The sequence below is a fragment of the Leucothrix pacifica genome (genome assembly GCF_003172875.1).
Classification (GTDB): domain Bacteria; phylum Pseudomonadota; class Gammaproteobacteria; order Thiotrichales; family Thiotrichaceae; genus Leucothrix; species Leucothrix pacifica.
On sequence record NZ_QGKM01000003.1, the window covers coordinates 57672 to 115342 of the forward strand.

A 57671-nucleotide genomic window follows, 5' to 3' on the forward strand; every position below is an offset into this window, starting at 1 on the left:
TACGAATCGTCATATAGATGTTGAAGGCCATCAGCAACATTCCACTTACGAAGAACATGCCACCAATTGCACGTGCGACCAATGGTGCGTGCATGAAAGTTACTGTCGAAATAAAGGTATTCGCCAGGTTTCCATACTCATCAAACTCACGCAACATCATGCCTTGACCGATACCTGACGACCACATCGCAGTGATGTACAAGATGATACCCAGTGTCGCTACGAAGAAATGCAGTTTAACCAGACGCATACTGTACAGCTCGGTATTCCATAGTTTTGGAATCATGTGATAGAACGAGCCAATAGTAATCAACGCGACCCAGCCCAATGCACCGGAGTGTACGTGTCCAACCGTCCAGTCAGTGTAATGTGATAAGGCGTTTACTTCCTTCAATGCCATCATCGGACCTTCGAAGGTTGACATACCATAGAACGATAATGCGGTAATCATGAACATCATAATCGGATCAGTACGTAACTTATCCCACGCACCGGACAGCGTCATAATACCGTTGATCATTCCACCCCATGATGGCATCAACAACAGAATCGAGAACACGGCTGCCAGTGATGATGTCCAGTCAGGAATGGCTGTCCAGTGAAGGTGATGCGTTCCCACCCACATGTACATAAAGCCTAGCGCCCAAAAGTGAACAATCGACAAGCGATAAGAATAAACCGGACGCCCTGCTTGCTTAGGAACAAAGTAGTACATCATTCCAAGGAAAGCCGCTGTCAGGAAAAAACCCACCGCGTTGTGGCCATACCACCACTGCGTCATTGCATCTTGCGCACCAGCAAACAAGCTGTATGACTTAGCACCGGTAAAGCTGACTGGCACGGCAAGGTTATTAAAGATATGCAGGATGGCTGTCGCGAGGATAAACGCCATGTAGAACCAGTTTGCTACATAGATATGTGGCTGATTACGACGTGTGATAGTTGTCACGAATACCCAGAAGTAAACGAGCCACACCAAGGTAATCATGATGTCAACGTACCACTCAGGTTCTGCGTATTCACGTGCCTGGGTAATACCCATCATGTAACCGATACCGGCAATGATCAAGGCACCGTTCCACCCGTAGAACATAAAGTAGTGTGCGTTTCTACTACCCGCCAGACGCGCCTGACAGGTGCGTTGTACAACATAGAAAGACGTTGCAAAAAGTGCGTTACCACCAAAGCCAAAGATGACGCCACTGGTATGAACCGGACGTAAGCGACCAAAAGTGATTTGTGCGATATCAAAATTCAAAAACGGCCACGCGAGCTCAGATGCAAGCCAGACCCCAGTGAACATTCCTGCAATACCCCAGATCAGGGATGCAATCGCGAACTTTTTTACAATGTCATAGTTATATTGCTCAACAGAGCCAGCACTACTATGAGCCATGCCATTACCTCAATTTAAATTTAATCCAATCCACATACATCACCCTATCTTTTCACTCAACGGGTGAGTATTTTAGGGTCGCTAGAATACAACAGAACGTTTAGGGGCGTCTCTACTATCTCGCGACATGCGCCACATATATAACGTTTTTGGGCAGGAATTATATTGAGCATTTAATTCCTAAATGAAGAAGCCTTAAGACCGGTAAATGCTCAGCTGAACAATATCAGTAACCAGACCATCGCTGCATTGATCGAAATCAATAATACTGCAGCAGACCCCATATCTTTTGCACGCCCTGATAACTCATGAATCTCACCACCAAAGCGATCGACGACAGCCTCCACCGCTGAGTTTAGCAATTCAACGACCAGTACCAATAGTACACTGCCAATCAATAAGCTTATTTCGACCGCAGTCTCACCTAACCAAAGCGCTAACGGAACAGCCAACAACAAAACAGCGACTTCCTGACGAAATGCTTCTTCGCCACGGTAAGTCGCCTTAAGGCCTTGCATTGAAAACTTAAATGCATTGACCAGTCGTTTCCATCCCAGGTTTTCAGTACCTGCCATCAGTAACCTATTTCATATGGTTTGTATCTTATCAGCGATAGGAATCAATGCTTGGACACGCACACACCAAATTTCTGTCACCGAATACATTATCTACCCGGCTAACAGTAGGCCAGTATTTGCTGCCATGCAATATACCTTTTGGAAATACCGCCTGAACTTGTGTGTAAGGATGGTCCCATTGACTCGTTAAATCCTTTAAGGTATGCGGTGCATTAACCAGAGGATTATCATCAGCCGGCCACTCTCCGGACTCGACTTTTAAGATCTCTTGTTTAATCTCAATCATCGCATCACAGAAGCGATCCAGCTCCGCAAGAGACTCTGACTCTGTGGGCTCAATCATTAGTGTTCCTGCAACCGGGAACGACATCGTTGGTGCGTGGAAACCATAATCCATCAGGCGCTTAGCAATGTCTTCCTCGCTAATGCCCGATGATGCTTTCAAAGGACGAATATCAATAATACATTCATGAGCAACACAGCCGTTTGCACCTTGGAAAAGCACTGGGTAATGGTCAGATAATCGCTGCTTCATATAATTAGCATTCAAAATCGCTAATTCAGTCGCCCGCTTCATACCCTCAGCACCCATTTGTTTAATATAAACCCAGGAGATTGGCAGTATGGCAGCACTGCCATAAGGAGCAGCAGACACCGCACTATTTCCTTCAACCTTGTCATCAACCGGACTCACAACATGGCTTGATAAGAAAGGTGCGAGGTGCGATTTGACCCCAATCGGCCCCATACCAGGACCACCGCCACCATGCGGAATACAGAAAGTTTTGTGCAGATTCAAGTGTGACACATCAGAACCAAACTTACCTGGCTTGCACAGCCCAACCTGCGCGTTCATATTGGCGCCATCCATGTAAACCTGGCCACCATATTGATGCGTGATTTCACATAGCTCAACCACCGCTTCCTCAAAAACGCCGTGGGTCGATGGATAAGTAATCATAACGCTTGATAAATTATCTGCGTGTAGTTCAGCCTTTGCGCGGAAGTCTTCAATATCAACATTACCGTTCTCATCGCACTCGACGATAACCACTTTCAGACTAACCATCGCTGCTGACGCAGGATTCGTACCATGTGCAGAACTGGGAATCAGGCATACATTACGATGCCCTTCGCCCCGGCTTTCATGATAGCGGCTAATAGCGACCAAACCAGCATACTCACCCTGAGCACCAGAATTTGGCTGCATAGAGATTTCATCGTAACCGGTAACCTCCACCAAATACGCTTCCAACTCAGCAATCATCCGGCGATAACCAACGGTTTGATCTTTCGGTGCAAAAGGATGGATGTCAGCGAACTCCGGCCATGTAACCGGCAACATTTCACTGGTTGCATTCAGCTTCATAGTGCAAGAGCCCAATGGAATCATGCCATGCGTCAATGAAAAGTCTTTATTCTCCAGACGTTTGAGATAGCGTAGCATTTCGGTTTCAGAGTGATAACTATTGAACACCTCATGCGTCAGGTAGTCAGTATCACGCACATAAGCTGCAGGAATACCAGTGATACCCTCAGCGACACACTCAGAATCCAGCGCTTCAATATCGACGCTATGATCTTCACCCAACAACACCTCCAAGAGTAGTATCAGATCCGCACGGGTCTTGCGCTCATCGAAACTCAAGCCTACTTTATCATCATCCAGCAAACGAAGATTGATGCCAGAAGCCAGGGCAGATTGGTAAATCTCATTGCGCTGCTCACCCAGCTTTAACGTCAAGGTATCAAACCAAGTATCATTGAGCAGCTCAACACCTTTCTGCTTAAGCGCGGTTGCGACCACACTCGTCATTCGGTTAATACGCTGTGCGATCTGCTTGAGTCGGACCGGCCCGTGATACACCGCATAAAAACTTGCCATATTCGCCAGTAATGCCTGAGCAGTACAGATATTTGATGTCGCTTTGTCACGGCGAATATGTTGTTCACGCGTCTGCAATGCCATGCGCAACGCGGTATCGCCTTTATTATCAACCGATACACCGATTAACCGACCCGGCATGGTGCGTTTAAACTTATCACGTACCGCGAAGAATGCGGCATGGGGTCCACCAAACCCCATGGGCACACCGAAGCGCTGAGCTGAACCTAGTACCACATCAGCTCCCATTTCTCCGGGCGCTTTCAGCAGCAATAAGCTCATCAAATCGGTCGCTACACAGACCAACGCTTTTTGCTCATGTGCCTGCTCAATCAGTGGTTCGATATCGCATACATCACCCGTTGTTCCCGGATACTGTACCAACACCCCGAACACTTCGTGGTTTTTCATCTCACTGGCAGCATCACCAATTATCAACTCGTAACCAAAGTAATGTGCGCGTGTTTTGAGTACATCCAGCGTTTGTGGATGCACCGCATTGTCCACAAAGAAGGCATTAGTCTTGAGACGATTTGAACGCTTACACAGTGCCATCGCTTCAGCAGCTGCGGTTGCCTCATCCAACAATGATGCATTAGCAATATCCATCCCCGTCAAATCTGTCACCATTTGCTGATAGTTCAGCAGTGCTTCCAGACGCCCCTGCGATATCTCAGGCTGATATGGGGTGTATGCGGTGTACCAACCCGGATTTTCCAGCACGTTTCGAAGAATAACAGGCGGCACAACGGTGTCGTAATAACCCATACCGATGTAAGAAGTCGCGACTGTATTATCAGCCGCCATCTCTTTCAGGCGTGACAAAGCATCTTGTTCACTACAGGCACTTTCCAGCGCCAACGGCTCATCCAGCAAAATATTTTCAGGAACAGTTTTTTGAACTAATTCATCCAATGATTCCAGACCAATCGCAGATAACATAGTCTGCACATCTGCTTCTCCGGGGCCATTGTGACGAACAATAAAGTCATCATGCTGTTCAAGTGTATGCAACGAGTGTGGCGCTGAGTTCTTCATAGTTTACCTTTTATAACAGGGGGTATTAGTCATCCAGAGAGGCAAGGTATGCATCTGCATCGAACAATTTTTCAAGCTGACTTGCGTCAGAAGGTTGCATACGGAATAACCAACCTGCGTCAAATGGATCGCTATTCACCAACTCAGGCTCACCTTCAAGATCTGCGTTAATCGCAATAATTTCGCCATCAACCGGAACGTAAACATCTGATGCCGCTTTTACCGATTCAACAACAGTACATTGCTCGCCTGCTGATAAGACTGCGCCTTCTTCTGGTAGCTCAACAAATACCAAATCGCCCAATAGCTCCTGAGCATGGTCAGTAATACCGACGGTTAGTGTGCCATCGCTGTTTGTGCGAACCCATTCGTGAGATGAGGTGTACTTCAGGTCTGCTGGTAAATTACTCATTGTGTGTCTCCATAAGGTAAAGTTAGGTAGCTGTGCACAGCCACCATAAGAGTTACTTTTGTATTAATCTAACTGGGATTGCCCGTTTCGAACGAATACAGGTTTGACGACTTTTGCTGTCAAGCGCTTGCCACGAATTTCAACTTCACATTGCTCACCGATTGAAGCTGGCACTCGTGCTAAAGCGATTGATTTGGATAGCGTCGGTGAGAAGGTTCCACTGGTGATTTCGCCCTCACCCGCTTCACAATAGACTTTTTGATGTCCGCGCAGTACGCCTTTGTCCAGTAGTACTAAGCCCACTAATTTTTGAGAGACACCTCGGGACTTTTCTGTTTGAATTGCTTTACGACCAATAAAGTCGCGATCCTCAGGCTCCCAGGCAATCGTCCAACCCATCCCTGAAACCAATGGTGAGGTGGACTCATCCATATCAGAACCATAAAGGTTCATCCCCGCCTCTAAACGCAATGTATCGCGGGCACCCAGACCAATCGGCGCAACATCAACCGCGAGCAGCTGATTCCAAAAATCACCGATACGCTCGTTTGGTAGCATTATTTCATAGCCAGCTTCACCGGTATAACCGGTACGCGCAACAAACAGCTCACTGACTTGTACTCCATAAAACACTCCCAAGTCAGCAACTTTAGTCCGGTCTTCATCTGATAGCACACTTTGTACAGCCTGCATGGCAGTCGGTCCCTGAACTGCAATCATTGATAAATCATCACGCACTGTCATTACGATGTCGAAGTCCGTCATCTGTTTTTCCAGCCACGCCAGATCTTTATCCCGCGTACCGGCATTCACAACCAGACGGTAGAAGTCATCATTGAGATAGTAAGCAATCAGGTCATCAATCACGCCGCCATCTTCTGCCAACATGGCACTGTAGAGTGCCTTACCGGTCTTTTGAAGTTTTGCGACATCATTCGCCAGCAGTTTTTGCAAGAAGGCTTTGGTTTGAGTGCCATGCAGGTCAACCACCACCATGTGTGACACATCAAACATGCCTGCTGCGGTTCTGACTTGGTGATGCTCCTGGACTTGAGAACCATAGTGAATTGGCATTTCCCAGCCTGCAAAATCAACGATTTTTGCACCTGCAGCGAGGTGATGATCATATAACGCGGTACGGTTTGGCATATATCAGTCTCCATAAAAAAAGGCGGCAGATGGTTTTATCCATCTGCCGCCCCTCTGTCCTGATACCTGAGATATTCCCCGTGATTTGTCACGAGTTAAGCCCTTCGGTAGGCGCCTTTTAGCGCCATTCTCCAGAGTTAGTACCTTGTACAGTCTTTTTGCCTGAGCGTTTCCGGGCGGATTTGCGTCTTCGGCGGCCAGCTAAGCAATGCGCTGACTCTCTCCTGTATCAGGTATCACCAATTAGAAGAAGTATATCTAAGCCTTAGAAAAATTAAAAGCCGATTTATACTTACTGGTTAAATACTGTTTTTGGTTTGTCTGCATCTAGCATCGCCGCTAAACGATCCGCTGGCATATACCCCGGAATCAATTGACCTGATTCAGTTAACAATGCTGGTGTTCCGTTTACGCCCATTGCCTGCCCAAGCTCGTATTGTTGCCTCACCGGATTCTCACACTTCTTAGCTTCGATAGGCTTGCGTTCTTTTGACATTGTCATCGCATTTTGCTGATCATCCGCACACCAAACACTGACGATCTTGTCATAAGAAGGCGAACCTACACCTGCGCGAGGAAATGCCAGATATTCAACGGTAATTCCTTTAGCGTTAATATCATCCATTTCACGATGCAATTTAGCACAGTAACCACAGTCAATATCAGTGAAGACACGAAGCACATGCTTCTCGTCCTTGGCTTTAAATGAAACCACCGTCGTGTCAGTGTCATCCATCATTTTCTTACGAACCGAACGCTGAGCAACTTCAGAATAGTTTTCACGGGTCTGTACATCCAGCAAGTCACCACTAATAAAGTACTTACCATCAGAACTCAGGTACACCACTTGCGTCCCATACATAACCTGATATAAACCTGCAATCTGACTTTCAGAAATAGAATCCGGTGGTGTACGAAAGGTCTTTACCAGTATGTCATTAAGCGTCTTGGTGGTTGCTTCAACATCTGCAGAAGTACCGGACTCTGCAGCACTTACAGCGCCAGCTGCTAATACGCACAACCCTAAGGCAGCCGCTCTTAATGTTTTTCTAATCATTGTCTGTTTTATTACCATAGTTTTTGTATTACGTTAAATACAGTACGCTGTCAGCAAGCTGAATGGACGCATCAGAAACTCAACCTCGTGGGTGGTGCTGCTGATGGACTTCCTGCAAACGTGCCTGTGCGATATGAGTATAGATCTGGGTTGTTGATAGATCACTGTGACCTAATAGCATTTGTAAGACCCGTAAATCTGCCCCATGGTTCAATAAATGTGTTGCAAAAGCGTGCCTTAGTGTATGTGGGGACAACTTCTGGGTAATTCCAGCGTCTGCGGCATACCGTTTTATCAAATACCAGAAGGCCTGACGTGTCATACCTGCCCCACGGCGAGTGACAAAAGCGGCATTACAAACGCCCTGCCCCCTCATTAATTCAGGTCTTGCTGTATTAAGATAGTCAGTCACCCACTCCACCGCAACATCTCCGATGGGAACCAAGCGTTCTTTACTGCCTTTACCAAACACTCGCACCACACCCATCTGTAGATTGATTTGCGACAGTTCCAGAGAAATCAACTCAGTCACACGTAACCCCGTGGCATACAGCAGCTCTAGCATTGCACGATCACGCAAGCCCAGCATATGCTCCGTATCCGGTGCTTCCAACAAGTCATCCACCTGCGCTTCTGATAAAGAACCTGGTAAGGAGCGGCCAATACGCGGCGCATCGATCAACGCGGACGGGTCTTCTGAAATACGCCCCTGCCGATGCTGATAACGGTAAAACCGGCGCAAACTTGATAACACCCGTGCCATGCTACTGTTCTTAGCGCCTTGCTTACCCCGATAAGCCAGATACTGCTGTAAGTCTGTAGCATCAGCCGTTAATAAATCAGATGAGCCTTCACTGCTTAACCAATCAGACCAAGCTTTGAGGTCGCGACCATAAGCTGCAAGCGTATTTTGACTCAAGCCACGCTCCGACCAGAGTGCATCCAAAAAGCTATCGATTAATTCCTGACTGTTCAAAGCGGCCAAGTTATCAATTACTTAAGGTCTTCGCCAGACACAATAGCTTTGCTTGCATCTATTGACAACAGAACCTCACCCTTTAATTCACCTTTACCATAGAAATCGACCTTCCTAATACTAGGGAAGACTTTATGAAACGTGATTTGTACACGCTCTACCGGATCACATTCAAACACATAGGTCAGCTCAAAATCACTGTGGCCCTTTTCATCGCCAACCTTATGCGTATCGTCGACGCCTTCACTTTTTACCGTTGCATCATCATGCTCATGATAAGTCAGCATGTCTGACTCCATGTTTGAACTGTATGGGAAACAAGCATTTGCCGGTTCAAACTGAAACAACTTTGGAATACCGTTTTCCTGATATAACTTTGCGTATTGATCATTCAGCGTCTTTTTTTGTGACGGCAGTTTGGGCGATCCTTCAAAGCCTAAAATATCCTGAGACGGAATGACCATTTTGAATGTCAGAAAAGAATTTTCCTTGGTGACCGCAACGGCTAATGTGCCGTGCTGGTGGGGTCCATGAATTGGAACCGCGGTTGCCACAGAAACAGGTAGCAATAGTATTGCTAATTTAGACAGAAATTTCATGAATTTATCTCGTTGATTAAAATTACCCGATTGATGATGTTTACATCGCAAAGACAACAGATAGGTCGGGCATCCACTATGATTTTGAGTATAATACTGCAGCCTAATTTATCCGAGGAATATTAGCATGTCACCCTTTCTGAAAACAGCCATCGAAGCAGCCAAAGCGGCTCAACTCGTAATCAACAAATACTACGATGGTGAGTTTGATGTAGAAATAAAACCTGATCTTAGCCCGGTGACCATTGCCGACGTTGAAACTGAAGAAACCATTAAAAAGATTATTCTGGATGCCTTTCCTGACCATGGCTTTTTTGGTGAAGAAACCGGCAAAGTCAATGAAGATGCCGACTACAATTGGCTAATCGACCCGATTGATGGCACAAAAAGCTTTGTACGTGGCTATCCGTTTTTCTCAACCCAAATTGCGTTGATGCATAAAGGTGAGTTGATCGTGGGTGTGTCTAATTCGCCCGGTTTTAACGAAATGGCCTATGCCGAAAAAGGCCAAGGTGCATGGTTAAATGGTGAGAAGATTCAGGTAAGTGATATTGCTGATATCAGCAAATCCACACTGTCATTAGGTAATATCGCCACAATAGCCGGTAAGCCACAATGGCAAACGGTCGGTGAGCTGGTACAGGAAGTTCACCGTATTCGAGGCTATGGAGACTTCTATCATTATCACCTGCTGGCAAGCGGTAAGATCGATACCATCATCGAGTCAGACGTTAATATACTGGATATCGCCGCCCTTTCTGTGATTGTAAATGAAGCCGGTGGTTGCTTTACGGATCTATCTGGTGAGGTGCTGACGTTAGATACAACAAGCGTGTTAGCCTGTAATCTGCAAACCACACATCAGCACCTACTGGATCGCTTAGACTATCAATAAGCTATTTAGAATCAGAGGAGCTCGAAGCACTTCCCGAGCTCCCTCCTCCATCTGTTAAGTTCTTTTTGTTACCGCTTTTAAAGTCGGTTTCATACCAGCCACCACCGCTCAGGCGGAATCCCGCTGCTGTCACTTTCTTTTGTAAAGCCGGTTTCCCGCAGGACGGGCACACGGTTAACGGCTCATCGCTGATCTTTTGGATTACTTCTTCGACGTGCTCACACTCCGCACATTGATACTCATATATTGGCATGCTTCACCCTTTAAAATTTACGCAAATGCTATCTCAGCAAATATTGGCCCAAAGCATAGACTTTCAAGGCCCTGCAATCAATCACTAAGCACTAATTACACACCCCAATACGTTTACCGACAAACCGAAAAACGCTTTATTTTTCAGCAACAAAAATAAGCAACTTACCACCGAAGTGGTTTTCAGTACCGTCTGATAGTAAACCCGTTCCAAATTTATAGTCTGTGAATTATCAATAGCGAAACAACGTTATTCGACTTCACAAATTATAACTATCTACGAGGATAGACAATGGAAAAGGTGTCGGCTCAATGGAAGAGCTCCAATTTAGACCTTGGTAGTAATGCCCTCAAGCGTGCAATGGACATCATTGGTTCGGTTTTACTAATAATTTTATTCTCACCGCTGCTAATCGTCATTGCATTTCTGATTCACCGCGACGGTGGTTCTAGTTTATATGCACAAGAACGCATTGGTTACGGCGGCAAGTCATTCAAGTGCCTCAAGTTCAGAAGTATGATTATGGACTCACAAAGGCACCTGGAAGAGTTTCTCGCTAGCAACCCTGCAGCACGTGCTGAATGGGATAAAGACTTCAAATTACGGGATGACCCCCGCATTACCCGTATTGGTAGCTTCATACGTAAAACGAGTCTGGATGAATTACCGCAGCTATTTAATGTACTACGTGGTGATATGAGTCTGGTTGGCCCTCGCCCGGTTGTGGCTGATGAGCTTGACCGCTACGGCGCGCTCACTAATAAGTATATTTCAGCACGACCTGGTATGACTGGTCTTTGGCAAGTGAGTGGTCGTAATGATACGACTTATCGCGAGCGCGTTAGTCTGGATTGCTACTATATCGAAAATTGGAAAATGCATACTGATATTTTATTAATGCTCAAAACACTGACCGTGATCTTTCATGGCAGAGGTGCATACTAACGTCAGTTTTTCTAACACTTGCAGTTGTCCCAAACGACTGCAAGTGTTTTCTTTTAACCTAATCCCCGCCCTACCTGCCTTTCATTACCGCAATAGAATTTACTGATTTTGCAAATCGCTTTCTGTTACGATAATCCGCATGAAAAACATACTAATTACAGGCTGTTCCAGCGGAATTGGCCACTGCGTAGCACATGGTCTTAAAGATCGTGGATATAGAGTCTTGGCAACCGCCAGAAAACCAGAGGATCTGGAAAAATTAGCGTCAGAAGGACTCGAGGCATTATATCTGGAAGTCAGTGACTCCAAGAGCATACAGACATTGGTCGAACAAGTGCATGAGCGCTGTGAAGGCGAATTGTACGCGGTATTTCACAATGGTGCTTATGGGCAACCCGGCGCGGTTGAAGACCTCAGCCGTGAGACTCTTGAGAAACAATTTGCGACCAATTTCTTTGGCTGGATGGAGCTCAACAATTTATTGATTCCATTACTTCGCAGACAAGATGCTGCCCGCATAATCTTTAACAGCTCCGTACTTGGACTTATCTCGCTGCCTTATCGTGGTGCGTATAATGCTAGTAAATACGCTATTGAGGGCATGGCAGATACGCTGCGACTAGAGCTAAATGCCAGTAATGTTGATGTGTGTCTGATTGAGCCTGGCCCGGTAACCAGTGATTTTCGTAAAAATGCTTTAGCTGCCCTCAAAGCCAATGTTGATCTTGACAATAGTGTGCATGCTAAAAAGTATCGTGGGCAAATAAAACGCATGGAGAAAGTTGGACCAAGCGCGCCTTTCACACTTCCGGCTGATGCGGTCTTGCAAAAAGTAATTCACGCGCTCGAAAGTAAAAAGCCAAAAGCCCACTACTACGTCACATTCCCGACGTATTTATTTGGTTTCCTCAAACGCATACTACCAACACGCTGGCTGGATAAAGTATTGCTCTACGTGTCAAAGTCGGAGATGCAGTAATGTCTTACATGAGTCACATCAAACGCTGTAATCAGTTTCCCAGAGATGAGTTTCTACCTTTCTATATTGGGGATATCTGTTTTGGCCTGACGCATAAAGATCACGTCTCGCATCTCATCAAATGGCCAGAGGTATTTACTGCAGACAGTGCCGGGCTTTATTTAAGCCCGGACCTCAACACACCCTTACTTCGTACCAAAGCAGTGAACACTGTGGTGAGTGCCCTTTATGAACAAGGTGTTATTGACTCATGGGTTGGCGAGCAATACAGCATAAGTACAGAATTTCAGGGTGAGAGCCAAATGCTCATAGAACGTGCAGCAGTGGCTTTTTTAGGTGTGCGTGGATATGGCATTCACATGAACGGACTGGTGCGTAAACAAGATGGTGTTCATGTCTGGGTGGCGGTTCGCTCCAAGTCCAAACCATTCTGGCCAGGCATGTTGGACCAGATGGTTGCTGGTGGACAACCAGAAGGCATCAGCCTAATCGACAACTTAGTCAAGGAGGCGGAAGAAGAAGCGGACATCCCTAAACACGTCGCTCAATCAGCAAGCTATGAAGGTGAAATTCATTACTGCACAGCGACACATCGCGGCCTTAATAATGATGGCATCTTTGTCTACGACCTGTGGCTGGATGAGACTTTTACCCCACGCAATACCGATGGAGAAGTGGAATCTTTCGAGCTAATCCCGCTCAGCAAGATGGCAGACATTGTTGAGCATACAGAGCGGTTCAAAGACAACTGCAATCTGGTCAATATTGATTTATTGTTAAGGCTCGGCGTGATCGATAAGAGCCACCCTGAATATCAGGAAATACAACAAGCACTGTACGCAAAACCGCAAGCCATTAACCTCTAATAACGAGTACACACCATGCCTTATTCCAGTGACCTCAAACATTCGTATATTCCACTAACACCGGTTGCTAAAAGCCAACTGGACTCTCTAATAGAGCACTCCCGGCCGGCTGTGGCCAATTGGATACAGCAAAGTGATTTCACGGCTAAGGAAAATGAGACTTGCCTGATCAGTAATGAAAATGGTGAACTGAGTGAAGTGCTAGTAGGTGTTGCAGAAAAAGGCGAGAGACGTTGGGCTATCGCCAGCCTGCCTTCTAAACTACCTGAAAACAAATACCAGCTACAAAGCAACTGGACAGAAGCAGAACAAACTCAGGCATTAATCGGTTGGGGCCTGGGTAGCTATAAGTTCGATCAATTTATTAGCAATGACAAAACTAGTCCTTTGCTGTTCCTTCCCGCGGAATTAAAAACCACGGTCATGGCTTTCTATGACTCACTCAGCACGGTGAGGGATCTGATCAATTTACCGGCAAATCACATGATGCCGGAGCACTTGTCTCAGGAACTAGAGACATTAGCCAGCGAGTATCATGCAGAATTTAGTGAAATCATCGGCGATGATTTGTTAAATGAGAACTTTCCAACCATTCATGCTGTAGGTCGTGCCAGTGACCATGCCCCACGATTACTATCCCTAAAATGGGGTGACAGTGAAGACCCTAAACTCACCTTGGTTGGGAAAGGGGTTTGTTTTGATACGGGCGGTCTGGATATCAAAGGCTCCAACTTCATGCGCCAAATGAAGAAAGATATGGGTGGCGCCGCGCATGTGTTGGGTTTAGCAAAACTCATTATGTCGTTCCAGCTACCCGTAAGTTTAGAAGTACTTATTCCAGCCGTTGATAATGCCATATCCGGCGATGCATTCAGACCAGGGGATGTTATTACGACTCGTGGTGGTAAAACAGTAGAGATCGACAACACCGATGCGGAAGGACGATTGGTATTGTGTGACGCGCTGACACTAGCCTGTGAGTCTGCGCCAGATCTAATCATCGACTTTGCCACCCTAACCGGTGCCGCCCGGGTCGCACTCGGTACGGAAGTTCCGGCATTGTTTAGTAATGATGATGTGCTGGCACGAGAAATACATGATCAATCCATTCAAAGTGAGGAACTGATTTGGCCAATGCCATTACACCATCCATATTTTAGTGATCTGAAAAGCAATGTTGCTGACATGGTCAATTCAGCCGGTGGCTACGGTGGCGCTATCACCGCTGCTCTCTATCTCAATGAATTTGTTGATGATGATATCGATTGGGCACACATCGATTTAATGGCATTCAATATACGGGACCGTCCCGGGCGTCCACTCGGTGGAGAAGCAATGGGCTTATTCGCTATGTTTGATTACCTGCAGAGCCGCTATCAGGCATAGCGGGTTGCAATGACCTGCTTAACACCACCAATGTTAAGCAGGTAACTTGCTAAGCCATAACTCGCCAAACCAACACCTAACTGCACTACCAACCAATGCCATCCCCTTAAGTCTTTAAGAAACCAGAGGCATCCCCCCATAAACAGTGTGGCGATGATTATTTTGCTAATCTCACGCGTTGGAAATGGAATTGGAAACACTTTACGTCCCCAGAAATACCCCAGAATACTACTGAGCATAAAAGACAAAAGCGTCGAGATTGCAGCACCGTGCATTCCCATACGAGGAATCAACAAAAAGTTTAAACCCAGATTAATAACCGCCGTGATTGCCGCTATGCGAAATATGCCAAAGTTTTTGTTACCTAACTGAAATGGCAGATGAAAATAAAAGGCACCGAGCCCCATAAAGAACAAAGCACTCGCTACCCACGGTAAGACTAAAATAACGGACTCGCGGTATTCTTCACCAATCATAAGATCAACCAACCCCGGCCCCACTAAAGATAGCCCCATGACTGCCGGAATAGAGATTCCAAGCAACAAGATGACATAGGTATTAAAATATTCTAAAGCTGCTTCCTTACCCTTCTGATCGAGTAATTTCACAATCATGGGATAAGCAGCAAGGTTGATAGCATTCATCACCATCATGATGGAATTACCAGCAAGATCATAGCCAACAGCGTATTTACCTGCTTCAGCCTCATCAACTAACCAAGCCAACATATAACGGTCGGATAGATTCGCAATTTCATCAAGGAAGAATGATGCCGCTAACGGCATTCCATACATCAAAAGCTTTTGGGTAAGTTCTGGCGTATATAGAGATCGATCAAACAAGGTCCAGCTTTTGGCACTAATAATAATGGCAGGAATTAACATACCACTAGCAACACCCACCACAACACCAATCGGGCCGAACCCAAAGTAAGCCAATAATGCACCAAGACTCAATGCCAATACAGAGTAACTAATCGTCATCACAGCGTAGCGATTAGGTAACATCTGTGCTGATTGCAGTTGCTGTCCAATCATCAATATGGCGAAACCGGCCAGCAACAATACACCTGTCATAATCGGCCAAACATAATCCTCGCCCAGTATCAGTATCGCCAATACAGCAATAATCACTACAGGAATAGACAGTCGAATGTACAGCATGCCCAATGTTGAAATGAAGGCTTCATCAGAATACGTACCACCAGGCCAAAAGCGCATCATACCCACTGGCAACCAATTAAAGATTGCACTATGAAGGAATAACGCTGCTGAAAATATCAGCGTGTAAATACCGTACTCTTGAGGGGTCAGCAGATGTGTGTATACCGCCAGCGCAGTAAAGGCCATCAGTCCTGGTATGGCTTTAGCCAGCACATAAATACTACTATTTTTAAATAACATGAGTGATTTCTAATAACCTTGGGAGTATGCCTGTTTCACACGGGCGTCTTTGTGGGAGTAGTAATATCCGTGTACAGCGATAATTGACCAGACAAACCAGATTTCTTTTAAATTCTGCGAGTGGAGCGTGAGCTGAGACACTGCGATTGTGACCCAAAGAGTCAGTAAGAAAAACTTCGTTTCAATACGACACTTCATGGCGTAGTACACCAAGCTAGCCAACATCAAAAGATAGATCACTAAACCAATCAAACCATTTTCTGTGAGCATTTGAATGTAAGCGTTGTGTGCCCACTTAAATTCAACATGATAGGAGTTCAGAACATTACCCAGAGAGCCAGTCCCGTTGCCTAATATGGGATTGTCCGCCCATGCACTAAAACTATGTTGCCAGATAACCTCGCGGTAATTCAGATCTCCCGAAGACACGGCCTTGCCTATGGAGAATATCCGCTCAACAGAGGCTTTAGGTGCCAGACTTACAACGGCGACCGCTAGACAGATTACTCCACCAAAATAAGCCATTTTCAGATTGAATGATGCTTTACGCTGGGTAAACGCCAGATACATGATACCAATCAGGCCAGTTACCAGACCTGTTCTGGTACCTGTCAAAAAAATCCCGTAAAAAATGATTGGGATAAAAGCCACATTGATTAATTTGGCAAACTTATTTTCCCATTGCGTGTACAGCCAAACCGCCATCGGGATACCCAGTGCGAGAATAATAGCCATGTTATCGGTTTCGATATGTTCAACCGTATAACGATTATAATAAGGTCCTGTTACGCCATTCAGGAAGTTGTTAAATATGATGCCTGTAGCAGTAACGGTTCCCAGCACATAGGACTGGTAGATACGTCGGAATTTGTACTCATGATTGATTAAATAAGTAAACATAAACGACATCATGATCAACATGATATACGTCTTGAGTATCTCCAATCCCCAGTCCAGGTCGGGTGTCCACCAAATACCTATCAGGTACCAGACTGCTAATAGTAAAGCGAAGAGGTTAAACGCTGAGAAGTTTCGGTGAGAGCCTTCAAGAACAACCATCAGGAGTGTGAGCCCTAGCGTAGGCATGGCCACAAATCGCGCAAGACCATCGTATAAGCCTTCCCCCCATGGGATCAGGAATACCATCAGCAGCAGAAAATACCAAGTCAATCGATGAATGAAACTCATCGGTGGCTTAGCAATTAGTGACGCATCAGATGGCAATGAAGTGGCATGGCTTATCATTTTAATTATAGGTGCTATTTCGCTGTGTAATTTGTCTACTCTACCTCAGCTGAAAGCAAAGCATTATCTTGACATGATGGAGTCTGCAAAATTTCCGAAGGGTGGTTTTATCACCGACCCACTATCGCGAAAATCCAACCATTAATAGTGCCTTACCAATCAATTACTAAGCCGCGTGGCTATTATAAAGACTCAGGCAATTACAAAATAACAGCTGCAGACCATGAAGAAATTAAAAAACTTACTGTTTATCCTTATTCTGGGTGTCTTTATTGTTTCACTCAGTATTGCCTTGCTTCTGCCTGATACATTTTATGGTGACCTGTCAGACCGACTGTTTAATTCTGATAACAATAGCCGAGCTAGTAACTCAGCAACCAACGGGCCTGAGCTTACGACTCCTAAACAGACGATACCGCCACGGGTAACGGAACCAAAAAAACAACCCACCTCCCCTACTCCGCCCCCTAAAAAGCCAGCCACTAATCAATCCATCGGCACTAATATTGAAGTTGTGAAAGGTATGGACTGGCGTCTGCCGAGCTATGCCAGACGTAGCACGATTGGTGGCTTAGTGTCTGAAACCCGAGGCCCCAAAGACTATATTCGCGGTGACTTCCATATTGTGCGTTGGGACCGTACCAATCCGGTATCAGGTAAATTTGATTTCTCCGAACTACAACATCAGTTAAATTCCAGACCGGGTCAACAAATTGTTCTCAGGCCTGAAATCTACTCACGCTGTGAGACACCCGCATGGGCACTTAAACAATTACGCTACACACGCAACGGCAGTTTGATATTCTGGGATCAGCAGTATTTGGAACTGGTAAAGCCTTATATTCAGCAACTCGCTAATTTTGTCAGAAGAAACCCACAAATCGTTGGTGTGCAACTTGGTATCGCGGATGGCGAATACCGCGGTGACTGCAAACGATTCGAGCTAAAAGACGGCTGGGGCGAATTCACAATGAATCCCCAAGAACTGCTTGAAGCTGAAACTGACTTTGGTTTGACGCCAGCATTACTTGAGTCATCGACTAAGCATATTGTAAATGCTTTTGTCACAGCATTCGGCTCGAATACTCACAAACTAGCCTTTAATAATCTTGAGCAATTCTCTTGGAATAGTATCGCCGAACCTTACAACCAGCGCATGCCTTCAATTGCAAAGTTTGTATTAGACAAAGGACTTGGCAATCGTGACGGACAAGTTGAGCATTGGATGCGCTATATACATAAAGTGTATGGTATGCAATTAGAACCCATGGGTGACGGCACCTGCTCATTACTCATGGATGAAACAGTTGCCGATAGATATGCAAAACGCTACTGGGCAACCGAAAACGAAATATATGGCAATCTGGACTATGTGCTTAATGAGCATGGTAGTTACCAGAACCAGCCCTACCGCTTCTTGATTAGCTCACTGCGCGGCCTTCAAATGCGTCGCAACTACTCTTTGATCTTTGCCCGGGCGATGCAAAAAATTGATCACCCCGTGTACAAAACTCAGGAATTCCTCCGGTATCTTGACAAAACCATGGGCAAACTCAGAAAAGATACACCGGATCTATTCATTTTATTCGGCGAACGCTACGTTGCCGACTATAGGCTAGCTGCGGAATATCCTGAACGTAAGGCATGCCAATCGAACGACCGCACGGCAATACGCTCATTTGGCCGCTGGATTACCGAAACCAGCAATAGCCAACCCGCCATGAAGATTGACATGCCCGAAAGTGATAAAAAGTGGGGGCAAGGCTTCTATCTACCCAACGGCACTGATTACGAATATGCAGCACGTTCATCTAATGAGTTCTCATTCAATATTAATGAACAGCTAGGAAAGATACGCTGCCCAACCCGCTGCAATGTTGTGATCAAGCTGACTTACAAGGATGACACCAAAACAACTGTGTGGATTGAAACAAGCGCAGGAGAAACATCCAAGCTCACTACGAAGGGCGATGGAAAGCTCAAAACAGCTAGCTTTACAGTCGAACTTAACCCGGACAATACGCTTGATCGCGACGACTTCCGGGTGAAGTCGGGACAAGGTAATTTAAGCCTGATGTTGCTCCGATTGAATCTACTCAACCCTTAATCGGCTGTTTGGGTACAGTTTATCCATTCATCTTGAAATCATTTACGCGTACAACAGTAGCTCTTAACATAAGCCCTAAATAATCCAATAATTTGCGTATATCCCTCAGCCTACCTCGAACAGAGCCAATCTGAGGTGTCAGCGGATAAGATAATAAAGAATCAGGGTCACATCATGTCTAGAGTACCTGTGGTACAACAAACAGGAGGGATGCCTCAGGTTGCGCAGCCTATGCCTGCACAAACCATTCAGGCGGTTCCGGTATCTTCACCAGAGAAAGAACTATCTTTGCGTGATATTTTCTCCATCCTAATACGCAGGAAATGGACGATACTGTTTACAACTTTGCTTACACTATTGTTTGCGCTGTTATTCACCTTTTCTACAAAACCATCCTACGTAGCCAACGCGACGATTCAAATTGAGCGCGAAGGCCCCCAGGTGGTAAGTTTTGGCCAAACTGAAGCTCAGACTACAGCCATCGATTCATTGCAAGATCCCTTTTTCCGCACTCGCTATGAGATGTTGAAAAGTCGTGTGCTAGCCGACAAGGTTATAGAACAGGAAATGCTTGAAAGTAGCCTCCGTTCAGCAGGTGACCCACCCGAAAGCATGAAAGGCTTTTATGAATTCTTCACACTTCCTGATTTCACAAAGTGGATAGCAACAGATTCAGGTAGTGGCGCCGGTGAGCCTGAAAAGCTGGAAGACATTACTGATCTATTCGCCAAAAAATTGCAAATTCAACCCATCGATGCAACGCACTTGGTAAAGATATTCTACGAGGGCACCTCTCCAAATGAGGCTCAAAGAACGGTCAATAGTGTTATTAATAACTTTATCCAGCTACAGATCGATACCAAAAGCGAAACCGGTGAATATGCAAAAGAATTCCTGAGAACCGAACTTGAGAAGGCTCGTGAAAACCTTCAGGATGCTGAAGAACGACTTGTCCAGTACTCCAATAAAAATGGCATCCTCAGTATTGACGCCGGCCAAACACGACATGTTCGAAAACTAAATGACCTCAGTGCTGCCTTGGTGCAAGCCGAAATACGCAGAACCTCTGCAGAAAGCTTATACCGTGAGATGCAAAACACAGGGTCCGTGTCCACAGTATTAACCAACCCTGTTGTAACTAGCATCAAAGGACGACTTGTTGCGCTTGAAGGTGAATATCAAGAAAAGTTGAAATTATTCAAGCCTGGCTACCCTGATATGCAACGCTTACAACAGCAGATCAGCGACACTCGCAGAAAACTACAGGCTGAACTCAACACCATTCGTGGCTCACTCGAGTCTGATTTTGAATCTGCGAGAAAACAAGAACAAAAACTGCGTTCTGAGCTAGCCAAGTTTAATAAAGAACTCTACTCATTGCAGGGTAACAGCATCAACTACAACACATTGAAACGTGAAGTTGATTCTAGTGGCAAGCTTTACAATGGCTTATTACAACGTCTTGAAGAAGTTGAAGTTGCTTCCTCAGCCAATGCAAATACCAGTAATATCAGTATTATTGATCCTGCACGGGAACCTGTTAAAAAGTATCGCCCTAATCCAAAACTTAATATTTTAGTGGGTACTGTCGCTGGTTTATTACTGGGAGTTGGATTAGCGTTCCTACGTGATTCACTCGATCAGTCAATCAAGACGCCTGACGATCTTCAGAACTTCACTGGCTTATCGGTACTGGGTGCTATCCCTCGTCCGGGTCGTGCCTCAAAAAGGAATCTTGCACTAGCATGCAAGACCTCGCCCAATACTCAATTTGCGGAAGCTTATCGAATATTTGCAGCGAATATGAAATTCCAGAGTAATCAGGAAGAAGAACAAGTACTACTTGTGACCAGTACTATTGAAGAAGAAGGTAAAAGTACCACTGCATGTAACCTGGCATGTGCTTATGCACAGATGGGCATGCGTGTGCTACTAATTGATGCCGATCTTCGCTTACCATCAATCCACACTAAAATTGGCATACCTAACACCACTGGACTTTCCGAATACCTAGGTAATGAAAGCGACTTAGTTGGCATTACTCAAACTATCAAAGCGATAAATAATTTGTTTGTGATAACAGCCGGTAATTTTGAAGATGACCCGATGCGATTGCTAAGTAGTGAAAAGATGGCCTATCTGGTTTCACAGGCTTCACAGCGATTTGATTTTGTCATCATCGACTCAGCACCAGCATCAGGACTTGCAGAAACACTGGTATTGTCTTCTCTGGCAACCAAGACGTTGATTGTGACGGATGAAAACAACATGAAGACACAATCTGAGCGCATTAAACGTACGGTAGAGTCTTTAGCTCGTATCAAACAGAACGTCAGCGGTTTCTTAATCGTGAATGCAAAATCTGCGACGCAACAAGATCGTAAGTATTATCAACGCTCACGCCGTCGTAGTAACACTAAACTACTAGGCAATAGAGCCAAAGCTTAGATAGCTGACTTTATTGGCGTAACATCTGCGTGATATTTTTTACTGGCTTGCTCCCCTGCAAGCCAGTTTTTTGTAAGACAATAACGCAAAGCTCTTCTTATTAGTCATTTGTTTGCTGGCCAAGGTTGTAACTTTCTGCTCTAATTTCTGATGATATTTTTAACCCCCTGATTGGTTATTTAAATGAAGTTAAAGTCATTACTATTAACTGGAATAATTGCTGCACTCGTATTCATTTGTGTTGTTTATTTTGGAATAAAGTACAACTGGGTCAATGAAGCAGAACCTAAGTTCGTTAGTAGTCAAACAATTGATAGCGCTCCTTCCTCTGATACATCCACACAAAGCTTAGACTCCCGACAGAACGCATCACAGACTGGTAATGGTGTTAAACCAGAACTAATTGATGAAACACCTATTACTATTGAAGGGCAATCACTTGGCTCATCACAACTGTCAATAGAGGAGGTTGTATCGCAATGTCATGATATCGCTACGTCAGTCGGCATACCTGAGCAGCAGTTTGAACAGGCTGTTATAGAGTGTATTGATAGGAATAGTACTCACCTTCAGACGGAAACAGTCGAGATAGATGAAAGGGCTATGAGAATTCGTGAACAGTGTGATTTAGCTATTACACAAAGGGATCTGCTGTCCCCTGAGGAAGTGAAGATACTGGTTGATGAGTGTGTGGCATCAATGGAGTGAGTCGACGAGCCAGACGCTCTGACAAGCATACTCAAACTGATTTTGTAGAGGTACTGCTGATTCAGCAATATAAAGAAGCGGATATGCACAAGGCGGTCAATAGCCCTGTGCACCGTAGATGAGGTAATTGTGAATGAAGGAGACAGTTACTGCTTTAGCAACTTAAGTATATCTTCAAGCTCAGTAATATATTGACGAATAAGCTGCTTAGACTGACTTGTATCGTCTTCTGCTTCTTCACCATTTAGTTTTTGGCGAGCACCACTAATAGTATAACCGTGCTCATACAACAAACTACGAATCTGACGAATTAATAACACATCCTGACGCTGATAATAGCGACGATTACCACGACGCTTCATCGGTTTCAGATTCGGAAACTCTTGTTCCCAATAACGCAATACATGTGACTTAACACCACACAGGTCACTCACTTCACCAATTGTGAAGTAGCGCTTCCCCGGTATTGGGGGAAGCTCCTGATTATTCGATGGTTCCAGCATAGTTTTCTACCCGCTGTTTGAGTTTTTGTCCGGGTCGGAAAGTTACTACCCGTCTGGCACTCACAGGGATTGCTTCACCAGACTTTGGATTTCTCCCTGGACGCTGTTTTTTATCGCGCAGAGTGAAATTACCAAAGCCTGATAACTTAACGCCTTCACCACGTTCAAGCGCCCCACGAACTTCCTCAAAAAACATCTCTACAAGCTCTTTAGCTTCACGTTTATTTAGACCAAGTTCATCAAATAAATGTTCGACCATTTCCGCTTTGGTCAATGTCATCACTGTAGCTCCTAAACCTTCGAGTATTGTGTGAGGCTAAAACGCAGCGTTATTGACGCAGCACTCCACCTGTTTGTTTTTCTAACAATTGCACGATGCTATCTACATGTGCATTGATATCAGCATCTTCTAGAGTGCGTGAAAAGTCTTGGAAAATCAAGCCTAAAGCAAGGCTTTTTTGTCCAGCTTCGACCCCAGGCCCTTCGTAAACATCAAACACAGAATGCGAAGTCAATGCCTCTACACCTGCATTTTCCAACACTCTTGAAATAGCAGAAGCGGTTACGGATTGATCAACAATCAATGCAAGATCCCGACGAATGGATGGGAAGCGAGACAACTTTTTATAAGCTGAAAGCGACTTTTTCGATACTCGATCCATATCCAATTCAAACAAGAACACGGTTTGAGACAATCCAAGCGACTTCTCAAGACGCGGATGCAATGCACCAACCCAGCCAACAACATTATCACCATCAATAATCTGTGCAGACTGTCCCGGATGTAATGCCGGATGTGCAACAGCTGCAAAATGGAAAGTGGTTTCTGTGGCTTCTGCTAATAGCTTCTCAACATCGCCTTTAATATCGAAGAAATCAACATTCTCTGCTTTGGTATCCCAATGTTCCGTATTACGCGTACCAGTGATCACACCGGCCAGCTGCTTACGCTGCTTAATACCCGAGTCAGTCTTTACAAAGTTAAGACCCATTTCGAACAAGCGAACACGCGACTGCTGTCGATTCAGGTTTTTAACTAAAGCGGGTATTAAACCTGACCACAAAGTGCTGCGCATAATCGCCAACTCTTCAGAGATTGGGTTTGCCAAACGAATCTGCTCTTGAGCAGGATTCAGCATCAACTCGATCTCAGAAGGCACAAAACTGTAGGTAACTGCTTCACGATAGCCCTTTGCAACTAATAACTGACGTAAAATATCTTCATTCACTTCAGTTTCTAGTTTACGAGCGATTCTTGGCTCCATTGGGCGAAGACGTGACGGAATCTTATCGTAGCCATACACACGGGCTACTTCTTCAATCAGATCAACCTCGCGGGAAATATCAAAACGGAATACAGGTGGAGTGACTGACCAGCTTTCACTGGCAACTTCAACCTCACATCCAAGACGCTGCAGAATGTCAGTCACACGCTCGGCATCAACAGTAATGCCCAAGTGACGGACAATATCACTGGATTGTAAAATAATCGCTGAGCGGTCCAACAAGGCCGGATTACTGACGACATCATTCACCGCAGCCACTTCACCACCACAAATCTCAAGGATCAGCTGGGTCGCACGTTCTAGTGCCTTAGCTTGTAAATCAGGAGAAACACCACGCTCAAATCGGTGTGATGAGTCAGTGTGTAAACCATAGTTACGTGATTTACCCATGATTTTCTCAGGAACAAAGTACGCACTTTCCAGAAAAATATTTTGAGTATCATCAGTTACCGAAGTATCTAAACCACCCATGATTCCTGCCAGAGCAACCGCTTTTTCCTGATCCGCGATAACCAGCGTATTTTCATTCAGTGCAACTTCCCGACCATCAAGCAAAGTCAGAGGCTCACCTTCCGCGGCTTTACGAACCACGATACCGCCGGACAACTTATCAAAGTCAAAACCATGCATAGGCTGACCTTGCTCAATCATCACATAATTGGTGACATCAACAACTGGTCCCAGACTCCGAATATCCGCACGACGTAAACGCTCTACCATCCACAACGGCGTCTCAGCTTTTACATTCACATTGCGGATAATACGACCTGCATAACGCTGGCAATCATCGGTAGCCTGAATCTCAATGCCAAACTGCTCATCAGATACCACTTCAACGGTGGCAATCTCCGGTGCAGTTACCTGAGTTTGTGTCAATACACCGACTTCACGCGCAATCCCTGCAATACTCAAACAGTCCGCACGATTAGGGGTGGCATCCAGTTCAAGAATTACATCATTGAGCATCATGTACTCACGAATATCCTGCCCAACTGGTGCATCTGCCGCTATCTCAAGCAAGCCATCCGCACTCTCGGCCAAGCCAAGCTCACTTGCAGAACACAGCATGCCAAACGATAGCTCGCCACGTAATTTTGATTTTTTAATCTTGAAGCTAGAACCATCACTAGCACCTAATACCGCACCAATCATTGCCAACGGCGCTTTCAGACCCGCACGAGCATTCGGTGCGCCACAAACAATCTGAACAGGCTCATCCTGACCACAGTTGACCTGACAGATACGTAGCTTATCAGCACCGGGGTGCTTTTCTGCGCTCAGAATCTCCGCCACAACTACATTACTAAAATCCGCGGCTACCGGCTCAATTCCATCTAACTCGACACCCGCCATCGTAAGCTGGCTGCCAATTTCTGCTGCATCAATTTCAGGGTTAACCCATTCACGCAGCCATGTTTCACTGACTTTCATTTGTTTATCCCCTTAGCTGAACTGTTGCAGGAAGCGAGTATCGTTATCAAATAAGATACGCAAATCATCGATGCCGTAACGCAACATCGCTAAGCGCTCCACCCCAAAACCAAAGGCAAAACCAGTGTATTTTTCCGGATCAACACCTGTGTGCTTCAGCACTTCAGGATGCACCATTCCACAGCCCATTACTTCCAGCCAGCCGGTATGACTACAAACCTTACAGCCTTCACCTTCACACAAAACACATTGAATGTCGGTTTCAGCAGATGGCTCTGTGAATGGGAAATAAGACGCACGGAAACGAACCGGAAGCTCGTCAACCTCAAAGAAAGCTTTAAAGAAAGCGTCCAATACACCTTTTAAATCTGAAAACGTAACGTCCTTATCAACCATCAAGCCTTCAACCTGATGGAACATTGGACTATGGGTCACATCAGAATCACAACGGTAAACACGGCCCGGAGCAATCACCCGATATGGCGGCTCATTGTCTTCCATTGTGTGAATTTGTACTGACGAGGTATGTGTTCTTAACAACAAACCATCATCAAAGTAGAACGTATCATGCATGGCACGTGCCGGATGATGCTCCGGAACATTCAACGCTGTGAAGTTATGGAAGTCGTCTTCAATTTCCGGACCTTCAACCACATCAAAACCAAGTTGCGCAAAGATCGCTTCGATTCGTTTGATGGTTAAGGTGATAGGATGCAAACTACCTGTTTCGGCAGCGCGTCCCGGTAAAGTGACATCAACACGCTCAGCCTGCAAACGCTCATTTAGCGCCTCTTCCTGCATGCTCTCTTTACGAGCTTCCAAAGCAGCGGCTAATGCTTGCTTTGCCTTGTTGATTTCCTGACCTGCTTCGCGGCGTTGCTCCGCTGGCAGTTGACCTAGTTGCTTCAACTGGTCTGTCAGAATCCCCTTTTTCCCCATGTAACGCACACGTACTTCATCCAGCGCTGCAAGACTTGCAGCTGCTGACAGCTCCTGATGTGCCTGATCCATGAGTTCCAGTAATTGTTTCACAGAAAAACTCCCGGTAAATCCGTTTTATGATACTTCTAAACAAAAAAAGCGGAGAAAGGCATCAACCTTTCCCCGCTTTCAGTCTGATTCGATAGGTTTGAATCAAGCAGCTAGGGCGGCTTTTGCCTGCTCAGCTATCTTCTCAAACGCATCAATATCATGTACTGCTAAGTCAGCCAGCATCTTACGGTCAACTTCGATACCAGCCTTATGAATACCGTTCATTAAACGGCTATAAGAAATATCGAACATACGAGCTGCCGCATTGATACGAACAATCCACAAGCTGCGGAATTGACGCTTCTTTTGACGACGGTCACGGTATGCATACTGACCAGCTTTTGTAACTGCCTGGGTAGCAACACGATATACACGGCTACGAGCACCGTAATAACCTTTTGCTTTTTTGAGGACTTTTTTGTGCTTAGCACGGGCTGTTACACCACGTTTTACTCTTGCCATTTTCTAAATCTCCTGTTTAAGCGTAAGGCATCATTTTGCGAACTGAAGGCGTATCACACGCTTCAACGACATCGCCTGCACGCAGGTGACGCTTTCGCTTAGAGCTTTTCTTAGTCAGGATATGACGCAAGTGAGATTGCTTGCACTTGAACGTGCCATTAGCACGCTTGCGGAATCGCTTTGCAGCGCCGCTGTTAGTTTTGATCTTAGGCATCTTCGTCTCCGTTGATAACGGTTAATAGAACATCCCTCAAGAGTGCCCGCCTTGAAGGGATGCATACAAATTCTGTGCTTTTTACTGCTTGTCTTTATTGATCGGCGCCATCACCATGATCATTTGACGACCTTCCATCTTAGGGAACTGCTCAACTGTTGCATATTCCGCAAGATCCGCTTCAACACGCTTAAGCATATCCATACCCAAGTCACGGTGAGCCATTTCACGACCGCGGAAACGAACCGTTACTTTAGTCTTGTCGCCAGCCTCAAGAAACTTAACCATGTTACGTAGTTTGATATTGTAATCACCAATATCAGTAACAGGGCGGAATTTAATCTCTTTAACCTGAGTCTTCTTCTGCTTCTTCTTAGCAGCACCTTTCTTCTTACTGTTTTCGAACTTGAACTTACCAAAGTCCATGATGCGACAAACAGGAGGTTCCGCATTCGGCACAATTTCAACCAAATCTAGTGTCACAGCTGCAGCTTTGGCCATTGCATCCTCTATAGATACAACACCGACATTTTCACCTTCTGCATCAATTAACCTTACCTTGGGTAAAGTAATTTCTTCATTGACACGATTTTTTTTCTGGTTGCGAGCGATACGCTTACCCTCCTAAACAATAAAAATACGACTTAACGCAAAACAACAAGCATTTTAAGTCTTCTGCACTTGTGGAAGATCTACACGCTGACTAATTTCGCCTTGCAGACGAGCAATCAGCGCATCAACAGTCATTGTACCCAAGTCTTCACCTGTTCTGGTACGCACTGCGACCGAATCCGCTTCGACTTCACGATCACCGACCACTAATAAATATGGCGTGCGTTGTAAAGTGTGCTCGCGGATTTTAAATCCAATCTTCTCATTTCTCAAGTCTGACGTAGCCCGAATGCCAACTTTTTTCATCCGGTCTGTCACAGATTTTACAAAATCAGCCTGAGAATCAGTGATATTCATGATAACAGCTTGTTCTGGCGACAACCACAACGGGAATCGACCTTCATGGTGTTCGATCAAAATTCCGATGAAACGTTCAAAAGAACCTAAAATTGCACGGTGCAACATAACAGGAACCTGACGCGATCCATCTTCTGCAACATATTGCGCATCTAAGCGACCCGGCATGGAGAAATCAACCTGAATAGTACCAAGCTGCCAAACACGTCCAATGACATCTCTGAATGAGAACTCGATCTTTGGACCATAGAAAGCACCCTCACCCGGATTTTCCTGCCATTCCAGATCTTTTGCATCCAGCGCATCGGATAATGCCTTCTCCGCTTTATCCCAGTCCTCATCACTACCCACTCGATTTTCAGGGCGAGTAGATAGACGATAGATAACATCATCAAAACCGAAATCACGGTACACGTCATGCAGGAAGTCCATGAACTCTGACACTTCAGACTGGATCTGGTCCTCAGTACAGAAGATATGGCCATCATCCTGAACAAAACCACGCACACGCATCAAACCATGCAGTGCACCTGACATTTCATTTCGGTGACATGAACCAAACTCTGACAAACGCATCGGTAAATCGCGGTAGCTTTTCAGACCCTGATTAAATACCTGAACATGGCACGGGCAGTTCATTGGCTTTAAGGCAAACTCACGCTCATCCGAAATCAAGGAGAACATATCATCTTTGTATTTCGCTGCGTGCCCAGAACGCTCCCACAAAGAGAAATCAACCAACTGTGGTGTTTTGATTTCCTTGTAATCTCTCAGGCGCTGCTGCTCACGCATGTACTGTTCAATTGTTTGATAAACTGTCCAGCCTTTCGGATGCCAGAACACCTGCCCCGGTGCTTCTTCCTGAATATGGAACAAATCAAGCTGACGACTCAAACGACGGTGATCTCGTTTCTCTGCTTCTTCAACATTGTGCAGATATGTCTTAAGGTCTTTTTTACTGCCCCAAGCTGTACCATAAACACGTTGCAGCATTTCGTTATTTGAATCACCACGCCAGTATGCACCGGCAAGCTTAGTTAACTTAACTGCCGGAATCTTTCCTGTACTTGGCACGTGTGGACCACGGCACAAATCAATAAAGTCATCCTGACGATACAGAGACAACTCCTGATCAGCCGGAATCGACTCAATAATTTCAGCTTTGTATTCTTCACCCATGTCACGGAAGAAGCTAACCGCCTCATCACGTCCCATGACTTCACGACTCACAGGGATATCCTGCTTAATCAGCTCCTGCATGCGCTTTTCAATCGCCTCTAAATCTTCAGGCGTGAATGCACGCTCGTAAGCGAAGTCATAATAAAAACCGTTTTCAACGACCGGACCAATGGTTACCTGAGCGGTTGGAAATAGTTGTTTAACTGCCTGTCCCATTAAGTGCGCTGAAGAGTGGCGGATTACTTCCAGACCTTCTTCATTTTTTGAGGTGATAATGCTGAGTGTTGAATCCTCAGTCATTGAGTAGCTGGCATCAACCAACTCATCATTCACGAGGCCCGCGAGGGTTGCTTTGGCCAAACCAGGGCCGATATCAAAAGCAACATCCATAACAGACACAGGTTTATCAAAACTACGTTGACTACCATCGGGAAGTGTAATAACAGGCATAACAATAATCTCCAGTGGTGACCAATACCAATGGCCACATGATGTTTTTCGCCACAAACAGGCGTGGATTAATTAAGCGGGCAAGTTTAGCAAGTTAAATCGTCAGGGTTAACCGCTAAGCCCAGTTATTTTGTATTTTAATGCGCCTATTTCAGCTTCAGCGGCATTAATAACAATTTTAGTAGCGACGTTTCGCCACCCTCATACTGATTCAGACCTATTTTCATATTCTCGTGACCTTGCTCTGGTTGTGCCACATAACTGCCAAAAATGCGATCCCACCACGGCACATTAAAACCGTAGTTACTATTGGTCTCACCCTTAATCACGCTGTGATGCACACGATGCATATCCGGCGTCACAATAAACAGACGCAAAATATGATCAAACGGCAGTCGAATATTACTGTGATTAAACAATGCTGCACCGTTGAGGATAATTTCAAATATCACCACTGCCATTACCGGAATCCCAAATAGCAGGATCGCAGCGAACTTTACCAACATGGATAAGACAATTTCGATGGGATGAAAGCGTAGCGCAGTGCTGGTATCGATCGCGTTATCACTGTGATGCACTTGATGTAGCCGCCAAAGCATTGGCACGACATGAAAAATCCGGTGCTGCCAGTAGATAATCACATCTAACAAGATAATCGCGAGAATCACGGGTGTATGAAATCCTAATAGCGCTCTATCCTGCTCTGCCACCCACACCGCAAACAATCCAGCCGTCATTGGCAGAATTATTTTCACCGCAATACTATCAATAACAACTAATGAAAGATTTGCTGCCATGCGCTTGGGCTTGCTACCGGGCATAACGCGTCGGGGAATTAGATATTCCAACAAACTAAACAAACAAAGAAGGCCTAAAAAGACGCTTAAGCGAATGATATTTTCATTTTCCATAGTCAGCTGCTTTTAATAATTTTTGGGTAGGCTATGTACGCGCGAATAAACACATCAGATCATAGCACGAAGTCTATAAGCAAAAACTAATAAAAAGATCAGGAAAGTGCAAAAAAGAATGGTGGGGCGTGAGCGATTCGAACGCTCGACCAATTGATTAAAAGTCAACTGCTCTACCGACTGAGCTAACGCCCCTAAAGGGAGGTCTTGAAATGGTGGGGCGTGAGCGATTCGAACGCTCGACCAATTGATTAAAAGTCAACTGCTCTACCGACTGAGCTAACGCCCCTACGTCAAGAACGGCGTATTATAGACACCGTATTTTCATTTACAAGTCCTTTTTTAAACTAATTACACCTTTTCTAATTGTCGCATGCTATTTGGCAATAAATGCATATCCGCCAGCGAGGCTGACAGCGCTTTAAAGAAGTTCGACTCATCCTCATAAACCATTCCATAGTATTGGATTTTCATGGTTAGCGCACTGCCAAACACAATCGCTGCGAATGTCAGGAATGACCCTAAGGCCAATGTCGATACACCCGTCACCGCCTGACCAATGGTGCACCCCATTGCCAATACACCACCGATTCCCATTAGAAAACCACCAATGATGTGCGCGAAGAAGTCCTTCCAGCTACTGAACCACTCAATACGAAACTTGCCCGCAACTAATGAGTACAAGAAGCCACCGGCAACCACACCAAATGCCGCACAGAGTGCAAAGGTTACCATCTGGTTTGAGAATCCGGTTTCAATCCAACGTAACAAGTGCCCAGAGGGTTGAACAAAAGTGAAGGACTGCGCGCCAACTGCGTAAGGACGCTCATCCATCATATCAACCTCATCCAACAGTTCGACACCCACCTCACCCGTGGTCACCCACCAAGCGGCAACAATAACAGCAGCGACAACCACTCCTGCCAATACATTATCAAAGCTTCGGGTGAAGTCCTTGGAGGACAAAGCCCATTGAATCAACATTACACCCAATACCGCACCAATTAATAGCCCTGTAGTATCTGCATCGAAGCCACCAATTCCACTGACAATACTGCCCAGACTCTGGTCTTCGATATCGTAATTAGTCAAATCAATAAAGGCTGGCTCCATCCAACGTATGAAGTAGTCGTAGCTGACATTAGTGAATATCATCATATAAGCGGCAAGGCCCATCACCAGCAACACAAATACTGATTTTATATTCCCGCCACCGACTCTGAGTAATGTCTTATTTCCACAGCCTGAACCGAGCGTCATTCCTATACCGAAAATCAATCCCCCCACTACATTACGAGGCCAGGCAAACATAGCGGTTCGGTAAGGCGGATTTGATACATCATTATCAGCGGTCATGGAAATATCGACGTAACCGAGCGCACCAGTAACCAGCACACCTAGTATGGCTGCTCCCATGGCAAATACCCAAGCCCGCATACGTCCCGTATCGCCAATATTGACTACGTCTGACACGGCTCCCATAGTACAAAAATTGGTTTTCGTGGCGACTACGCCCAGAATGAAAGCAAGCCCAAATGCCCACAGTAGCACCTGTGTTGTGATTTCCATAATTCCTCAGCCTCGGTTGTAAATGTTTAGAGGTTCATCATCCATAGAACAGAATGCAAGGCAATATTACTAAGTGGTTAGAGTGACAGTTAGCTTTGTGTGACTTCACGCACGATATGGCTGGGGAAACCGCGTGATAAAAGAAAGCGGGATTGTCTTGCCTGCTCGTCACGCGCTTTGGGATACGCTTCGCCAAATCGCTTTGCACGCTGCGTCTCGGCAAGATCCCACCAATTGACCTCTGCTTCACGAATGGCAGTTTCGGCCAGACGCTGACTAATGCCTCGCTGTAGCAATTGACTGCGGATTTTTAACTCGCCTTGTCCCTTGAGAATACGGGAGCGAACAAAGCTCTCCGCATATCGCTCTTCGCTCTGGTAATTTGCCTCAGCTAGTTGATCTAGTAAGGGTTCCAGATCAACACCTTCCGCATATGGCTTAAGCTGCAATTTACGGCGCAACTCAAGCCGGGAGTGTTCACGACGGGATAACAAATCAATCGCTGTTTTCAGGCAGCGATTGACATTATCAGCCTGTGAATTACTCGGCTTCTTGCTCTGCGTCATCTTGCTCATCTGCAGGGGCAGCCTTAGAAGCTAGTAGCTTTTCACGCAATTGCTTTTCAATGGTTTCGGCAATTTCAGGGTTCTCTTTCAGATAGGTACGCACATTATCTTTACCCTGACCAATCTTGTCACTTTGGTAGCTATACCAAGAACCCGCTTTATTGATTAAGCCTTCACGCACACCCAGATCGATCAGCTCACCTTCGTGAGAAACACCTTCTCCATAAAGAATCTCGAACTCAGCTTCTTTGAACGGAGGCGCCATTTTGTTCTTAACAACTTTAACACGAGTGCTGTTACCAACAATCTCATCGCCTTTCTTGATACCACCGATACGACGAATATCCATACGCACAGATGCGTAGAACTTCAGCGCATTACCACCAGTGGTGGTTTCAGGACTACCAAACATAACACCGATCTTCATACGAATCTGGTTGATGAAGATAACCGTCGTGTTCGACTTTTGGATGTTTGCAGTCAGTTTACGCAGCGCCTGTGACATCAAACGTGCCTGAAGACCCATGTGTGAGTCGCCCATATCACCTTCAATCTCAGCCCGAGGAGTCAATGCTGCAACAGAATCCACAATTACCAAATCAACACCGCTTGAACGGACCAGCATGTCGGCGATTTCCAGCGCCTGTTCACCATTATCCGGCTGAGAAACCAGCAGGTCATCAATATTGACGCCCAGCTTTTCAGCGTAACTTGGATCCAGTGCGTGCTCCGCATCGATAAATGCACAGGTACCGCCAGCTTTTTGACACTCCGCAATCGTGTGCAGTGTCATGGTTGTTTTACCCGATGATTCAGGTCCGTAGATCTCCACGATACGACCACGCGGCAAACCGCCAACACCCAATGCAATATCCAGTGTTAAAGACCCCGTTGAAATCACTTCGATATTACGCGCCGCACTTGCATCACCCATACGCATCACTGCGCCTTTACCGAATTGCTTTTCGATCTGACCTAATGCTGCTGCTAAGGCTTTTTTTCTATTATCATCCACGCGTCTGTTTTCCTTTTAAGCTAATGGCAAATCATACTTGCCGAATTATTATCATTAAATTTGAGTGTGGCTATTTAGCCATAAAAAACTCATTTCCCCAAGCGTGACACGACACCCTGCAAAGCGTGTGCTACCGACTGCATCCGCACGTCATTGCGGTCACCCTCAAAGTGACAAGTGTCTGTCTCTACCAATTCTTGCCTATTCGCCCAGCCAAAACACACCATCCCGACTGGTTTACTGTCAGTGCCACCGCCTGGTCCGGCGACGCCTGTAATTGACAGGGACACTGAGGCATCACTGTATCGCAGAGCACCGCTAGCCATTTCGGCCGCCGTCTCTTTACTGACCGCGCCAAACTGCTCAAGCGTTTCCAATTTAACATCAACCATTTTCTGCTTAGCGCCATTACTGTAAGTAACGAATCCACAGTCCAGAACATCAGAGCTTCCTGACAGATCGGTTAATAGTTTGGCCACCCATCCGCCAGTACAAGACTCTACCGTTGCCAGCCGTTGCTTGTGCGCTCGCAGTACATTGGATACCTGCTCAGCGATTTGTATTAACTCAGACTCATTCATGCGCCGCATCTTACATCATGTACTCTCAAAAGTGCATTAGTCCGACTAGATTTGCATTTATTTTCAGCAGACTCATGACATTTAATTACCCTGCTGATACATTCCCCAAATGGCCAAATCTAGCAAAAAATCTACCTCACAACACACACCAATGATGCAGCAATACCTCCGGATTAAATCAGAGCATCCGGATCAAATGCTGTTTTATCGTATGGGTGATTTTTATGAATTATTCTTTGATGACGCGAAGCGTGCGGCAGAATTGCTCAATATCACGCTAACGGCCAGAGGGAAATCAAACGGTGATCCGATCCCGATGGCAGGTGTACCGTACCATGCAGCAGAGCAATACTTACCTCGCCTGTTAAAGCTAGGTGTGTCGGTCGCTATCTGTGAACAAGTCGGAGACCCTGCAACCAGTAAAGGACCGGTGGAACGCAAGGTTGCACGTATTCTGACGCCAGGAACGGTGACTGATGACTTTTTACTGGATGAAACCCGCGACAATTTATTACTGGCCATCTTCCAACATGAAGAAGCCTACGGTGTTGCGCATATCGATCTGAGTAGTGGTCGTTTTGTCCTGTCAGAGCTGGAAAATGCCCATGCACTGACTAATGAGATCGAACGCCTGCAACCCGCAGAAATATTATTACAAGAAGAACAAAATCCCTTATCAGGAAGCAAACACTCCATCACTCGTCGTGCAAGTTGGCATTTCGATAGTGATACTGCGCTGCAACTCTTGACTAAACAGTTCGGTACGCATGACTTAAGCGGATTCGGTTGCACCGACTTACCATTGGCTATTATTGCCGCTGGCGCACTCCTACAATACGTACAAGAAACACAACGTGCTGCCCTGCCTCATATTACCGGCATGCAAGTAGAATCAACGGATGATGGCATTGTGCTTGATGCTGCCAGTCGCCGAAACCTGGAACTTGAACAAAGCCTCACTGGTGACCACAAAAATACACTGATTTCAGTACTGGATCACACTGCTACCAGCATGGGTGGCCGCCTACTCAGTCGCTGGCTGAATAAGCCTCTCAAAGATCAGCAAGTCCTGCGCAATCGTCACCAATCAGTTGCTGCTCTGATACAGGATTATCGTTTCGAATTGCTGCAACCTTTATTACGACAAATCGGTGATATCGAACGTATCGTGTCACGTATCGCCTTAGGCTCAGCACGACCCCGCGACTTATCAACCTTACGCGCGTCATTGCATATCGTGCCACAACTGCATAGTGAAATTGATTCCGTAGGATTCCAATATGTGCAGGATATTCGCCAGCAAATAGATACTCACGCATCCTTATTAGAACTACTCGGCCGCGCCATCATTGAAGAACCACCAGTATTGATTCGTGATGGTGGTGTCATTGCCGAAGGTTATGACGCTGAGCTTGATGAGTTACGTAACCTAAGCCAGAACGCAGACCAATATTTATTGGATCTGGAAACCCGTGAACGCGAGCGCACGGGGATTCAAACACTCAAAGTTGCTTACAACCGGGTGCATGGATTTTATATCGAAATATCCCGTACGCATTCGGACCAGGTACCACCGGAGTATGTCAGACGTCAAACACTCAAAGGTGCTGAGCGCTTTATTCTTCCGGAGCTCAAGCAATTCGAAGACAAGGTACTGTCATCCCGAGAACGTGCGCTTGCGCGTGAAAAATCACTTTATGAAAGCTTGCTGGTTACATTAGCAGAACATTTGCAGCCATTACGGTTGACCGCACAGGCAATCTCAGAACTCGATGTACTCAGTAACTTCGCGGAGCGCGCTTCAACACTGAACTACGAATGTCCTGAGCTTGTGGGAACACCCGGGTTTGATATCGAAGACAGTCGCCACCCGGTAGTAGAAACTACGCTAGACGCACCGTTCGTGCCTAACGATCTGCAAATGAACCCACAACGACGCATGCTGATGATTACCGGTCCAAACATGGGCGGTAAATCGACTTATATGCGACAGGTTGCGTTGTTGGTGCTGATGGCCCACGTGGGGAGCTTTGTCCCTGCTAAACGTGCCGTGATTGGCCCGGTCGATCGCATTTTTACCCGCATCGGCGCACATGATGACTTGAGCACCGGTCGCTCCACATTTATGGTGGAAATGACGGAAGCGGCTAATATCCTGAATAATGCCACTGCCAACTCATTGGTTTTAATGGATGAAATTGGTCGGGGCACCAGCACCTTTGATGGCTTATCACTCGCATGGGCATTTGCCGAGCATCTGGCAAGTCAGCGCAAAGCATTCACTTTATTCGCGACGCACTACTTCGAATTAACAAGCCTACCTGACACCATCAGCAATATCGCCAATGTTCATATCGACGCGGTTGAGCACGCAGACAAGATTGTCTTCTTACACCGCGTAAAAGATGGTCCTGCCAACCAAAGTTACGGTTTACAGGTTGCACAACTTGCCGGTGTGCCAAAACCAGTGGTGGATCAAGCCAGACAAAAACTGCAATCTTTAGAGACCGATGCTAAGCACTCTGTTCAGGAAGGCGGAACCCTTCCCTTAAATCTGCAATTTACACCTGAAGTTGACCCACAAGCTGAGACCTTGAAAACAGCACTACAGGCAATTGATCCTGATGAATTAACTCCGCGACAAGCATTGGATGCATTGTATCAACTTCACCAACTGATTAAGTAAACCCCATAATTTTCAACCACTTGGGTTAATTTTTCTTAATGGAACTTTTGTATTTTTCGGCGGTATAACTATTTCCCGTGATCAACATTATTACTAAAACATAGGATATTGATTATTTTTAAATCAAAAAATACCGCCTAAAAAACTCAGCTAATTAAGCTGAATAATGTTTCTGATAGACCAAAAAATATTAATCAACGCTCAGAGATTTTTTGATTTTTCTCAACCAGAGATTTTCGGTAGATATAAATAACCCAATCAACACGGAGGTTACTTATGTCACGGAATGACAATGTTTTTTTTCTCTTCGAAAGCAACATCAAACGCGAATTCAAAAACCGTAAAAAACGCCAAAGCAAGAAAATGCGTCGACGTTTGGAAGTAAAACGCAAGTTGGATAACTACTTTGAAAACAAGCGCATCAACCGTCAACTCGGCTTTTTGGAAGATGATGACGAGCTAATGTGGGAAATTTAGAGATTATTTGTCACGACATTGAGGCACCACGGTTGTACTTTTTAGACAGCTGTGGTGATAAAACACTATCCGCAGGGCTTCTTATTGCTATAATGCACCCCACGTCTCGGTAGCTCAGTTGGATAGAGCGGTCCCCTCCTAAGGGACAGGCCAGGGGTTCGATTCCTCTCCGGGACGCCATCCATTCACACTCCCTCAAAAACTTCGTTACACCTCCCAACATTCTGTTAAGCATTAAACAGGACTTTCATCCCACCCAAATAAAAAACGCCCTTTGCCGGGGTAAGCAAAGAGCGTGGGGGTTGAGATTGGCGATGATCTTATTTTTATTATTGATAGATCGCTCTTCTCGGGGGCTTGCTGGTAAATCTTTTATTATTATTTTGTTGTTATCGTTTTGTTGTTGATAAGTAATATGCACCGGGTGTGCCAACTTTCTCCAAAACCGCATAAATAATTGTTTTATATATATTTTTAAAGTTTTAATCGATTTCTAAATAGCACTATTTCAGTGAGCTAAACATGACAATGTCAGCTTACGACGGCGTTATTGGATAATTTGTCACTTATGAACGACTCACTGGCCCAACTAATCTACACATCTGGCTCTAAGAAAATCTGAATACAGGTTTTAAGGTGAGATTCACATCCGGGGAGGTCAACGATATGCAGTGAGCAGGATTCCGCAAAAACACACAAATCTGCCAACAATCTCACTGCAATGGCGATGTCAGTTCCATGCGCACTGAGGCACACAATTGTTACCAATGACACTAGTCATATCGACGATGAATCACTGATGTACTCCTCCTGCAAAAAAAAGGTGTGAGTGTAGTATGATAAAGAAACTCAGTGATGCAACCTTGCAGCACCGAGCATAACTTGTCTCCGGCAACCGAAGGCAATTCAGAGAGTAAGACCACAGGAGTTCAAATGAAGTCAATCAAGAAAATTCTAAGCTGTATCTCACTAGCAGCAGTTACTGGCATCGCAACATCAACGGCAAGTGCAGACGTTAACGTTGCATATTTCCTAGAGTGGGCAACCCCAAATCAAGTCGCTAAAGTTGAGAAAGTTTATGATGAAGCACTCGGTGAGAAAGTTAACTGGGTGAACTTTGCTACGGGTACTGCAATGACCGAGGCGATGCTGTCTGGCGATATTGATATTGCATTCAGTCAAGGCATGACGCCATTCGTTAACGCTGTGAATGCTAACGCACCAATCAAGATGGTTGGTATTGCAGTTGCTTACGGTGCTGGTGGTGATTGTGTTGTTAGCGACAAGTCAGGTATATCAAAAGAAAATGCAACAGAGCTGGAAGGCCAATCAGTTGCAGTACCGTTAAATACAATGTCTGACTATGAACTTCGCCTGACGCTAAGCAGTCTGGACGTAGATATCACAAAAATCAAAATTGTTGATCAGGAACCAGCAGATGCTGCCGTCTCTTTGGCTGATGGTGCTGTAGCAATGGCATGCGGTTTTGGTGCTGACTCACTGTCTAAGATGAAAGAAGTTGGTAAACCAATGTTAACGCTGGACGAGAAAACAGCAGCTGGCATCACTAGCTTTGATATCGTTTCTGTGACTGAGAAGTTCATTCAGGAAAACCCTGAAGCAGTAAAGACGTTCATGGAAGTTACATCACAAGCCAATGCAGATTTTGCCAAAGACCAAAGCAAGATGGATGTTATTGCTAAAGATGCGGGCTTAACGCTGGAGAAAACTAAAGAGCAAATGGCTGGATTCAGCTTCCCTTCTGTTGAAGAGCAGATGGCAGAGTACTTCAATGAAGATGGCAAGGTCGCAAAAGTATTGCCATTCATGGGGAATATGTTTGCTACAGAAGCAGCGCCAGCTAAAGACGATTACTCTTCAGTAATTGATACATCTTTCCTTAAGTAAGCCTACTTAAGTCAGGAAAGTGTTACACAAACGGCAGATATCTCATCTGCCGTTTTTACATCAGAGTTATTCTAAGCGGTACTTTAAGACAACGTAAAATCAATCACCTAAGGAAGGTATATGAGTGACCTTGTAGCAAAAGACTTAAGTATGGTTTTTGATGTTGGTTCAGGGGGGCAAGTTCATGCGCTTAACAACATCAATTTCACTCTAAAAAGTGGCGAACTATTATCAGTACTGGGGCCGTCAGGCTGTGGTAAAACAACGCTGCTAAATATCATCGCAGGATTCAATCACCCCACAAGTGGTGGCGTGTACCTTGGCGATGAAGAAATCAAAGGTCCTGGTGTGAACAGGGGCATGGTTTTCCAGCAAGGCGCTTTATTTGAATGGTTAACGGTTTCAGAAAACGTCGACTTTGGCCTGCGTATGAAAGGTACTGACCCTAAAAAAAGCCGTAAAATGGTCGATGAGTGGTTAGATATCGTTGGCTTGGCTGGCTTCGGTGATGTTCCTACCTATCAATTATCAGGGGGAATGCAGCAACGGATCGCATTAGCACGCTGTCTCATCAATGATCCGGATTTGATTCTGATGGATGAGCCACTTGGCGCACTTGATGCATTGACCCGGGAAAAAATGCAGTCGCTTGTACTTAAAATCTGGAAAGAAACCGGCAAGACCATCATGATTATCACGCACTCAGTGGAAGAAGCATTACTGCTGGGCGAACGACTATTCGTCATGGCACCAAGACCGGGACGAATACACAAAGAATACAATCTGCCCTTTGCTGACCGTGGTGTCACCGAAGATACCCGAGACATCAAAAACGGGGATGATTTTATTCATACTCGTGAAGAGATTCTCACCATGATCTGGGATATGGAAGAAGAAATTATGGGGCAGGTGTAATTATGTTTGATTTCTTATTTGAATACCGGGGCGTTATTGTCGGTACAATATTTGTTGCCTTGATTGCCGCTGTTATATGGGCGTTCTTCTACGGGCGTAAACTAATACGTACCGAAAAAAATGATGCTGTTTTTGGTAATCCCGCACGTGCATTAGGTGGCTGGCATTGGGTCATAACGGGGGTTAGTGCGATTCTCATTGTTTGGCTCTATTTCTCTTGGGATGCTGCTCGGGCATTCCACCCCAAAGCTGCCAATGAGCTTTGCCAGGTCGCTAAACTATCATCTGCAGTCAATCCAATTCGCTCAACCTTTCCTTTAGAAAAAGAGTTTTTAAAAGGTACGAGCTTATTGGTTCGTGAAAATGCGCAACTGTCTGAGCTTGAGGAAAGAGTTGAGAGACTAGGCTTTTCTGAGACCGAAAAAGCGAAAGCGAAAGAAACGATCGACTTGATGCGCGCAGCGATAACGGGAATGACTTCACCGGAGTATCTTGACGCTGAAACAAGTAGTCAGTTTAAAAGTATTGAAGCACGGATTGATGATCTAACCGCGAAACTTGCCGATGAAAACTACCCTGGTGAGCCAACGACTGAGCAAGTTGCTGCCGCTGAAAAGAACGCACGCTGGGGGGACTCTGGTAACGAAATCCCGAATGCTCCTGCTAGTCCACGGGGCTATAAGTTTGATGCAGCCGCAAAAGAAATGAAGTCGATTGCGTCTGACTTTTCCAAAATCAGAAATAAGAATGAAAATTTCTTAGCTCAGATTGAAAAGCTTAAAGCACAGATCGCATCACTTGATGAACTGGCTCAAGCCTCTCCGGGTGTTGATGAGTTACTCGTCCAAAACCGGGCTGATTTCGTTAAAGGTCTGACGCGTGTTTTACGCCGTGTGGATGATGGCAATATCTTCCCACCGGATGCATTGAATAATGTTCAGGCAGCACTCGTTAAGTTGGATGATGAGCAAAAAAGTCAACAAGGTGGACTAAGATTCTACGACACCTTCATGATGCCAGGCGGTCAAATCACGTCAGGTAGTAGCTCATGTAGTGAACAGGGTTCTGGTCGCTGGTTACCTAAGCCATCAGACACTTTACGTACTTTTGCACGTATCTCTAACCCTGAAATTGGCTATAAAGGTTATCCACTGTTGTGGTACAAAATGAAACCATTCGGTGAGATGGTTGATTTCGTACTTCCGGATTTCATTTCATCCTTGGTGCCGGGTAAATTCCCTCGTCATGATGAAAATGGCATCGTTACACCAAACTTTAAAAGCAAGGTACATGACATTGTCACGGGTAACTTTGAGTCGTTTAAAGTACCCATGCCATCAGGCCATGTCTGGGACTCATTACTGCGTGTATTAGCGGGTTTGTTCTTCGGAATTATCCTTGGTGTGCCGCTGGGGCTGTTCATGGGACTATCGCGGTTCTCGAAAGGTTTCTTCGATCCGATGATCGAGCTTTATCGTCCGGTCCCACCACTAGCATGGGCACCGCTGATCTTAACAATCTTTGGTATTGGTGATGACGGTAAGATCTTCTTACTATTCATGGTCGCCTTCGCGATTATGGTTATCTCAGCCAGAACCGGTGCAACGGGTACGCATCTTTCTAAGATTCATGCGGCGCACTCACTGGGAGCAACAAACCGACAGATTCTGCGTAAAGTCATCCTACCTAACTCGTTACCTGAGATACTCACAGGTATCCGAATTGCGATTGGTGTGTGTTGGGGTACTTTGGTTGCTGCGGAAATGCTAGCAGGTACCACAGGTATTGGTTTCGTAGAGAATGTGGCGCGTAAGCAGTCTGACTACGAGATCATCTGGACCACGATTATCATCCTTGGTCTGCTCGGATTGTTATTCGATCTGATGATGCGTTGGATTATTGATAAGGTCATTCCTTGGAGAGGTAAAGGTTAAGGCAGATATTTGCGTTAATTTTTGGCGCACGCTTTAGTAAAGAGGCGGATCATCAGGTTCGCCTTTTTATTTCATACCAAACTAAAGTCTGCTTAAATTAAAAGCAATTGTTCAGATACCGTTCATCGGTTTCACCGTATAGTTAGCCCAACTTCAACGGATAGCCAAGCAGTCGAAGATAAGAACAATAAGAAATCAAATAATAAGAATAAACTGACTGGCAACAATAAAAATAAAACGCTAACCGAAGTTAATTACAGGGGCGATAAAAAACCGTTCAACAATAATGGGGTGGATAACACCCCACCCTTCTCTCGCTACTACCTCTACAAACACCCACTACTACGTTAATACACATGTGCCAAATAGTGCATTCTGCTGCTGTGCTTAATTCCGTGCCATAAAAGTCAATAAATCAAACAAGGCGAACACGTCGGCCTGCAGTGATAAAAATCAGGCACAAAAAAGGCGGAGCATAAATACTCCGCCTCTCAACACGTCACCTGATGAATCAGGTGCTCCCTCTACGATTAACGTAGACGGTAGCTAACACCCATGTTTAGAGATGTATCAACATCATCAAGAGCGTCAGACTTAGTTGCCTTAGCTGTTAATGTTAGATCCAGCTGGTTGTCCAGGTAGTAACGGAATGCTGACGTTAGTGTGTTTGTAGTACTGTCAACACCTGCATCATCACCTGCTTTGCTGTAGTTAAGCAACCAGCTGTTTTCCCAGTCAATCTTGTCTGTGATTTCTCTGGTCAATGTCATGTTGTTGTATACATTGTAGCCAGTATCATCATCACTGTAGATTGTGCTAAACAATGCAACATTTGAGAACTGAGTCTGGTTGTTTAATGGACGGTGGTACTCACCACCGATATCCAATGAAGGATCACCGCCATCACTGTCATCGTAGTTTGACAACACAACACCCATACCTGCACGAACCAACCAACCATGACGGCGTGTAGAGATAAACTCGTTCTGTAGCACGTCATTTGCCTTGATCACGCCGCCTGCTTTCAAACCGCTTCCGATTTGACCGCTAGCCATCAATGCCTTCTCGATGTCTGCAATCCAGTACTGATCGTAGCTCGCAAGACCGTATTTGCTCTTGTACTCGCTTTCACGTGCAATAATGTTTGCAACACTAACGTAAGTCGCTTTGCTTGGTGTGCCTTTCAGAGCGCCCTGCTCGCCCAGTGCTTCGATCAAACGCATTGATTTAGCCATAGGTGTAACGTTTACAACACGTCCATAACCCAGACCAACACCGATTTTGCTGTATACGTTCTCTGCGTCTTTCACAGCGCCTAACTGGCCAGAACCGTACCAGAATGCACCCTTAGAACCCGGACGGAAGTAGTTATCAGCAGTAGCCGCTACGTTTGCAGAGTAAGTGCTTGAAGAACCAGCACCTTCTGTGGCACCACGACCAACAGAACCCTCTGCACCCGCTGTGATACCGATGTTACGGTTTGGGCTACTGAAAACACGATCATAAGACACACTTAGATCAGCATCATAAGAAGTCTGACCCTGGTTACCACCGTCAGCACTGAAGCTACCATCAATGTAAGCATCTTCATAAGAGCTAGTTGCTTCTGTGTAGTCGTAAAGTGTTACTTCTGCATTAGCTGAACCCGCAGCTGCCATGATTGCAACTGAAACCGCTGTTGCTAATTTTGTTTTAACGTTCATTCTTCTTAACTCGCTTTGATAAAATATGAAACATAAATACAATCAATTGTTGAGCAAAATAATGAGATCAACAATTGAAGATAAGGTGTTGTAGATCTGAGACAAGAATTGTTTCAAAAAAGTCACAAATATTTTAATTTTTTAGACTTTTCTAAAATTACTCTTTATTGACCCCAATTCCAGCTCGCCACTGAGAGATCAATTATCAGACATGTACATTTACGTGCGCTTAACATACAGAAAGTGTCTTATGCGTACAACATAGATTTTATGAAGACAGACCTAAGGGATTCTGAGGGTCAATACCTTCCATGAAGGGAAGCTTGCGATCCGAGCTGGTAAGCTGATAAACCAAGCCCATCCAATTACCAATCACAGCTAAGCCAGAGTCATGCCAAGTATTTTGTAAGCGTGGTGTGACAATGTGTTCGGGGAATAATGGCATTGCTTCATCTGCATGCATACTGCAACGAAGCTTTGCTTGGTACTCATCAAAAACAGCCTGAGTCGTGATGTCAAAATAGCCATCCGGGAACGGCGGATAATCTTCCCGCTGCCTGTTGTAAAAACGAAACACTTCACGTTTATACTCTTTTAATAAGCTAATGCTGTCGTACTCCGGGTGTCCCTGAAAATAGACACTCCGGATACCATCATCACTGACAGCAAGGTGAACACCACCATCATCACCTTCAACAAGAATTTTCATGCCTGCTTCTTCGAACTGCTCACGACTCATCACATTGTAACGAGAATGTGGCACATCAAATCGCGTATTGATATCAGATACTAAAGGGTGAGATTTATCCTTAACCCAATGCGGGTAGACGCCCCATCGCTTATAACCCAGATGTTGCCGACGTTGATTATGACGTGCTTCCAGCACAGCATGTGTGGCAAGACATGAGCAGAGCGTGGAGGTTACATTCTCATGTGCCCAGTGCACTACTTTGATCAGCGGTTCCCAAAACACCTCCTGAGAAAGGTTATCATGGGTCACGTTGGCCCCTGTGATGATCAATGCATCCAGCCCCTGCTCTTGTATTTGCTCAAAAGTTTCATAATGATCGTCAATATGCTTTTGGGCTTTCGCGCCACGCTCTTGCTCAGGTAAAGCGAATGGATGCACATAAAATTGTGCAATTGGATTACTAGCGCCAATCAAACGAAAAAACTGACGTTCGGTTGAAGCCAAAGCGGCATCCGGCATCATATTCAATAAGCCTACATGGAGTGCTCTGATATCCTGATGCTTCGCTCTTTCCGGAGTCAGTAGTAACTGACCTTCTTCATGTAATGCCTGAAAAGCGGGTAAATTATTGTGGGCGACTAGTGGCATGCTGCTTACTCGTGACGATCGATGGCTTTTTCGATGAGTTCTAGAAAATCAGATTCTGTTTTAATCTGAAACAATTCAGTGGTTTTAATGGTGTAGGCAAAACGCTTGGCAATGCTTTCGTAACGCGGTATGCGTGCATCAAACAACCGAGGAAACACCCATACCACAAAATCATCCGGATCGATTAAAGCCACGTACTCCAGAGACTTTTCTTCCATATAGATCGCTAGCTGTTCATCCAAAAATGCTTCCCGATAATACAGAGGCTTGGGGGATGTCGCTGCGCGCGCAGTCAGTGTTTTTTCATCCTGCTCGGTTGCTTGTATGTATAGCATGAGAGTGTGTTGCTGAAGTGTCTCCAGCACATCCTCATTATCCAACTCGCAAACACTTCCGCCCGCATCATTGATGAAATGACTGAATCCATAAAGTTGTTTCGATTTACGCATAAACTCAGGCACATCCAACATCGCCGCAACTTCTGCATCATGATGTAACTTGAGACGTCTTTTGAAGTCATTCAGTGTTAGACCACCGAGCGCTGGATCACCCAACTTACCGAGAAATGTCGATAATGGCTTTAAATGATCAACCGTAATATTATTGCGGATATAGATAGAGTCTGACCGCAGCAGGTCACTCAGGAAAGGCACCGACATTGCCTGGGATTTTATATTATCCAGAATCGGTTCATTCATGTAGCGAGTACCAATACGATAGTCACCAGAGTAGTGAAACCACTCGTTATTTCTCAGAATATTAGACAGATATGTTTTACCCACACCTGACATACCTAGTAATGTGATGGATTTATGCGTCCATTGACGAAATTCGTCGGATGATAGTCTCACTTTATTCTTTCTGGCTGAATTAAAAGGGAGCATTATACCCTGATCAATACTAACTGCACCCCAATCTTTGCGAACACAGCGCACTATGCATGGACAGCAGATTATGTTTTTATATCAGTACAATAATAAATACTTGCTGGGCAGCAGGACATAATTGATCTATATATAAGCAAAGAAAATATAAAAAATAATCATTTAACAAGGACCGTAAAATGAACACTCCCCCATTACTTCAGACATTCCTACTGTGCTGTCTGTTCTCCAGTGTCAATGCAACAACTCAGCCACCTGTAGACGCAGACGCTACCAAATCCTCTGAGGCAGCTATCAATAATGACCTAATCGCGAAAGTCATGCTGACAGACGAAGAACAACAGTTTATTGAAGCAGAGTGCATGCGCTTTGCTGTTGATGATGAAGTGCCTGTCGATGATCTTGCAGATTACATCGCTATCTGTAATTCCGAATTAACAGTCGCTGTCAAAACCGCTTTACTTGAGCGACGCGCAAAAGCAAAAGGCCGGGCGCGCATCAGTAATAAAGTAAAGAGTCGCACGCCCGACCAGCCGCAGCCTTTATAACAAGCATCAGGCTGTCATCAGTGACGCATCTGGTTCTGTTTCGCTAATCTCGACAAAGCCAATGTCTTCCATAATGCCGTACAGCGCAGGCAACACTAGCAAAACTAATAGGGTTGCTGACATCATGCCAAACACCACACTGGTCACTAACGGAACCAGTATCTGCGCCTGAAGACTGGTTTCGAACAGCAATGGCATCATACCTGCAACAGTGGTCACTGATGTCATAAACACCGCCCGAAAACGGTCATGCACCGCCTGAGTAGCCGCCTCATGCAATGACATCCCCTCAGCGCTTCGATATTTTACAAACTCCACCAGCAAAATAGAGTCATTGACGACGATACCAGCCAGTGACACGAAACCAATCATACTGGGCATTGTGAAGTCCTGCCCCATCAGGATATGCCCCCAAATAACACCAATCAGCGCCAGCGGAATATTAATCATCACCAACAAGGGTTCACGGTAATTTTTAAACTGCAGGCTCAGGAGCAAATAAACGCCCAATAGTGCCAGCACGAAACCAACCAGAATCGAACTATTCGTCTCATTACCACTAGCCACCTCGCCCTCGATACTCAGTGTAATACCCGGAAAGCGTGTCTTAAACTCCGGTAAAAAACGCGCTTGCAGATCCGCCATCACTTCTGAAGTATTCGCCACAACCGAATCAATATCCCCATAAACATTGATCACACGATTACGGTTGATGTGCCCTATTCGGGCGTATTCACGTCTCTCTTCTATATGTACAAGGCTAACTAACGGAATCGCATCGCCTTTACTGGTGATAATCATGAAGTTATCAAAGTCAGCCAAAGCAGTTGGCTTATGGTTATCCATTTTTACCTGAATCTCATACGCCTCTCGCCCCTGAAAGATATCATCTACTTTGACGCCTTCGTACGCTGCTCTGAGTTGCGATGCCACATCCTGAGCCGAAATACCCGCGCCTAACGCGCCAGGCTTCAGTGTGAAGGTAAATTGAGGTTTACCGGGACGCAGGTTATCCGTCAGGTTATATACGCCCTCATAGCCTGATAGCCAGTTTTGTAAGGCCCAGGATGCCTCGGACATCATATCCAAATCTTCCCCAATCAGGCGGATATCAATCGCACGCCCAGCCGGTCCGGTGCTTGGCTCTTTAAACTGCAGATTAATCGCGATAGGTACTTCTCCGGTATTTTCTCGCCAGCGCGGGATAAATTCCCGTAGGGTCGTATTTCGAAACTCTGTCTCCAGAAAATCCACACTAAGCGTCGCAATATGAGTACCGCTTTCCGATGAGTCAGCATTACTGTTGTAGGTGACCTTAATGTTTTTAACCAGACTTTGACCATTGTCTTGTGGAAATTCGCTTTGTGTTTTTTCCAGACTGGTCATCAACTGCTGAACCACTGATTCTGTCTTTGCTAACGGTGTGCCTTGGGCCAATAAGATTCGTGCTTCAAGAATATTGCCTTCCAGATCAGGAAAGGCTTTAAACTTCAACGTCCCTGTGATCATCATGCCAATGGAGATAATCAACATACCGATGGCAATACCGACGGTTCCGTAGCGAAAACGTATTGCCAGAGCACCCAACTTAGTCGCGCCATTACGCAATTTTAAGAAACCAGCTTCAAACCACACTCGCCAACGCATCGGCTCTTTTTCATGTGCATGTTCCAACGCATGTTTAAGATGATGTGGCAATACTAAGAAGGCTTCGAGCAAACTAACCGTCAGTACCGACAACAACACGACGGGGAGCACACCGAGTACCTGACCAATATCCCCTTTCATCATCAGCAAGCTTCCGAACAACAAAGCCGACGTCAGGAAGGAGGAGAAAACACCCCGGATCACTCGCTCCGTACCCACGATCACAGCCTCCAGCGGATCGTGAGATTTTTTGTACTCATGCGCGATGCTTTCAGACAATACAATTGCATCATCCATCAAAATACCGATGGCCATCAGCAGTGCGACCATCGAAATCATATTGATGCTCACACCCATCCAGCTCATCATGGCCAGACCACCCAAGAACGAAACCGGCAAGCCCAAGGCAATCCACAAGGTATAACGCCATGTGAAAAACAGAAACAACACTAAACTGGCCAGAATCAAACCCTGCCAGGCATTTTTACTCAGAAGCTGTAAACGGTCGCTAACAATAGTGGCACGGTCATTACTCAGAATTATCTTGGTCGATTCAGGCAGTATTTCATTTTCATCATCGACAAATGCTTTGACACTGGCGAACACTTTCAGCGTGTCATCAATACGATTTTTACTCACTTGTAAAATAGCAGCACGTTCACCATTGAACTCGATCCGCTCTTCTTCCAAATCAAACCGGTCTTCAATTCGTGCGATATCACCTAACCTGATTTCCCCCCCTAAGTCCGTATTTAATATCACCAGATCAGCCAGTTCTTCGACCGTCTTTCTCGCATTAGAAAAACGTATTTGATAGGCTTTATCGACGCTTTCAATGGTTCCCGCTGGCAGATCAACAGCCTGAGTCTGAATAAGGTTGGCGATACTTTGAATGCTCAGGCGGTATTTCAGCATCGTCTCTGAATCAACCAATACATTCAGCTGGTGGGTAGAAAACCCCATCACATCCACGATGGGGATATCAGGAATCGATAACAGACGTTTTCGGTAATGCTCTGCTAATGCCTTTAGCTCTGAAGCTGTCAGCCCCTCAGACGTAATTGCGACATCCACAACAGGGTCAGTACGCCCTACTTTCACCACCGTCGGATCTTCTACTTCATCAGGAAAATCACTAATCGCATCAACCGCAGCAATGATATCATCTTCAAACTGCTTAACATCGCCGCCTTCCTGCATGGTCAGAGTCAATACACCTAGGTTGTCACGCGCTTCACAGCTTTGCTCATCCACAAAACTGATCCCATCGGTTGCATCTTCCAAACGAGTACATATTGCTTCTTCAACATCGGCAGTGCTCGCTCCGGGATAGGCCGCCGTGACGTTAAAACTATTCAACTCTAGTGCAGGAAAGGTCTCTTTATTAAGGCCCGGCAAGGTCGCTAATCCAACCGCAATAATGGCGATCATCAGTATATTTGCCGCAGTTGGGTGCGAGGCGAAGTAGCGGATCATGGCTTATCCTCACCCAAAGCTTGAGCACGCAAGCTAGCCACTTCATCAGGTACTTCAATTGCTTTAATCGGCACACCCGATATCACCGGAACCAAATCACTAATCACTATGCGATCACCACTGGACAGGCCCGACTCCACAATAACCAAGGTGCCCTGTGTGGCAGCAATTGTCACTGGCTTGATCTCTAGTTTATTATCGTCATCAACCAGATAAACACGCCCTTCGTGAACCGCCTTTCGGGGTATCACTATGCGGCGCTGTGGGCTTGCCAAAAACTCCACGGCAACATACAGGCCCTTTAGAAGTGGCGGCCGTTTGCCGGGTACCACGCCTTTGTAGGGGTCATCAACCTGAACCGTAAATGCAACCGTATCGGTCGTTGAGTCCACAGACTCTCCTACACGCACCAGCTTTGCCGGCCATGAAGTGGTCACTTCACCAGCGACTAAATGCACCGTCGCTTCAAGCTTGATATTGTTAATGGCGTTACGCATTTCAGTAGATACGGGAAACTCATCAATCTGATTCACTGTGCCACTGAGTAACTGTCCGGCATGCTTGATAGAAAGCTGCGCCTGAATCTCAACGGCTTTTGTTCCAAGTGCTTCAAATAGCTGTGATCCTGCTGTAACAAATGCACCCTCCTCAGCCAACACCTCGCCTATTCGCGCATCAAACGGTAAAGATACTGAAGTGCGTGATAGTGTGTCCGTGCTTTCTGCAACCGTACTCTGAGATTGAGATATCTGAGCATTAATTGCTGCTCGCCGACTTTGAAACGTATCAAGATTTCCCTGAATATCCTGAACGGTTGATTGTAACTGTAGGACTTTTTGTTGCTCGGCGTCTAACGTGGAGCGTGCAATTAATCGCTTGTCCCATAAGGTTCTGACTCGGTTATATTCTTGTTGCCCCAGTGACAAATTACGCTTTGCGATCTCAAGAGAGTTTCGGGTACTGCGCTCCTCTGCATCCAGCTGGGTTAATGATGACCGGGTGTTCGCCAGTCCAGCTTTACTCTGCCCAAGCGATAGCTCATAGGTGGTTGGCTCAATACGAACCACAATCGTACCTTTGGCGATACTGCCGCCACGCTTTAAATCCGGATGCACATAGGTAACTTTACCACCGACTTCAGCCTTATATTTCAGGTTAACCGATGGCTCAACACTGCCATAGCCAATCGCTTGCGCCCGAAATGGAATGGGCTCAACAGTGAGGACATGCGCCAATTTTTCTGGAAAGCTTCTGACCTCGTGCTGGAGTGGCTCTTTGCTCTCCATCATCCCTCGTACAATGAAAACGGCACCAATAATGGCAATCGGAAGTAGTAGAACTTTCGGAAACAGTTTTTTCTTGGACTTGGTCGGCTTTTTAGTATCGGTGTTCATATATTCTTAGCTTTAATTGGTTAGCACTTTAAAATTCCACCCGAGTATTCGGCAGCACGGTAGCAAATCGGAGCTTAGCATTAACCACACAATTTGTGGTTAATGGATAATGTAAAAAATGTAACGAATCGATATGCTATACAGCAGTTCCCAATGAATAAATAAACCTGTACTCTATCGGCGATTCCTAAAAACAACCAAAATACACTACTTCTGACAATAATATGGACAATATTCAAGCCCTAATACTCGGAGCTATCGAAGGCCTCACCGAGTTCTTACCGATTTCATCTACCGGACATCTCATCGTTGCAAGTGAGTGGTTGGGCCTCGAACAAAACGTTGCTAATGCTGCGTTTGAAGTCATTATTCAACTCGCCGCTATCATGGCCGTTGTCGCTAATTACAGAGAAAAATTCACATTCAAATATTTTGATCTGTGGGTCAAAGTAGCCATAGCATTCGTACCCATTGGCGCGATTGGCTTTATGTTTAGTGACCAGATAAAAACCTTATTCACCGTCAAAACAGTAGCAATCATGTTTATCGTTGGCGGAATCATTTTTTTGGTGGTGGAGTACTTTCAAAAGGGACGTGTTGCAGGAACGACTTCGGTCGATGACGTGACCTATAAACAAGCTGCATGGATAGGGTTCGCCCAAATCTTTGCACTCATACCAGGCACTAGCCGGGCTGGATCAACAATCATTGGGGCAATGTTGGTCGGCTTGAGCAGAAAGGCAAGCGCTGAGTTCTCATTCTTACTTGCGATGCCTGTCATGGTCGCTGCCAGTGGCTATGATTTTTTGAAACACTACAAAGAGTTTACAGATGCCAACTTGGTTGCACTCGGCGTAGGTTTTGTAACGGCTTTTGTGGTTGCTTACCTAGCGATGAAACTATTCATTCGCTTCCTGGAACATTTTACCTTTGTAGCATTTGGTATTTACCGCATTCTATTCGGTATTTTACTGCTACTACTGATCTAAATCATAAATAAGAGACAGCAATAATTAATAATAAAGTTATTCAGCTTACACTCAGTATCAAATAGTTATAAGAACGGGCAAATATGAATGCGGGGGCTTCATGATGAATGTAAACAAATGGCTAATAGTAGCGAGTCTGATGCTAATGGCAGATTCTGCTATGGCTGTCGATAAATCTAAACTTTATGGGCAGTGGAAAGGTATATCGGGCTCATCGATTAAGATACATTTTAAGAAAGACATGAGATATGTGTATCAATACAAGATGCTAACTTTTTCTGGGAAATGGTCTGTCAGCAACAATGACATCACACTTAACTACAAAGTGTTGGGAAGTCAGCGAAAAAAGAGAGCGAGTTTTTCACTCAATAGAGGTTTTTTAACACTGCGTTCAAATGAACACGCTAACGTGGTACTTAAAAAAGTGAATTAGCATCATTAATGTAATTTTTACACTGGAAGCGCTAAAAACTGCTTTTGGTTATCTTACATGAAAAAAAGGGCGGATATTGTTATCCGCCCTTTTGCTATCGATTATCCCGTCCTGAAAAAATCTACACATTGGTGACTCATTTTAGAACGGGACAGGTGGCTCTTAATTCAGAGGCTTACACGATACTTTGACTTTCAAGATACTCGTCGTAAGTACCCGAGAAGAAGTTAATCCCTGTCGGCGTTAACTCGATGATCCGTGTAGCCAACGAGGAAACAAACTCACGGTCATGACTGACAAAAATGAGTGTGCCTTCGTAATGATCTAACGCAAGGTTAAGTGATTCGATAGATTCCATATCCAAGTGATTGGTAGGCTCATCCATCAAAAGAATATTTGGTTTTTGCAGCATCAAACGACCAAAGATCATTCTTCCCTGCTCGCCACCCGATATAACTTTTACAGACTTTTCACTATCTGCTTTGGAGAACAACAGACGCCCAAGCACGCTTCGTACTTCTTGCTCATCATCTTCTTCGCCACGCCATTGATCCATCCAGTTAAACAGCGATTCTCCACCCTCAAAATCATCTGCATGATCCTGAGCGCAGTATCCAATATTAGCATTCTCAGACCATTTAACCTTACCAGCATCCGGAGTCAGGTTGCCTTGTAAACAGCGCAGCAGTGTCGTCTTACCAATACCGTTAGGACCGATAATCGCGATACGCTCTCCCACCTCAACCATCATACTGACTTTTTCAAACAAGGTTTCACTGTCAAACCCTTTGCTAAGGTCTTCAACTTCAAGCGCCAGGCGGTAAAGCTTCTTTTCTTGCTCGAAACGAATGTATGGATTCACACGGCTGGAAAGCTTGATATTATCCAGCTGTATTTTGTCAATCTGCTTGGCGCGTGAAGTGGCCTGACGTGCCTTCGATGCATTCGCCGAGAAGCGACTAACAAAGGCCTGCAATTCGGCAATCTTAGCCTTCTTCTTAGCGTTATCCGCCATCATGCGCTCGCGCGCCTGAGTTGCAGCAGTCATGTACTCATCGTAGTTACCCGGGAATAAACGCAGCTCACCGTAATCTAAGTCAGCCATGTGAGTACAAACACTATTCAGGAAGTGACGATCATGCGAGATGATAATCATCGTACTCTTACGCTCGTTCAGAATTTTTTCCAACCAGCGAATCGTGTTGATATCCAGATTGTTGGTAGGCTCATCCAGTAACAAGATATCCGGATCTGAAAACAGAGCCTGAGCCAATAACACCCGCAATTTCCAACCCGGTGCAACCGCACTCATTGGGCCGTAATGTTGCTCTACCGGTATATCCAGACCCAGCAGTAGTTCACCAGCACGAGATTCAGCGGTGTAGCCATCCATCTCACCGAATGCAATTTCAAGATCAGCAACTTTAATGCCTTCCTCTTCACTCATTTCCGGTAAAGAGTAAATACGGTCACGTTCCGCTTTGATCTCCCAAAGCTCTTCATGCCCCATAATAACTGTATCGATTACGCTAAATTCTTCGTATGCGAACTGATCCTGACGTAGCTTACCTAAACGCTCATCAACGTCTTTTGATACGTTTCCTGAAGTTGGAACCAGATCCCCACCCAGTATTTTCATTAGGGTAGATTTTCCACTACCGTTGGCACCAATCAAACCGTAGCGGTTTCCGTCGCCAAATTTGGTGGATATATTTTCAAAAAGAGGCTTGGCCCCAAACTGCATCGTAATATTGGCTAAAGAGATCAAAGTACTGTCCGTCGCATGAAAGTTTTGCAGAATGTAATCCTTTAAACAAAAAACCTCAAGCAAAGGCCTGAGGTTTCTTGGAATACCTGCGGTTTATCGGTGATTTATCACAATAAGTGACTGGCGGCCTGCATAATCAGGTTTTGATCAGCAGATGCCTCAATTACTCTTGGCAATGCTTTACGGCCTGGTTTCACCTTACTGCGAATAGCCTGAGCCAACTCATGTACTGCCATCGCATAGAAACTACTGTGGTTGTACCGCGTGATGGTGTAGAAGTTATTCCCACCGATCCAATAATCATAACCGTTGTTAGTCTTCAACTTCAACATGTGCACATTTCCGGACACTCCGGGGTAGGCAGGCGCAAGTCCCTTACGTGAAAGTGTTGACAAAGAATACTTATGCTTGAAGCCCCAGTTTAGACTAGAGTAACCACTACCACCCGTACGCTTCGCTGGAATCGCTGCGATTTCACCTGGCTTCCAACCATGCTTGTTTAAGTAGTTTGCGATACTTCCAATGGCATCGTGTGGTGTCCACAGATTAACTGCGCCGTCACCATCATAATCAACACCGTACTTTTTGATATTACTCGGCATGAACTGAGGCAGACCTAAAGCACCCGCATAAGACGCCTTTGGCTGGGTCGGGTTCAGGCCAGTTCTGCGAGTCATTAGCAAGTAAGCCTCAAGCTCACTCTCAAAATAGCTACCACGACGGGAATTCATAAAGGCCATCGTCGACAAGGCATCGAGGGCACGGTCCGTACCGACATTTCCACCATAAATAGTCTCAACACCCATGATACCCAGAATGTATTCTGAAGGTACCCCGTACTGTGATGCTGCCCGCTCCAGTGTACGGCTGTACTTTTTGTAGAAAGCAGTACCCGCATTAATATGCTTCGATGTGAGGAAACGACTGCGATAGCGAGACCAGCTTGGCGTCAAACCACGCTTAGAAGGTTTTGGGTTAGCATCGGCATACGCCATTTTCTTCAGCCATGCAGTTGCCTTGGCCTGACTCATCACACCCGTGACATAGTTTCTGTCAAAACCATGGCGTGACACCATTTTATTGATGAATGCTTGCGCCAGACGATTGCCTGCAAAATCACCTGTCAGACGGCTCTGATTATACTGAACTGGTGCAGCTCTACGCTGAGGAGCGGATTGAACTCGTCGTTGAGGTTTAGGAGCAGGACGATAGCTGGCCTGTTGCACTCTGGCACGTGTTTGTGCCTGCTTAGGGGCAACATATACCGAACGGCTATCCACGCGTGGAACCGTTGCCGGACGAATTTGAGGTGCTGGTGAACGATAAACCGGCGCTTTCTTAGCAACTACTGTCTTAGGCGCAGCCGGACGATGTAACACCGCTGGACGATTGATTACCGGCCTCGGCTTAACAACTTGCCTCACTGGCGGCTTAACAATGGGAGCACGATGAACGGCTACTACAATTGGTTTCGCAGGAACATAAGGCTTAGGCGCAGCAGGTCTTTTCACAACCTTTGGTTTAGCTGGTGGTGTGTATCTTTTAGTCGCCGGTGCTTGTGCCACAACCTTAGGCTTAGCTGGTGGTGTGTACTTTTTCACTGCTGGCGCTTTAGCAACAACAACCTTTTTGACTGGTGCTTTTGGCGCAGTGCTTACTGCAGCAACTGGCTTGGCGGCCTTTGCTGCAACAGCAACCACTTTTTTTGGAGAGGTTTTAGCGACTTCAGACGCAGTATTTGGCTTAACTTCCGATGTATTACTACATGCCGCTAGCAGTACAGCTGCAGACGCCAGGCAAGCCATTTTTAAATGTTTGCTTTTCGAATTCATGAGTTCCGACCTAAATGTTTAAACTATTATTTTTTTGATATTCACTGACGGCAATGGGAATCATCCTTGTCAAAGCACCCGCCATGAAGACGTCACCATACTGTAATTAAATTAATTTAACCAGTTAAAGCTAGCTGCTTTATTGTCAGTTTTAATACAAACTCGTTTATCAGCCTATCAGCCAAATACTGTCAATAAACTGAATATTGATCGACAAAACTCCGAAAGCAACAATTACTCCGACTACCTCCAACAAAAGAACAGCAGAAGTAAGGTCTCCTCCGATCGAACCAGAACTATTCTTGTTCGGGGTTATTAATATCCGCCGATATTTTCTATACTCCCACCACACTCCTCATGCATTACTTATATTATGACCAAAACACACAACTCAGATGCAATGCAAAAGCTACTGGAAATCATGCAACAACTAAGAGCACCAGACACGGGTTGTCCATGGGATCAGCAACAAACCTGGAGTAGCTTGTTTCCATTCACACTCGAAGAAGTTCATGAAGTCGGCGCTGCTATCGATAATAATGACCCGGCTGAGCTTTGTGATGAATTAGGCGACTTGCTATTTCAAATTGTGTTTTATTGTGAAATCGCCAAGGAACAGGGGCATTTTGAGTTTGATACCGTGGCCGAAACAATCAGTAACAAAATGATAAGGCGTCACCCCCACGTATTTACAGATAAAAAATATAATTCTGAGGCTGAGCAAAAAGCAGACTGGGAAACCATCAAACAACAGGAACGTGAACAGAAGCGACCCGGCAGTGATGATAATTATTTCGCAGATATTCTCCAAAGCCAGCCTGCGTTGATGCGCTCAGTGAAACTCAAAAAACGCGCCGCTAGGTTTGGGTTTGATTGGCATGAATGGCAACAGGTCGTGGAAAAAGTCCGCGAAGAGCTCAACGAAGTTGTTGACTGCGTCAGCTTAAACGAGGGTGAGGAGCGAATCGAAGAAGAAGTAGGCGACCTACTACTGAGCGTGGCGAACCTTGCACATCAACTCAAGGTGCCGCCTGAAAATGCATTACGCAAAGCAAATAACAAATTCGAGCGTCGCGTTAACAGACTCAGGCAGATACTAGAAATTGATGGTGAGTCCTCTAATTACAGTGATGAAGCACTCGATATCGCCTGGCAAACAGTTAAATCTGAGGAAAAGGAATTACTCTGACTCTGCCCTTGCCTCAGCATCCAATCGCGCCTGAGCTATTTTGTCGTGGCATTTCG

General features: G+C 45.5%; 49 protein-coding genes, 3 tRNA genes and 2 riboswitches (2 of these 54 cut by a window edge). Of the genes, 18 read left to right on the forward strand and 34 right to left on the reverse strand.

Annotated elements, in window-relative coordinates; all coding sequences use genetic code 11:
• From ccoN to DKW60_RS01310, 8 genes are all read right to left on the reverse strand, one after another.
• A protein-coding gene (gene ccoN, locus DKW60_RS01275; RefSeq protein WP_109835853.1) for a cytochrome-c oxidase, cbb3-type subunit I crosses the window boundary here: on the reverse strand, positions 1 to 1396 show its 5' portion. The gene continues 53 nt to the left of window position 1, outside the view; only the first 1396 of its 1449 coding nucleotides appear in the window; the start codon lies at positions 1394 to 1396; its stop codon lies off the left edge, out of view.
• Between the two features lie 212 nt (positions 1397 to 1608).
• Entirely contained in the window at positions 1609 to 1971 is a 363-nt protein-coding gene (locus DKW60_RS01280) for a diacylglycerol kinase (protein WP_109835854.1), read from the reverse strand.
• 31 nt (positions 1972 to 2002) lie between these two features.
• Positions 2003 to 4897, reverse strand: a complete 2895-nt coding sequence (gene gcvP, locus DKW60_RS01285) for an aminomethyl-transferring glycine dehydrogenase (protein ID WP_109835855.1) — start codon at positions 4895 to 4897, stop codon at positions 2003 to 2005.
• 25 nt (positions 4898 to 4922) lie between these two features.
• Positions 4923 to 5309 carry a glycine cleavage system protein GcvH gene (gene gcvH, locus DKW60_RS01290; RefSeq protein ID WP_109835856.1) on the reverse strand — a complete coding sequence of 129 codons (387 nt, stop codon included), beginning with the start codon at positions 5307 to 5309 and terminating at the stop codon, positions 4923 to 4925.
• Positions 5310 to 5372: 63 nt separating this feature from the next.
• Positions 5373 to 6458: a glycine cleavage system aminomethyltransferase GcvT gene (gene gcvT / locus DKW60_RS01295; protein ID WP_109835857.1), complete on the reverse strand. Its 1086-nt coding sequence runs from the start codon at positions 6456 to 6458 to the stop codon at positions 5373 to 5375.
• 52 nt (positions 6459 to 6510) lie between these two features.
• Positions 6511 to 6595, reverse strand: a riboswitch (glycine riboswitch).
• A gap of 3 nt (positions 6596 to 6598) precedes the next feature.
• Positions 6599 to 6695, reverse strand: a riboswitch (glycine riboswitch).
• 55 nt (positions 6696 to 6750) lie between these two features.
• Positions 6751 to 7515, reverse strand: coding sequence for a DsbC family protein (locus tag DKW60_RS01300; RefSeq protein ID WP_181389544.1), 765 nt, complete (start codon positions 7513 to 7515; stop codon positions 6751 to 6753).
• Positions 7516 to 7594: 79 nt separating this feature from the next.
• Positions 7595 to 8491 (reverse strand): site-specific tyrosine recombinase XerD, encoded by an 897-nt coding sequence (gene xerD / locus DKW60_RS01305; RefSeq protein WP_109835917.1) that lies wholly within the window; start codon positions 8489 to 8491, stop codon positions 7595 to 7597.
• 17 nt (positions 8492 to 8508) lie between these two features.
• Complete coding sequence (locus tag DKW60_RS01310; protein ID WP_109835859.1) at positions 8509 to 9090, reverse strand: ZrgA family zinc uptake protein; 582 nt, start codon at positions 9088 to 9090, stop codon at positions 8509 to 8511.
• 127 nt (positions 9091 to 9217) lie between these two features.
• On the opposite strand from DKW60_RS01310, the gene DKW60_RS01315 reads away from it, so the two are divergent.
• On the forward strand, positions 9218 to 9985 hold the full coding sequence (locus DKW60_RS01315) for an inositol monophosphatase family protein (RefSeq protein ID WP_109835860.1): 768 nt from the start codon (positions 9218 to 9220) through the stop codon (positions 9983 to 9985).
• A 1-nt stretch (position 9986) separates the two neighbouring features.
• Here the strand turns inward: DKW60_RS01315 and DKW60_RS01320 are convergent, their stop codons facing one another.
• A complete protein-coding gene (locus tag DKW60_RS01320) occupies positions 9987 to 10238 on the reverse strand; it encodes an FmdB family zinc ribbon protein (RefSeq protein ID WP_109835861.1) in 252 nt (83 codons plus the stop codon).
• Between the two features lie 291 nt (positions 10239 to 10529).
• Between DKW60_RS01320 and DKW60_RS01325 the strand changes: the two genes are divergently transcribed.
• From DKW60_RS01325 to DKW60_RS01340, 4 genes are all read left to right on the forward strand, one after another.
• Positions 10530 to 11183 carry a sugar transferase gene (locus DKW60_RS01325; RefSeq protein WP_109835862.1) on the forward strand — a complete coding sequence of 218 codons (654 nt, stop codon included), beginning with the start codon at positions 10530 to 10532 and terminating at the stop codon, positions 11181 to 11183.
• Between the two features lie 139 nt (positions 11184 to 11322).
• A complete protein-coding gene (locus tag DKW60_RS01330; RefSeq protein WP_109835863.1) occupies positions 11323 to 12162 on the forward strand; it encodes an SDR family NAD(P)-dependent oxidoreductase in 840 nt (279 codons plus the stop codon).
• Positions 12162 to 13028: a DUF4743 domain-containing protein gene (locus tag DKW60_RS01335; RefSeq protein WP_109835864.1), complete on the forward strand. Its 867-nt coding sequence runs from the start codon at positions 12162 to 12164 to the stop codon at positions 13026 to 13028. The genes DKW60_RS01330 and DKW60_RS01335 overlap by 1 nt, the downstream gene beginning before the upstream one ends.
• A gap of 15 nt (positions 13029 to 13043) precedes the next feature.
• Entirely contained in the window at positions 13044 to 14414 is a 1371-nt protein-coding gene (locus DKW60_RS01340) for a leucyl aminopeptidase family protein (protein ID WP_109835865.1), read from the forward strand.
• Here DKW60_RS01340 and DKW60_RS01345 read toward each other — a convergent pair.
• Positions 14405 to 15817 (reverse strand): lipopolysaccharide biosynthesis protein, encoded by a 1413-nt coding sequence (locus tag DKW60_RS01345; RefSeq protein ID WP_109835866.1) that lies wholly within the window; start codon positions 15815 to 15817, stop codon positions 14405 to 14407. The two genes, DKW60_RS01340 and DKW60_RS01345, sit on opposite strands and share 10 nt — an antisense overlap.
• 9 nt (positions 15818 to 15826) lie before the next feature.
• Positions 15827 to 17062 (reverse strand): O-antigen ligase family protein, encoded by a 1236-nt coding sequence (locus tag DKW60_RS01350; RefSeq protein ID WP_109835867.1) that lies wholly within the window; start codon positions 17060 to 17062, stop codon positions 15827 to 15829.
• Between the two features lie 223 nt (positions 17063 to 17285).
• Between DKW60_RS01350 and DKW60_RS01355 the strand changes: the two genes are divergently transcribed.
• The 3 genes from DKW60_RS01355 (at position 17286) to DKW60_RS01365 (ending at position 22325) form a co-directional block, all read left to right on the forward strand.
• The gene (locus DKW60_RS01355; RefSeq protein ID WP_109835868.1) at positions 17286 to 19169 is read left to right on the forward strand and encodes a hypothetical protein; all 1884 of its coding nucleotides are present in this window, start codon (positions 17286 to 17288) and stop codon (positions 19167 to 19169) included.
• Positions 19170 to 19343: 174 nt separating this feature from the next.
• The gene (locus DKW60_RS01360) at positions 19344 to 21617 is read left to right on the forward strand and encodes a GumC family protein (RefSeq protein ID WP_109835869.1); all 2274 of its coding nucleotides are present in this window, start codon (positions 19344 to 19346) and stop codon (positions 21615 to 21617) included.
• Positions 21618 to 21800: 183 nt separating this feature from the next.
• The gene (locus tag DKW60_RS01365; protein WP_109835870.1) at positions 21801 to 22325 is read left to right on the forward strand and encodes a hypothetical protein; all 525 of its coding nucleotides are present in this window, start codon (positions 21801 to 21803) and stop codon (positions 22323 to 22325) included.
• 146 nt (positions 22326 to 22471) lie between these two features.
• Here DKW60_RS01365 and DKW60_RS01370 read toward each other — a convergent pair whose 3' ends face one another.
• The 15 genes from DKW60_RS01370 to DKW60_RS01440 all read right to left on the reverse strand — a co-directional run bounded on the left by DKW60_RS01370 (position 22472) and on the right by DKW60_RS01440 (position 34493).
• Positions 22472 to 22828 carry a MerR family transcriptional regulator gene (locus tag DKW60_RS01370; RefSeq protein WP_109835871.1) on the reverse strand — a complete coding sequence of 119 codons (357 nt, stop codon included), beginning with the start codon at positions 22826 to 22828 and terminating at the stop codon, positions 22472 to 22474.
• Positions 22809 to 23108, reverse strand: coding sequence for an integration host factor subunit alpha (ihfA, locus tag DKW60_RS01375; protein WP_109835872.1), 300 nt, complete (start codon positions 23106 to 23108; stop codon positions 22809 to 22811). The genes DKW60_RS01370 and ihfA overlap by 20 nt, the downstream gene beginning before the upstream one ends.
• 49 nt (positions 23109 to 23157) lie before the next feature.
• Entirely contained in the window at positions 23158 to 25545 is a 2388-nt protein-coding gene (gene pheT / locus DKW60_RS01380) for a phenylalanine--tRNA ligase subunit beta (RefSeq protein WP_109835873.1), read from the reverse strand.
• A 12-nt stretch (positions 25546 to 25557) separates the two neighbouring features.
• Complete coding sequence (gene pheS, locus DKW60_RS01385) at positions 25558 to 26556, reverse strand: phenylalanine--tRNA ligase subunit alpha (RefSeq protein WP_219988602.1); 999 nt, start codon at positions 26554 to 26556, stop codon at positions 25558 to 25560.
• A gap of 123 nt (positions 26557 to 26679) precedes the next feature.
• Positions 26680 to 27039, reverse strand: a complete 360-nt coding sequence (rplT, locus tag DKW60_RS01390) for a 50S ribosomal protein L20 (protein ID WP_109835875.1) — start codon at positions 27037 to 27039, stop codon at positions 26680 to 26682.
• 16 nt (positions 27040 to 27055) lie between these two features.
• The gene (gene rpmI / locus DKW60_RS01395) at positions 27056 to 27253 is read right to left on the reverse strand and encodes a 50S ribosomal protein L35 (RefSeq protein ID WP_109835876.1); all 198 of its coding nucleotides are present in this window, start codon (positions 27251 to 27253) and stop codon (positions 27056 to 27058) included.
• Positions 27254 to 27334: 81 nt separating this feature from the next.
• Positions 27335 to 27865 carry a translation initiation factor IF-3 gene (gene infC / locus DKW60_RS01400; RefSeq protein WP_109835877.1) on the reverse strand — a complete coding sequence of 177 codons (531 nt, stop codon included), beginning with the start codon at positions 27863 to 27865 and terminating at the stop codon, positions 27335 to 27337.
• Between the two features lie 54 nt (positions 27866 to 27919).
• Positions 27920 to 29851, reverse strand: a complete 1932-nt coding sequence (thrS, locus tag DKW60_RS01405; protein WP_109835878.1) for a threonine--tRNA ligase — start codon at positions 29849 to 29851, stop codon at positions 27920 to 27922.
• 146 nt (positions 29852 to 29997) lie between these two features.
• Complete coding sequence (locus tag DKW60_RS01410) at positions 29998 to 30762, reverse strand: sterol desaturase family protein (protein ID WP_109835879.1); 765 nt, start codon at positions 30760 to 30762, stop codon at positions 29998 to 30000.
• A gap of 119 nt (positions 30763 to 30881) precedes the next feature.
• Positions 30882 to 30957, reverse strand: a tRNA-Lys gene (locus DKW60_RS01415).
• Between the two features lie 18 nt (positions 30958 to 30975).
• Positions 30976 to 31051, reverse strand: a tRNA-Lys gene (locus tag DKW60_RS01420).
• A gap of 62 nt (positions 31052 to 31113) precedes the next feature.
• The gene (locus DKW60_RS01425; protein ID WP_109835880.1) at positions 31114 to 32331 is read right to left on the reverse strand and encodes a YeeE/YedE family protein; all 1218 of its coding nucleotides are present in this window, start codon (positions 32329 to 32331) and stop codon (positions 31114 to 31116) included.
• A gap of 89 nt (positions 32332 to 32420) precedes the next feature.
• Positions 32421 to 32906 carry a regulatory protein RecX gene (locus tag DKW60_RS01430; protein WP_109835881.1) on the reverse strand — a complete coding sequence of 162 codons (486 nt, stop codon included), beginning with the start codon at positions 32904 to 32906 and terminating at the stop codon, positions 32421 to 32423.
• The gene (gene recA / locus DKW60_RS01435; RefSeq protein ID WP_109835882.1) at positions 32872 to 33912 is read right to left on the reverse strand and encodes a recombinase RecA; all 1041 of its coding nucleotides are present in this window, start codon (positions 33910 to 33912) and stop codon (positions 32872 to 32874) included. The genes DKW60_RS01430 and recA overlap by 35 nt, the downstream gene beginning before the upstream one ends.
• Before the next feature lie 89 nt (positions 33913 to 34001).
• Complete coding sequence (locus tag DKW60_RS01440) at positions 34002 to 34493, reverse strand: CinA family protein (RefSeq protein WP_219988599.1); 492 nt, start codon at positions 34491 to 34493, stop codon at positions 34002 to 34004.
• A gap of 109 nt (positions 34494 to 34602) precedes the next feature.
• Between DKW60_RS01440 and mutS the strand changes: the two genes are divergently transcribed.
• The 6 genes from mutS (at position 34603) to DKW60_RS01470 (ending at position 42413) form a co-directional block, all read left to right on the forward strand.
• Positions 34603 to 37179, forward strand: coding sequence for a DNA mismatch repair protein MutS (gene mutS, locus DKW60_RS01445; protein ID WP_109835884.1), 2577 nt, complete (start codon positions 34603 to 34605; stop codon positions 37177 to 37179).
• A gap of 276 nt (positions 37180 to 37455) precedes the next feature.
• On the forward strand, positions 37456 to 37656 hold the full coding sequence (locus DKW60_RS01450) for a PA3496 family putative envelope integrity protein (RefSeq protein WP_109835885.1): 201 nt from the start codon (positions 37456 to 37458) through the stop codon (positions 37654 to 37656).
• A gap of 103 nt (positions 37657 to 37759) precedes the next feature.
• A tRNA-Arg gene (locus DKW60_RS01455) sits at positions 37760 to 37836 on the forward strand.
• A gap of 753 nt (positions 37837 to 38589) precedes the next feature.
• Complete coding sequence (locus tag DKW60_RS01460; RefSeq protein WP_219988600.1) at positions 38590 to 39564, forward strand: taurine ABC transporter substrate-binding protein; 975 nt, start codon at positions 38590 to 38592, stop codon at positions 39562 to 39564.
• A 120-nt stretch (positions 39565 to 39684) separates the two neighbouring features.
• Positions 39685 to 40479 carry an ATP-binding cassette domain-containing protein gene (locus tag DKW60_RS01465; RefSeq protein WP_109835886.1) on the forward strand — a complete coding sequence of 265 codons (795 nt, stop codon included), beginning with the start codon at positions 39685 to 39687 and terminating at the stop codon, positions 40477 to 40479.
• Positions 40480 to 40481: 2 nt separating this feature from the next.
• Complete coding sequence (locus DKW60_RS01470; protein ID WP_109835887.1) at positions 40482 to 42413, forward strand: ABC transporter permease; 1932 nt, start codon at positions 40482 to 40484, stop codon at positions 42411 to 42413.
• 530 nt (positions 42414 to 42943) lie between these two features.
• Here the strand turns inward: DKW60_RS01470 and DKW60_RS01475 are convergent.
• From DKW60_RS01475 to DKW60_RS01485, 3 genes are all read right to left on the reverse strand, one after another.
• Entirely contained in the window at positions 42944 to 44116 is a 1173-nt protein-coding gene (locus tag DKW60_RS01475) for a hypothetical protein (RefSeq protein WP_109835888.1), read from the reverse strand.
• A gap of 268 nt (positions 44117 to 44384) precedes the next feature.
• Positions 44385 to 45455: a homoserine O-succinyltransferase MetA gene (gene metA, locus DKW60_RS01480; protein WP_109835889.1), complete on the reverse strand. Its 1071-nt coding sequence runs from the start codon at positions 45453 to 45455 to the stop codon at positions 44385 to 44387.
• Between the two features lie 5 nt (positions 45456 to 45460).
• Positions 45461 to 46306, reverse strand: a complete 846-nt coding sequence (locus tag DKW60_RS01485) for an ATPase (RefSeq protein WP_109835919.1) — start codon at positions 46304 to 46306, stop codon at positions 45461 to 45463.
• 212 nt (positions 46307 to 46518) lie between these two features.
• On the opposite strand from DKW60_RS01485, the gene DKW60_RS01490 reads away from it, so the two are divergent.
• Positions 46519 to 46887 (forward strand): hypothetical protein, encoded by a 369-nt coding sequence (locus tag DKW60_RS01490; RefSeq protein ID WP_109835890.1) that lies wholly within the window; start codon positions 46519 to 46521, stop codon positions 46885 to 46887.
• A 6-nt stretch (positions 46888 to 46893) separates the two neighbouring features.
• Here DKW60_RS01490 and DKW60_RS01495 read toward each other — a convergent pair whose 3' ends face one another.
• Entirely contained in the window at positions 46894 to 50010 is a 3117-nt protein-coding gene (locus DKW60_RS01495) for an efflux RND transporter permease subunit (protein ID WP_109835891.1), read from the reverse strand.
• Entirely contained in the window at positions 50007 to 51404 is a 1398-nt protein-coding gene (locus tag DKW60_RS01500; protein ID WP_109835892.1) for an efflux RND transporter periplasmic adaptor subunit, read from the reverse strand. The genes DKW60_RS01495 and DKW60_RS01500 overlap by 4 nt, the downstream gene beginning before the upstream one ends.
• Positions 51405 to 51628: 224 nt before the next feature.
• Between DKW60_RS01500 and DKW60_RS01505 the strand changes: the two genes are divergently transcribed.
• A complete protein-coding gene (locus DKW60_RS01505) occupies positions 51629 to 52393 on the forward strand; it encodes an undecaprenyl-diphosphate phosphatase (protein WP_109835893.1) in 765 nt (254 codons plus the stop codon).
• Between the two features lie 100 nt (positions 52394 to 52493).
• Positions 52494 to 52826: a hypothetical protein gene (locus tag DKW60_RS01510; RefSeq protein WP_109835894.1), complete on the forward strand. Its 333-nt coding sequence runs from the start codon at positions 52494 to 52496 to the stop codon at positions 52824 to 52826.
• Between the two features lie 175 nt (positions 52827 to 53001).
• Here the strand turns inward: DKW60_RS01510 and DKW60_RS01515 are convergent, their stop codons facing one another.
• Both DKW60_RS01515 and mltB read right to left on the reverse strand, forming a co-directional pair.
• On the reverse strand, positions 53002 to 54594 hold the full coding sequence (locus tag DKW60_RS01515) for an ABC-F family ATPase (RefSeq protein WP_109835920.1): 1593 nt from the start codon (positions 54592 to 54594) through the stop codon (positions 53002 to 53004).
• A gap of 107 nt (positions 54595 to 54701) precedes the next feature.
• Complete coding sequence (gene mltB, locus DKW60_RS01520; protein ID WP_109835895.1) at positions 54702 to 56426, reverse strand: lytic murein transglycosylase B; 1725 nt, start codon at positions 56424 to 56426, stop codon at positions 54702 to 54704.
• A gap of 373 nt (positions 56427 to 56799) precedes the next feature.
• Between mltB and mazG the strand changes: the two genes are divergently transcribed.
• Positions 56800 to 57615, forward strand: a complete 816-nt coding sequence (gene mazG / locus DKW60_RS01525; RefSeq protein WP_109835896.1) for a nucleoside triphosphate pyrophosphohydrolase — start codon at positions 56800 to 56802, stop codon at positions 57613 to 57615.
• Here mazG and DKW60_RS01530 read toward each other — a convergent pair.
• Positions 57607 to 57671, reverse strand: the 3' portion of a protein-coding gene (locus DKW60_RS01530) for a DUF2069 domain-containing protein (RefSeq protein ID WP_109835897.1). 322 nt of this gene lie beyond the right edge of the window; the window shows 65 of its 387 coding nt (coding positions 323-387); the start codon falls outside the window, past its right edge; the stop codon is at positions 57607 to 57609. The genes mazG and DKW60_RS01530 overlap by 9 nt on opposite strands.

What these genes read in the sequence shown, in the direction of transcription:
- mazG (WP_109835896.1), top strand. Translation starts at nt 56,800, where the DNA reads ATGACCAAAACACACAACTCAGATGCAATGCAAAAGCTACTGGAAATC.
- gcvH (WP_109835856.1), bottom strand. Translation starts at nt 5,309, where the DNA reads ATGAGTAATTTACCAGCAGACCTGAAGTACACCTCATCTCACGAATGG.
- DKW60_RS01460 (WP_219988600.1), top strand. Translation starts at nt 38,590, where the DNA reads ATGAAGTCAATCAAGAAAATTCTAAGCTGTATCTCACTAGCAGCAGTT.
- DKW60_RS01340 (WP_109835865.1), top strand. Translation starts at nt 13,044, where the DNA reads ATGCCTTATTCCAGTGACCTCAAACATTCGTATATTCCACTAACACCG.
- DKW60_RS01320 (WP_109835861.1), bottom strand. Translation starts at nt 10,238, where the DNA reads ATGCCAATATATGAGTATCAATGTGCGGAGTGTGAGCACGTCGAAGAA.
- thrS (WP_109835878.1), bottom strand. Translation starts at nt 29,851, where the DNA reads ATGCCTGTTATTACACTTCCCGATGGTAGTCAACGTAGTTTTGATAAA.
- DKW60_RS01495 (WP_109835891.1), bottom strand. Translation starts at nt 50,010, where the DNA reads ATGATCCGCTACTTCGCCTCGCACCCAACTGCGGCAAATATACTGATG.
- DKW60_RS01475 (WP_109835888.1), bottom strand. Translation starts at nt 44,116, where the DNA reads ATGAACGTTAAAACAAAATTAGCAACAGCGGTTTCAGTTGCAATCATG.
- DKW60_RS01350 (WP_109835867.1), bottom strand. Translation starts at nt 17,062, where the DNA reads ATGATAAGCCATGCCACTTCATTGCCATCTGATGCGTCACTAATTGCT.
- pheS (WP_219988602.1), bottom strand. Translation starts at nt 26,556, where the DNA reads ATGGATCAGGCACATCAGGAGCTGTCAGCAGCTGCAAGTCTTGCAGCG.
- DKW60_RS01310 (WP_109835859.1), bottom strand. Translation starts at nt 9,090, where the DNA reads ATGAAATTTCTGTCTAAATTAGCAATACTATTGCTACCTGTTTCTGTG.
- DKW60_RS01330 (WP_109835863.1), top strand. Translation starts at nt 11,323, where the DNA reads ATGAAAAACATACTAATTACAGGCTGTTCCAGCGGAATTGGCCACTGC.
- ihfA (WP_109835872.1), bottom strand. Translation starts at nt 23,108, where the DNA reads ATGACATTGACCAAAGCGGAAATGGTCGAACATTTATTTGATGAACTT.
- metA (WP_109835889.1), bottom strand. Translation starts at nt 45,455, where the DNA reads ATGCCACTAGTCGCCCACAATAATTTACCCGCTTTTCAGGCATTACAT.
- DKW60_RS01345 (WP_109835866.1), bottom strand. Translation starts at nt 15,817, where the DNA reads ATGTTATTTAAAAATAGTAGTATTTATGTGCTGGCTAAAGCCATACCA.
- rplT (WP_109835875.1), bottom strand. Translation starts at nt 27,039, where the DNA reads ATGGCAAGAGTAAAACGTGGTGTAACAGCCCGTGCTAAGCACAAAAAA.
- DKW60_RS01465 (WP_109835886.1), top strand. Translation starts at nt 39,685, where the DNA reads ATGAGTGACCTTGTAGCAAAAGACTTAAGTATGGTTTTTGATGTTGGT.
- DKW60_RS01510 (WP_109835894.1), top strand. Translation starts at nt 52,494, where the DNA reads ATGATGAATGTAAACAAATGGCTAATAGTAGCGAGTCTGATGCTAATG.
- DKW60_RS01440 (WP_219988599.1), bottom strand. Translation starts at nt 34,493, where the DNA reads ATGAATGAGTCTGAGTTAATACAAATCGCTGAGCAGGTATCCAATGTA.
- DKW60_RS01315 (WP_109835860.1), top strand. Translation starts at nt 9,218, where the DNA reads ATGTCACCCTTTCTGAAAACAGCCATCGAAGCAGCCAAAGCGGCTCAA.
- DKW60_RS01410 (WP_109835879.1), bottom strand. Translation starts at nt 30,762, where the DNA reads ATGGAAAATGAAAATATCATTCGCTTAAGCGTCTTTTTAGGCCTTCTT.
- mutS (WP_109835884.1), top strand. Translation starts at nt 34,603, where the DNA reads ATGGCCAAATCTAGCAAAAAATCTACCTCACAACACACACCAATGATG.
- DKW60_RS01430 (WP_109835881.1), bottom strand. Translation starts at nt 32,906, where the DNA reads ATGAGCAAGATGACGCAGAGCAAGAAGCCGAGTAATTCACAGGCTGAT.
- DKW60_RS01470 (WP_109835887.1), top strand. Translation starts at nt 40,482, where the DNA reads ATGTTTGATTTCTTATTTGAATACCGGGGCGTTATTGTCGGTACAATA.
- rpmI (WP_109835876.1), bottom strand. Translation starts at nt 27,253, where the DNA reads ATGCCTAAGATCAAAACTAACAGCGGCGCTGCAAAGCGATTCCGCAAG.
- DKW60_RS01300 (WP_181389544.1), bottom strand. Translation starts at nt 7,515, where the DNA reads ATGATTAGAAAAACATTAAGAGCGGCTGCCTTAGGGTTGTGCGTATTA.
- DKW60_RS01490 (WP_109835890.1), top strand. Translation starts at nt 46,519, where the DNA reads ATGAACACTCCCCCATTACTTCAGACATTCCTACTGTGCTGTCTGTTC.
- DKW60_RS01450 (WP_109835885.1), top strand. Translation starts at nt 37,456, where the DNA reads ATGTCACGGAATGACAATGTTTTTTTTCTCTTCGAAAGCAACATCAAA.
- DKW60_RS01360 (WP_109835869.1), top strand. Translation starts at nt 19,344, where the DNA reads ATGTCTAGAGTACCTGTGGTACAACAAACAGGAGGGATGCCTCAGGTT.
- DKW60_RS01365 (WP_109835870.1), top strand. Translation starts at nt 21,801, where the DNA reads ATGAAGTTAAAGTCATTACTATTAACTGGAATAATTGCTGCACTCGTA.
- DKW60_RS01335 (WP_109835864.1), top strand. Translation starts at nt 12,162, where the DNA reads ATGTCTTACATGAGTCACATCAAACGCTGTAATCAGTTTCCCAGAGAT.
- gcvP (WP_109835855.1), bottom strand. Translation starts at nt 4,897, where the DNA reads ATGAAGAACTCAGCGCCACACTCGTTGCATACACTTGAACAGCATGAT.
- DKW60_RS01425 (WP_109835880.1), bottom strand. Translation starts at nt 32,331, where the DNA reads ATGGAAATCACAACACAGGTGCTACTGTGGGCATTTGGGCTTGCTTTC.
- gcvT (WP_109835857.1), bottom strand. Translation starts at nt 6,458, where the DNA reads ATGCCAAACCGTACCGCGTTATATGATCATCACCTCGCTGCAGGTGCA.
- DKW60_RS01500 (WP_109835892.1), bottom strand. Translation starts at nt 51,404, where the DNA reads ATGAACACCGATACTAAAAAGCCGACCAAGTCCAAGAAAAAACTGTTT.
- DKW60_RS01280 (WP_109835854.1), bottom strand. Translation starts at nt 1,971, where the DNA reads ATGGCAGGTACTGAAAACCTGGGATGGAAACGACTGGTCAATGCATTT.
- DKW60_RS01355 (WP_109835868.1), top strand. Translation starts at nt 17,286, where the DNA reads ATGAAGAAATTAAAAAACTTACTGTTTATCCTTATTCTGGGTGTCTTT.
- pheT (WP_109835873.1), bottom strand. Translation starts at nt 25,545, where the DNA reads ATGAAAGTCAGTGAAACATGGCTGCGTGAATGGGTTAACCCTGAAATT.
- mltB (WP_109835895.1), bottom strand. Translation starts at nt 56,426, where the DNA reads ATGAATTCGAAAAGCAAACATTTAAAAATGGCTTGCCTGGCGTCTGCA.
- DKW60_RS01325 (WP_109835862.1), top strand. Translation starts at nt 10,530, where the DNA reads ATGGAAAAGGTGTCGGCTCAATGGAAGAGCTCCAATTTAGACCTTGGT.
- DKW60_RS01505 (WP_109835893.1), top strand. Translation starts at nt 51,629, where the DNA reads ATGGACAATATTCAAGCCCTAATACTCGGAGCTATCGAAGGCCTCACC.
- DKW60_RS01370 (WP_109835871.1), bottom strand. Translation starts at nt 22,828, where the DNA reads ATGCTGGAACCATCGAATAATCAGGAGCTTCCCCCAATACCGGGGAAG.